The organism is Niameybacter massiliensis (assembly GCF_001282685.1).
Lineage (GTDB): Bacteria > Bacillota > Clostridia > Lachnospirales > Cellulosilyticaceae > Holtiella > Holtiella tumoricola.
Window position 1 is genome coordinate 1,477,766 of record NZ_LN875035.1, and the last position, 57,671, is coordinate 1,535,436.

Consider the following 57,671-nt stretch of genomic DNA (forward strand, 5'->3'; position numbering starts at 1 on the left):
CGGTCTTCTAATCCTAAATCTAGCTTAGCTAATTTTTCTCTAAATAATTCTTTTTCCTGTTTGCTAATCCCAAATCCAAATTTACGCCCTGCTGTACGCATATAAGCAAGTGCTAAATTCTCCTCAATCGTCATAGAAGGTGCTGTTCCTTTAAGTGGATCTTGAAAAAGTCTTCCTATATACTTAGCTCTTTTATGTTCTTTCATAAAAGTTAAGTCTATATCATCTAGTATAATGCTCCCACTATCTGTTTGGAAATTACCTGAAATCATATTAAATAACGTAGACTTTCCTGCTCCATTAGAGCCTATAATTGTTACAAAGTCACCCGGTTCTAAATGAAGGCTAATATCTTTAAGAGCTGCTCTTTCATTCACTGTTCCTGGATTAAATGTTTTATTGATATGATTGAGTGTTAACATTGGCTTCTTCCTTTCTTGCAACTTGATGCATACGTCTTTTCTTATTAAAGTTAAATTTATCTTTTATAACTGGATAGGAAATAGCTAATGTAATAATAATTGCTGAAATGAGCTTCATACTTGAAGCTGATAAATTAAACTCAAGTGCCACTGCTATAATCGTTCTATAGGCTACTGAACCCAGTAAAACTGCTATCACATGCATCAAAATCGTACGTTTCTTAAAGATTAACTCAAACAGAGTACCAAATATGATTTCACCAATTACCAAAGAAGCAAGACCTGCTACTACCATACCTACACCCATATTTGAATCGGCAAAACCTTGATTTTGCCCAATTAATGCACCTGATAATCCTACGAGTGCATTAGCCATTGCAAGACCTATGGTTTTTGTAAAATCTACATTAATGGAAGAAGATCTCACCATATCTTCGTTATCGCCTGTAGCACGAATGGAAAGTCCAACCTGTGTATGAAGAAATACTACAATAAATAACACTACTAATACTGCTATTATAAGGCCAACTATTGTACCTCCCCATTGCTTACCTAATATCCCATTTACTTTACTAAATAAGGTTTCTACATTGGCAAGTGCTAAGTTTGGCTTGCCACCCATAACATTAATATTAATCGTATAAAGAGCAGTCATTGTCAAAATACCTGCTAAAATTGGCTGTACCTTTAGTTTTGTTTGCAAAAATGCTGTTACAACACCTGCTAAAGCACCTGCTAAAACACCTAGAATAATTCCTATGAAAGGATGCCCAAGTGTTGCTGCCATAACAGAAACAGCTGCACCTAGTGTAAAACTACCATCTACAGTCAAATCTGCAATGTTCAAAATACGATAAGATATATAAATGCCTAGTGCTAAAAGACCATATAAAAGACCTAGTTCTAAACATGATGTAAGTGTATATAAGCTCATTTTTAAATCTCCCTCCACAAAGTTTTATTCTACAATGATTGCACCATCTGCGCCATTTGGTGCTCCAATTTTGTTAGCTGTTGTTTTATTAATGACTTTTTCAAAGTTATCTAAAGTTGCAACTGGAATATCACTTATTGGTGTACCTTCTAGTACTTCTACAACCATATCTGCTGTCTTTTGTCCAAGTACTTCATAGTTAATTCCTACAGTTGCATATGCACCATCCATAACCATAGAATCTGCACCTACATAGACTGGTATTTTACTTTCTCTTCCTACTTCTGAAAGTACTGTCATTGCAGAAGCTATTGTATTATCAATAGGTGTATAAATTGCATCTACTTTATTAGCTAAACTATATGCAGCTTGTTGAAGTTCTGATGTATTTGTAATAGCCACCTCTTGATAATCAAATCCATAATCCTTGGCATACTTTTTCGCTTCATCAATAACTGATTGAGAGTTTACTTCACTTGCTGTATATAAGAACCCAAATGTTTTAACCTCTGGCGTAAGTTCTTTGCATAGTTCAAATACTTGGTCTACTGGAATAGCGTCAGATGTTCCTGTAATATTTCCTGTTGGTTTATTTAAAGCACTTACTAAGTTAGCTGCAAGTGGGTCAGTTACTGCAGAAAAGACAATCGGAATATCACTTGTTGCTGCAGCTGCTGCTTGTGCAGATGGTGTAGCAATGGCTACTATTACATCCACGTTATCTCCTACAAACTTTTTACAAATAGAGTTTAAGTTTGATTGATCACCTTGAGCATTTTGATAATCAATTTTAATTTTAGACTCATCATATCCTTTGGTAGTAAGTTCTGCTACTAAACTTTCCCTGATCATGTCTAAGCTAGTATGCTCTACAATTTGTACGATTCCTACTGTAATTTTATCATCTTGTGCACTACATCCTGTGAATACACTTAATCCCATCATTGCTGCGAATGCTAAACCTAATAATTTTTTCATTTTTAAATCCTCCCTATTTTTAATTTCCAATTTGATAAGTTTACTACGACATCTGTTTATCAAGATTGTGTCGTTTAGGGAGAGCACTTAAATTTAACTGAGGTTATCATCCCTCCTAAATACTCTGCCCTTACACCACTGATCTTCAGTTCATAACATATCTATCAGCTCCTTTCAGGCAATAAAAAAAACACCTATCCTTATTCAAGGACAGATGTTATATCTGCGGTACCACCTTGTTTGGCTTACACAAAATAAGCCCACCTCACTAGAATGCCATCACATTCTTGACTTGTTAACGCGAGTCTCCGCGTCGTATGCTACTAAGCCTAAGCTTTTCACTACGCCCTCAAAGGTCCATTTGTCCGATCCGCTCTCTGTTAGGTTCCCAGCCTCCCCAACTCTCTGTAAGTGCGCTAAAGGTTTTATCTCCTTATCACAGGTTTCATATTATTATACATTAGTATACGCTTACTTAAATAAAATGTCAAAGATTTTTTTATTTTTAATATAAATGATAAGTCATCTTAATCCTTTTAAACTTTATAGCTTCCTTCTCCCACCTACTATATACTTCCTCTGGGCTAAATTCATGGGTTCTTATATAATCACTACCGGTATTATAATCTATCATTGGCTTTCCATTTGTAGTATACGAAGATAAAAATTCAAATTGATCAGGTACTTGATGCTGAATTTCATATAAAAGATGTAAGGCTACTTTGACTGGTTTAAATGCTAACCTATCTTGTACATGTATTTGTACACCTCTACATAACACTCCATTATGCTTTGAAAAAGTTGGTGTAAAATAAACTGGCCTAAAGATGACACCAGGTAATACCTTTGCATTCATATCCTCGGCTAATTTATAAGCATCTAACCACGGTGCACCTACCCATTCAAAAGGTTTAGTTGTTCCTCTTCCTTCTGAAATATTCGTCCCTTCAAATATACAAGTTGCATTATATACAAATGCTGTATCTACAGTTGGCATATTGGGGGATGGTAATATCCACGTAAGTCCCGTATCTTCATAACTCATATTCCTTTGCCAACCAAGCATTTTTATGACTTCTAGTTTACAATTGATATTAAACTTACTATTAAAGAATTTTGCTGCTTCTCCTATTGTAAGCCCATATCTGTATGGGATAGGATATAGTCCTACAAATGAAGTAAAACCTTCCTGAATTAATCCTCCTTCTACTATTTCTCCACCCACTGGGTTTGGCCGATCAAATACAACAAATTGCTTATCATATTCCCTACAACTTTGCATACAATATGCCATCGTATATAAATATGTATAAAGCCGTGATCCAACATCTTGAATATCAATAGCCATTATATCTATATCATCTAACATTTCTTTTGTAGGCTTTTTACTCTGTCCATATAATGTATAGACTTTTACACCACTCTTTTCATCTATGTATGAATCTACTTTCTCTCCTGCTTGTATATCTCCTCTTATACCATGCTCTGGTGAATAAAGTGCTACAAGGTTAATTTTTTCATTTAATATATCTATCGTGCTTCTTAAGGTACTATTAACACCTGTAGGATTTGTAATTAATCCGACTCGTTTGCCTTGGAATAAATGAATCATTTCATCAATACGGTCAATCCCCAATATTACTTGCATTATCTTATTTCCCTTCTTATATTGTTCTAATTGCTTTTATTGCAGCTCCATAAGCCGCATCTTGAATCATATAACTTACTTCTACTTTAGGGTATAGTAGCTGTAGCTTATTACAAAATCCTTCTTGAATCCTTTTGTTATTGATCAATACACTTCCATTGATAATAACTTTTGTTGATTTATTTTCAAAATTTAGGTAATGTATATTAGTATTTACTGCCTCTACTAAAGCATCTATTGTTTCATCAATTATTTTTAATGCTACTTCATCCCCCCTATTACATGCTTCCTCAATCAAAATAGCGTATCCTGCAATATCTTGCTTAGATGCCCCTACTTTATAAACTTCACCAATGATATCCTCTACAGTTTCAAGTGCTAATCGTTTAAGCACTAATTCTGTAAGAATTGTCTCTTGTCCTCTTTTATCATATGCTCGCATGATAGCATTTAAAATTTTAACACCTATACTATAAGCACTACCTTCATCTCCAATAATATGGCCCCATCCACCTACTCTATGTGTTTTCCCTTCTTTATTTTCTCCATAGCATATAGTTCCTGTTCCTGCAATAAGTAAGATTCCTTCTTCCCCGTCGGTCCCTCCTATTAGTGCAGTCTCAGCATCATGAGTTATAATAAGTGGTCCTTTATATCCAGTCTCTCTTATTATTGCTTCAAGTTGTACTTTAACACTTTCACGTGCTGCCCCTGCTATACCTATGCACATTGCCCTACATTCTTCAAAGCAATCTCCTGAGTTTATAACCGCATCTATAATCACATCATGCAATGATTGTCTAACTACACCATATCCACTTGATAAAATATTACTGGGGCCTGACATGTATGAATCTATTACTGTGCCATCCAGAGTACAACGTACTAGCTTCGTCTTTGTTCCTCCACCATCTATTCCAATTACATAATTCATAGTTTCACCTTCTTGTACTTTTATTTATTATGTATATGTATAATTACACTTATTATTAATTTAGATTCTTTATCCACTCTTCTACTTTTTAAGTATATAAAAAAGAGCCGTCTAAAAACGGCTCTTCTACTCTTATTATTTTTGTTCACCTAAATAGGCACCACAGTTTTCTTCAAAGTCAGCAATAATAGACTCTACAATATCCCAATTTTCTATTGTAGCACCTCCAGCTAAGAAGTGACCACCACCGCCGTATTTTGCAGCAATTTCATTCACACGTGGCCCATTTGAACGGAACTCACACATAATCTTACCTGTAGAGGGAACTTCAGCAAAGAAATGCCAGTTAATAATGCCATCAATATCTTGAAGTGTATTAACCATTCTTGCAGCAACCATGTAATCCATACCATATTCTTCAATAATCTCTTTTGAAATTTTAAGTACTGCTACACCATTTTTGCGCACTTCAAAGTTGCTATAGATATATCCCATAAATTTAACTGCATTCATTTTACGTTTATAGAATGAAGCATAAAGTGGCTTTGTATTTAAATCATAAGTTAAGTGTTCCATCTTTTTAAATACATTTGTTGGATTCTCTAGGTATACAAAGCGACCAGTATCTGCCACAATCCCAATATAAAGAGCTTCTCTTGCTACTTTATCCATTTGAAGACGATTATCACTTTCTAAGAATAAGTCTAAGAGCATTAAACTTGTTGCTGGATAGTTAATATCTACCCATGCTAGGTTAGCAAATTCCTCACCAAATGGATGATGGTGGTCTATCTTAATGACATAGCCACATTTAGCAAAGCTTTGATCATCTACACGATGTGCATCACCTATATCTAATAAAATAGCTAGGCATTTTTCATCAATACTTACTTGCTCTGGATCATCCATTACTCCTATATAAGCAAGGTCTTCGTCATGTTTTCCCATTAAATACACTTTTTTTCCCGGGAAACTTTTTTCTATCATATTTTTTAAAGCAACTTGTGAACCATATGAATCTGGGTCTGGATAAACGTGTCTATAAAGAGCTATTGTGTCATATTCTTGTATCTTATTAATAATTTCTACTATTAATGTTTTATTCATTTTCTATTTCTCCCTATCTAAATTCTATTGCCTATATATCTAGCTATCTGCTAATATTCTGCTTCAACCTACTTATATCTATTCTTATAATCAATAGGCCTCTATGTAAAACAAATAAGAATGACCTGTTACACATGGTGTAACAGGTCATTTCTCTATTAATTTTTCAAATTATTGACGTTGAATTGATGTACCAACTTCTGATACAGATTCTTGGATGAATGTATCCATATCTGCAATGTTACCTGTTACGTAAGCTTCAAATTTTTCTTGAATTGTGTTACGTGCAGATTGAGCATTGTTGATAGCTGGTGTGTAATAAGCATATTCTAATGCTAATTGTGCTACTGGATAAACTTTTGCATAGTTTGCTGCTGGATCAGCTAAGATATCTTTGATAATTTGTGTATCAGCTGCTGATTTACGAACTGGAAGATAACCTGTTGCTGTTGCAAATTCTGCTGTATTTTCTGTGCTTGTAGCGAATTTAATAAATTCGTATGCTGCATATTGTTCTTGTAATGATACGTCATTTGTGATGAATAATGAACCACCTTGTTGGATAACAGCTTTATCTTTTCCATCGAAGTATGCTGGTTCTACAGCTACCATTTCGAATTGACCGTTTGTATCAATGAATGATGCACCAGCTGATGATCCTTGGTACATTAATACTTGTTGGTTAGAGAATGGACCTGATAAGAATCCATCTTCACCTGGTACACGGAAGTAACCATTTTGAACTTGTTCTTTGTAGAAGTCCATGAATGTTCTTACCCATTCATTATCAACATTAATTGTTCCATCAAGTTGTACGAAATCTACACCTTCTTCTTTAAGTGTTGAGATAAAACCATTTGATCCACTATCGAAACCAAATCCTGCAATACCAAGTTGTTCTTTAGCTGCTTTTGATACTTCAGCTAATTTTTCCATTGTCATACCTTGAATATCTTCTACAGTATAGCCGATTTTTTCAAGTAAAGTTTTATTTACGTATATAACTTCTGTTGATTTTGTCATTGGCATACCATAAAGTTTGCCTTCTTCCCATTGAGCAACTTCACTTACGAAAGCTTCTACAAAGTCATTTTGAAGGTCTGGTAAAATACCTACTTCTGGATGAGTTGCAAAAGCAGCCATATCATAGATATTGCCATTTGCAATAAGACCTGTTGCTAAGTCTGGATATACGTTAATAATTGCTGGTAAAGTATTTGATTGTTCTGCAGCAATAACTTTTTTGTTCATATCACCAATTTTACCTTGTGGTACTGCTGTTACTGTGATATTCATATCGTTTGTTGCATTGAATTCATCAATAATTGCTTGAAGTGCTTCTTGTTGTTTACCTGTCATATAATGCCACATTTCAATTGAAACTGGCTCTGTCATTTCTGGTAATTCTACAACAACTTTGTCTGGAGCTGGTGTGCCAGCATCATTTGTGTTTCCATTTGAACAACCTGTTAAAGCTGAAACTGCCATAAGTGCTGCCATAGCAGATGCGAATACTTTTGTTTTCATTTGTTTCACCTCATAATAATATTATGTTTATCCATTTATATAAATTTATATAAATCTTATCCTTTAACCCCACCTACAGTAATACCATTCATAATTTTCTTATGAAGGAATATATACGCAATCATAACTGGTAGAGTGATAATAGTTGATGCCGCCATTAATAACTCATAACGATTACCTGCGTCTGATTGGAAAGCTGTAAGACCATTTGAAAGCAGACGCATGCTCTCTTTATTTGTTACAAGAAGTGGCCATAAGAATGAGTTCCATGAGTTAATCCCTACAAGAATACAAATTGTAATGATTGAACCTTTAGCCATTGGCACCATAATTCTCCATAAGAATTTCCAATCGTTAGCCCCATCTACTTTAGCTGCAAAGTAAAGCTGTTTTGGAATCTTTAAGAAGAACTCTCTTAACATATAGATATAAAGTACGTTTGCCATGTATGGTACAACTAATGCTTGATACGTATCCATCCATTTTAACGCAGAGATTGTTTTAAAGTTAGTAATAATTAATACTTCACCCGGAATCATCATTGATGCTAAGAAAAGAGAGAATATAAGATCTCTTCCTTTGAACTCAAGATGTGAAAAGGCAAAAGCTGATAAAATTGCAATAATTACAGAACTTACAATGCTTAATGCTGTTACAATCAATGTATTGATAAAATATCTCCCAAATGGAGCCATTGTTAAAGCAACACTATAGTTTTCCCACATAAATTGTTCTGGAACAATAGTAGGCGGTGTTTGAATAACTTCAAACCCTGATTTTAGTGAGGACGCTATCATCCAATAGAATGGAAATAACGTTACAATAGCAAAGATTGTAAGTAGAAAATATTTTAATGCTACTTTGATGTTCATTTTCTTTTCCATAGCGTTCTCCTTTTAGTAATGGACTTTATTTTTTGCAATTGTTCTTTGGACAAATGTAACTGTTAAAATAATAAGCAGTAACACTACCGCTGCAGCAAATGCAAGAGGGAAGTCTTGATCCCCATAGAATCTATCAATAATATACATTACAACTGTAGATACACGACCGTTTAATGTACGTCCATTAAAGAGAACATACACTTCTGTATATACTTTAAAACCAGCAATTAAGCTAATAATATAAGTATAAAGAATAATTGGAGATACTAATGGTATAGTAATTTTTCTAAAGATTGTACTATTTGTAGCTTGGTCAATTTTAGCTGCTTGATAATACTGTGGATTAATAGATGCAATACCTGTTGTTAAAATAAGAGTATTGAATGCTAAGCTTTTCCATACAGCGAAAATAACTAAAGCTGGCATTGCCCAGTTTGGATCTGTTAACCAATTAATAGGATCAATACCAATAAATCCTAATAAGTAGTTAATAATACCATATTGACTATTAAAGAGCCATGACCATACAACCCCTATGGCTACAAGGCTTGTTACATATGGTAAAAAGTAAATACTTTGGAACATACCTTTTACTTTTTCATTCTTTAAATTTGCTAAAGCGTTAGCAAGAAGTAAAGATAATCCAACTGATAAAAGTGGTACGATTGCTGCATATATTACCGTATTAATAAGAGATTGAATAAATCTTTTATCTTTAAATAAATATCCATAACTACCAAACCCAAATACATAACCAGATGCTTTTGTTTCATCAAAGCTAAAAACGATTGCATTGATAATAGGATAAAATACAAATACACCTAAAATCACAAGGGCTGGTAATAAATAGAGATAGCCTTTATAACTTTTAGTTCCTTTATTTTTTAGCATTTTGTAATGAACTCCTCTGTTTCAGTATCAAATACATAAGCTTTTCCAACTTTAGGTCTTATTTTAAGTGTGCTACCTTCTTCAATCATAAACTCTTTATCAACAAGCATTTTAAAAGTATCACCTTTATGATTTAAAGTAAGAAGTCTTTCACGACCTAAAACTTCTACTGTTTCTACAATTGTATCAAATCCTTGTACGCTAACTTCCATATCTTCTGCTCTAAAGCCTAAGTCAACTGTTTTCTTATTTGTTGGAAGTCCGTTAAATATACAATCTTCAACTTGTGCTGAACCATCTTTAACATTAAGTCTAATAAAGTTCATAGCTGGGCTACCAATGAATGATGCAACAAATTTATTACATGGATTCATATAGATTTCTGTTGGTGTTGATACTTGTTGAATCTTACCATCTTTCATTAAGATGATTTGATCTGAAATACTCATTGCTTCTTCTTGATCATGAGTTACGAAAATTGCTGTTACGCCTGTTTCTTGTTGAATACGACGAATTTCTTGACGTGTTTCAACACGAAGTTTTGTATCTAAGTTTGAAAGTGGTTCATCAAGCAAAAGATTTTCTGGTTTTTTTGCAAGCGCACGTGCAATCGCTACACGTTGTTGCTGACCACCTGAAAGTTGACCTGGTTTACGATCTAAAAGACCATCAATCTTTACAATTTTTGCTACTTCAACTACACGTTTTTCCGCTTCTGCTTTATCCCATTTTAAGTTTTTAAGAGGGAATAAGATATTCTCTCTAATTGTCATATGTGGGTAAAGCGCATAGTTTTGGAATACAAGGCCAATACCTAATTTTTCTGGTTCAAGACCTGTTACGTCACGTTCACCAAAATAAATCTTTCCACCTGCTGGTTTATGAATACCACAAATTGTGAAAAGTGTTGTAGACTTTCCACACCCTGATGGTCCAAGTAGTGAAATCAATTTACCTTTTGGAATCTGGATAGTTAAGTCGTTAATAGCAGTAAAATCTCCGAACTTTACTACTAGATTTTCTAATCTAATTCCCATTTATTCGCACCTCATTTGTTGTAATGTTGTAAAATTTATATTCAATCTACATTTGTCGACATAATTCATCTGTTAACACACGTATTTTATATTAATAGATGGTTTTCATAAAGTCAATGATTTAATGAATAATACACCAATTTATACTTCACTTTAATCTTCTTTTGACTTAGTTAAAAACTTATATGCCTTTTTTGTGACTTCCTTAATTTTAGTATTCTTACTTTTTGATATTTTCATGTTATAAAATTTAAATTTTTTATTCCAATTAAGTTTTATCTTTATATCATTTCAAAAATAAAAACGTGCAACGCTATATATTTTGCACGTTTTTGTATTGCTTATTCATTTGAGACTATTCTTATTCCTCTACATTATTTTCTGTAAAGTCTTCTTCTTCAAAATCATCATCTGCAAATCTAAAATCAACTGTTCTTGTTAAACGATTTGTACTTAAAACTTCAACTTTTACACTATCACCAAGACGATAAACTTTCTTAGTATGTTCACCAATCCATCTATGACCTGGTTCATCATAAATATAGTAATCATCATCCATCTCACTTACATGTACAAGTCCCTCTACTGTATTAGGAAGTTCAACATAAATACCCCAAGAAGTTGTTCCTGTAATAACACCTTCAAATACTTCTCCAATAAAGCGTTCCATATATTCAGATTTTTTAAGTTTAATGGTTTCACGTTCTGCTTCTTCTGCTCTTCTTTCACGTAATGAAGCTTGTTTAGAAACTGCATCTACATGATCAAACATTCTCTTCTCTTTTTCACCTTGCATTTTACCATGTAAGTTGTACTTAATAATACGGTGAATTTGAAGGTCAGGATAACGTCTAATTGGAGATGTAAAATGACAGTAGTACTTAGCTGCTAAACCAAAGTGACCTGTACATTCTCCACTATAACGTGCTTGCTTCATAGAGCGAAGTAATAATCTACTGATGATATTTTCTTCTGGTGTCCCATCAATCATATCCAAAACTTTTTGCATATCTTTTGGATGGGTTTTATTCTGCCCCTTCATGGTGTAGCCAAAGTTATTTAAGAATTCATTAAGTGCTTCTATTTTCTCTGGATCTGGGTCATCATGAGTACGATATACAAATGGCTTTTCTTGCCAGAAGTAGTCTTCTGCAATAGTTTCGTTACAAAGTAACATGAACTCTTCGATAATACGTGTTGCTACGTTTCTATCATAAGGTTTAATATCTATTGGATGACCTTCTCTGTCTAGAATGACTTTAGTTTCTTCAAAGTCAAAGTCTACTGCACCACGTTTCATACGCTTATCACGAAGTATTGCCGCTAATTCTTCCATTGTTTCAAACATAGGTACAAAGTCTTTATATCTTGTAACTAGCTCTTCATCATGATCCATTAAGATTTTCTTTACTTGGGTATAGCTCATGCGCTCGTCAATCTTAATAACAGTTTCAGCAATTTCATGACTTTGAACATGACCATTTGCATCTACTTCCATTAAGCAACTTAAGGCTAAACGGTCTACCCCTGCATTAAGAGAACAAATACCATTACTTAATTTATGTGGAAGCATTGGTATTACACGATCTACAAGGTAAATACTTGTTCCTCTTTCTAATGCCTCTTTGTCTAATGGGGATTTTTCTTGTACATAGTGTGTAACGTCTGCAATGTGTACACCAAGTTCAAATCTACCATTGTCTAATTTACGAATTGAGATAGCATCATCTAAGTCTTTTGCATCTTCACCGTCTATTGTAACCATCGGTACATGACGAAGGTCTTTTCGTCCTTTTTTATCTCTGTCTGTAACTTCAGCTGGGATATCTTCAATTTCTTTCATGACTTCATCTGGGAACTCTGTTGGTAGATCAAATTGATAAATAACAGATAAAATATCTACTCCAGGATCATTCATATGTCCTAAGATCGACACTATTTTCCCTTCTGGATTACGTTTTTCTTCTGCCCAGTCAATGATTTCTACTAATACTTTATGACCTGTTACTGCCCCTTTAGAGTACTTTCTTGGTATAAAAATATCTCTAGCATATTTGCTTTCATCTGCAATAACAAAACCAAAGTTTTGACTTTCTTCATATCTTCCTACGATACATTGTGGCCCACGCTCAATGATCTTGATGATTTCACCCTCAACACGTTTATCACCTACTGCTGGCTTTGTAATACGGCACATAACTGTATCTTTGTGTAAGGCACCATTTACACAGCTTGCAGGAATAAAGATATCTTTTTCTTCTCCTTCAACAGTAACGAATCCGAAGCCTTTAGCATGACCCGTAAAAACACCTGTCATTAAATTTAATGTTTTTGGAACGACAAACTTACCACGTTTATTACGAATTAACTTACCTTCCTTGATAAGTTCATCTAAGATTCTTTCTAGTATTGCTCTATCCTCTTGTGATACATGAAAGAACATCATGAATTCTTTGATCTTAAGGGGTTGATATTGTGGTAACCCTATAAATTCTATTATTTTTTGTTTACGCGTTTCATAAACCGTATCATAATCTTTCTTTGCCATTATTTCACCTCTTCCATTTACTTTTAAAGCTTATTATATATTATTTTTAACATCTATACTAATTTTTATTACACTCCATTATACAATTTATTTTATTTATTATACCTTTTATTGTACAAAAAAATAAAGGGAGTGCTTTACACTCCCTATTTTGTGCCTTCTCTATTCAACTCTATTCACCAAATTTCATTTGAATATAAGTCTGAATTAATTTAACAGTATGATCAATTCCTAATTCTCCTGTATCAATGGTTAAATCATATTGGGTCGCATCATGCCATTTAAAGCCAGTATAGTTACTATAGTAATTTGAACGCTCTTTATCTACACGTTTCATTTCTTTTTCTATATTGTCAGCTTTAGTAAAATGATATACATCACGAATCATAGCCTTTTTAAATTCTTTATCTGCATGTAAAAATATAGATAGTTTTTGAGGATGATCTTCTAATACAACATTAGCACATCTTCCTATGAATACACATGAAGATTCTTTAGCCATTTTTTCTATTAAATTCACTTGAGTCACATATAAGTCATTATTGGTTAAACTGTAGAAATAACATGGCACAGCCATTCCATGATAACTTCCCATATTAATACTTGAAGTTTGCCAAATAGATGGTGCCTTTTCATCAAATCCTTTAAGATGTTCTTCCGTAACACCCATAAGTTTAGCTGCCTCTGTTAAAATTAAGCGGTCAACAAATTTCATCCCTAAAGCTTCTGCTAATTTTTCTCCTACTAGTCTACCACCACTACCAAATTCTCTATTTATTGTAATTGCAATTGGTTGTTTCATACTAAACCCCTCCACTCTATATGATTTCTCTATCATCTTTTATATTGCACAAACTTTCCCCTTTAATCTATTATATACTAAATCTACAATTTTCGCATCTTTATTAATTTATATAAAAAATTTCTTCTAATCATTTTAAACTAATAAGATCTCAAATCATATTTATTTATCTATAGTATCCTACACCCTTGTAAAATCAGTAGAAATACTCACCACATCTATTTCAAATAAATAATAAAATATTTTTATTTCCTATAACATAAATTTGAGTAATATATTTAGCTATAAAAAAAGAGCCCCACCAGGGAGCCCTTTTATATACAACGTATTGAATATATTAGATGAGTGTTAAAGCAATTGCTAATACAACAAAGATACCTGCAGTAACCTTTGTCCAAGTCTCAAATTTGCCTTCTAAAGTATGCTTTTTATTCTTGTTCCAGTAACTCTCTTGGTTTGTTGCGAATGCTGAACCAAGACCTGCTGATTTACCTTCTTGAAGTAATACAACAACAATAATAGCAAGTGCAGCTAGCACATAAATACCTGTAAGAACCATTCTTAGAATATCCATGGTTTTGCCTCCTTCTTACCTTCATACGTTTTACGCTACTCCTATCATAGCATAGGCTTGTTTAAATTGCAATAAATGATATATCACGCTTTTCTTACAATTTACTGTCATCAATTGCCATTAAATAGCTTTCAATGTCCCCAATAACACTCTTTACACAGCCATCAGCAAATGGTGAAATTAAGCCACCTAATTCCACAATTTGTAAGAATGACATTGTTCCTCCAACCTTACAAATTTTAAGATAATCCTCCCAACCTTTTGTGCGGTCTTCATTCATCTTCTTCCAGAATTGGAGCGCACAAATTTGAGCAAGCGTATAGTCAATATAGTAAAATGGTGATGCAAAAATATGCCCTTGTTTAAACCACCAAGTACCGCGGTCTAAAATATCACATCCTGTATAATCTTTATGTGGTAAATATTGCTTTTCTAATTTGCGCCATACTGCTTTACGTTCATCTGGTGTCATTTCTGGATTCTCATAAATGATATGTTGGAATTCATCTACTACTACACCATATGGTATAAATTTCACAGCACTACTTAAATGTTCATATTTGTATTTATCTACATCTTTACCAAAGAAGTTTTCCATCCATGGCCATGTGATAAATTCCATACTCATTGAGTGAATTTCACAGCTCTCATAAGTTGGGAAGAATAGCCCTGGCACATCAATCCAACGAGAGTTATATACTTGGAATGCATGCCCAGCTTCATGGGTAAGTACATCTACATCTCCTGATGTTCCATTGAAGTTAGAGAAGATAAATGGCGCTTTATAAGAAGAAATAAGTGTACAGTATCCACCTGCTTGTTTTCCTGGTTTTGTTTCTAAATCAAGAAGTTCATTTGTTGTCATGAATTCAAAGAATTCTTTTGTTTCAGGAGAAAGCTCACTATACATTTTCTTACCATTTTCTAAAATGAAATGTGCATCTCCTTGTGGTGTTGCATTTCCTGTTTCAAATACGAAGTCTATGTCGTAATAGCTAAGCTTAGCTAGTCCTAGCCTTTTTGCTTGTTTTTCGTATAATTTATTGGCTACAGGTACAATCTCCTCTAAAACTTGCTTTCTGAAGGTTTTAACCATATCTTGATTATAGTCTGTACGGTTCATCATATGGTAACCATATTCTACGTAGTTTTTAAAGCCAAGTTTTTTAGCTTTTTGGTCGCGTACTTTAACAAGCTTATCAAAAAGTGTATCAAAACGTTCTTCATTTTCTTCAAAGAATTTATAACAAGCTTCACTTGCATGTCTACGAGTCTCTCTATCTTTTGCAATCATAAATGGACGCATACCTGATAAGTTGTATGTTCCACCTTCAAATTCAATAGCTGCTGATGCAATAAGTTTATTATACTCTGTCACTAATTTATTCTCTTCCTGCATTTCTTGTAATATAGCATTAGAGAATGTTTTTTCACTATTTTCCATTATATCAAAGTATTGTTTACTGAATGTTTCTTCTAATTCTTTTCTATAAGGAGAATGTAAAAGTACTTTTTCTAGTTCTTGTAATTGTTCAATGTAGAGAGGCATATATTCATCCCAATATTCACTCTCTCCTTCATAAAATTCATCTTTTGTATTTATAGAATGACGAATCGTTGCTAAATCACTACTTGTATACATTTCATTAATATAGCGATGAGCATTTTTAATTTTAATAATCTGCTCTTCGCTACTTGTAGCATTTTTTACCTCTTCAATCATTACTTTTAATTGTGCTTTAAAAGCCTCGAAATCTGGTCTTTCATATTTAAACTCTGAAAACTTCATGATTGCACTCCTCTTTTGTGTTTAATTGTTTATAATTTTATTATAGTTGAATTTATAACCCACCACAACCATCAAAAAAATAAGCCTAAAAGTATTGTTACTTTTAGGCTTACTTACTATTCGTCGCATTTTAAATCATAAACTTATAAAACTAAGTCTTCGTCTTAAGAGTGTCAGTGTTATCTAGTGAGATTAAAGAAAGAACGAAGACCTCTATATTCTGCTACTTCATCTAGTTCTTCTTCAATACGAAGAAGTTGATTGTATTTTGCAGTACGGTCAGAACGTGCTGGCGCACCAGTCTTAATTTGACCTGCATTTACAGCTACTACGATATCTGCAATTGTAGAATCCTCTGATTCTCCAGAACGATGTGATACAACTGCTGTATAGCCTGCACGGTTTGCCATTTCAATAGCATTAAAGGTTTCGGTAAGTGTACCGATTTGATTAACTTTAATAAGAATAGAGTTGCCCACTTTCTTTTGAATACCTTTTTCAAGGATTTTAGTGTTGGTTACGAATAAGTCGTCACCTACAAGCTGTATACGGTTTCCTAGACGTTCACTAAGAAGTGCCCAGCCATCCCAGTCTTTTTCACCTAACCCATCTTCAATAGAGATAATAGGGAATTGGTTTACAAGGTTTTCATAGTAATCTACCATTTCTTCAGATGTACGAACAATTTGTGTTCCTTTCATCTTGCTTTCGCCTTTGAAATAGTATTTACCGTCTGCATCATTATAAAGTTCAGATGCAGCACCATCCATAGCAATACGTACTTCTTCACCTGGTTTATAACCAGCTTCTGAAATTGCTTCTACAATAAGAGTGAGGACTTCTTCTGAAGTTGCAAGGTCAGGTGCGAAACCACCTTCATCACCTACACCTGTAGCTAAACCTTTATCATTAAGTACTTTTTTAAGTGTGTGATATATCTCAGCACACATACGAAGTGCTTCTTTAAAGGAAGTTGCCCCTACAGGCATAATCATAAATTCTTGAAGGTCAACTGTATTGTCTGCGTGTTCGCCACCATTTAAGATGTTCATCATAGGTACAGGTAACACTTTTGCATTAACCCCACCTAGGTATTGATAAAGAGGCATGCTTTGTGCTTTTGCAGCTGCTTTTGCCACTGCCATAGAAACACCTAGTATAGCATTTGCACCTAATTTACTCTTGTTTGGTGTACCATCTAAGTCTATCATTACTTTATCTATTGCAGCTTGATCAAGGGCATTCATACCTATAACTTCTTCTGCAATGATGTCGTTAACATTCTTAACAGCTTGTTGCACACCTTTACCTAAATATCTAGATTTATCTCCATCACGAAGCTCAATGGCTTCTAGTTCTCCTGTAGAAGCTCCAGAAGGTACGATGGCGCGCCCAACGTAATCTCCTTCTACAACAACTTCTACCTCAACTGTTGGATTTGCTCTAGAATCTAGTACTTCTCTTGCAAATACATCTAAAATCTCAATGTAACCTTTCATATGCATATGACTCCTTTCGGCCTACATGAATTCTCGAGAATTATTGTTTCCTCTTTTCATGTAAATCATACGAAATCTTTTCTTGCATTATGCAAAATTACATTTTTTCTTCTCACTATTAAACTTTATCCGCCCATAAAGTTTAATCTTATTTACCTTTTAATATGGATTACTATGAACCTTATTCCTCTAAAAGTCACTATACTTATCCAAGTAATCTTATCAAGATATTACCTCTTCGCCAATGTTTGGGGCCATACTCCCTCTCACTCTTAAAGATTAAGCATCTAAATAGACTTACATACACCTTTATGCTATTTACGCATTCTTTGTACATACTACTAGCTACATTTATGTACTACTCGTTTTAAGCAGTTCAAATTGGGTTCATATTTTGTAAATTTCGAGTCAATTCCAGACTCCTCTTTTTCATTAGAGTCTTTAATTACTTAAAGCCTCCAATAAGTTTAAGAGGTTTGTTAGTTATTTAAGATTTCACACCTTCTCTAATCAGTTTTTAATCTTTAAATTCTTTAAGAGATAAGTGCAGTTAGGTATGTGCTAGAAGATACTTTATCCGGAACACACCTATGTAACTTTTAGTAAGAATTTCATCAAATAAGAATTCTCTAAAAGTGGAATGAAGTGTGTGGAAGAAGAAGTAATTTCTAGTACTCCTTCTTAGTCCACTCCTTCATTATTTAACGAGTAAAGACTCACCATTCATTTCTGCTGGTTGTTCCATACCCATCATTTCAAGTAATGTTGGTGCGATATCAGCAAGCTTACCGCCTTCTTTAAGTGTCACACCTTCTTTGTAGTTTACAAGTACAAATGGTACTGGGTTAGTAGTATGTGCTGTGAAAGCTCCATGAGTTTCATAGTCTTCCATTTGTTCTGCATTACCATGGTCAGCACAGATAAATGCATAACCATTTGTTTCTTCAATAGCACGAATTACATCGCCTACTGCTTTATCTACAGCTTCGATTGCACGAATTGCTGCAGCCATATCCCCTGTATGACCAACCATATCTGGGTTAGCAAAGTTACAGATAATCATATCGTATTTATGTGAACGAATCGCATCTTCTAATTTAGTAGATACTTCAAATACACTCATTTCTGGTTGAAGGTCATAAGTTGCAACTTTTGGAGAAGCTACTAATACGCGGTCTTCATTTTCATATGGTTCTTCTACACCGCCGTTGAAGAAGAATGTAACGTGAGCATATTTTTCTGTTTCAGCAATACGAAGTTGTGATTTACCTTGGTTTGCAAGATATTCACCAAATGTATTAGTAAGTGTTTGTGGTGTAAACGCTACTTCTTTATTTGGAATAGTGATATCGTATTGTGTGAAAGTTACAAAGTGAGTTTTCACTCTATTTCTTTCGAATCCTTTAAATTCATCATCACAGAATGCACGAGTCATTTCACGTGCACGGTCAGGACGGAAGTTGAAGAAAATTACTGAATCGCCTTCTTCTACTTTTGCTACTGGAGCACCATCTTTTGTGATTACTGTTGGAAGCACGAATTCGTCGTTTACTTCTTTAGCATAAGAATCAGCAATAGCACCTACTGCATCAGTGGCTACTTCACCTTTACCGTTAACGATTGCATCGTATGCTTTTTCAACACGATCCCATCTATTGTCACGGTCCATAGCATAGTAACGACCAGATACTGTAGCAATTTCACCAACACCGATTTCTTTCATTTTTGCTACAAGTGAAGCTGTAAAGTCTTTACCTGAAGCTGGAGGTGTATCACGACCATCTAAGAATACATGTACGTATACTTTTGAAAGACCAAACTTTTTAGCCATTTCTAAAAGACCATAAAGATGATTAATATGGCTGTGTACCCCACCATCTGATAAAAGTCCAAATAAGTGAAGGGCTTTATCATTGTTTTTTGCATTTTCCATAGCACCTGCTAAAGCTTTGTTTTCGAAGAAATCTCCGTCTGCAATTGCTTTAGTGATACGTGTAAGTTCTTGATATACGATACGTCCAGCGCCCATGTTAAGGTGACCTACTTCTGAGTTACCCATTTGTCCATCTGGAAGACCTACTGCCATACCACTTGCGTAGCCTGGTACTGTAGGATATTTTGCCATAATCGCATCAATATTTGGTTTATTAGCATTTGCAATCGCATTGCCTTCTTTTAAGTCATTAAGTCCAAATCCATCAAGGATAAGGAGTAAAGTTGTTTGTTTATCCATGTTAAATCTCCTTCTAAGAGAGAGTCTTATTTGTAGTTAACGATTGAAGCGAATTCTGGTTTAAGACTTGCTCCACCTACTAAACCACCATCGATGTTACCCATGTTGAATAACTCGTTAGCGTTACCACCGTTTACAGAACCGCCGTATTGTACACGTACTTCGTCTGCAACTTCTTGGCTGTATACTTCTGCAATTACTTGTCTGATTGCTGCACATACTTCTTCTGCTTGAGCTGAAGTAGCTGTCATACCTGTTCCGATAGCCCAGATTGGTTCGTATGCAATAACAACTTTTTTAGCATCTTCTGCTGTTACATCTTTAAGAGCAATTTTTGTTTGAAGACGAACTAAGTCAATTGTTACACCTTGTTGTCTATCTTCTAAACTTTCACCAACACATACAACTGGTACTAAGCCATGTTCTAAAGCTTTTAATGTTTTTTTGTTAACTGTTTGATCAGTTTCAGCGAAGTATTGTCTTCTTTCTGAGTGACCAATTACAACATATTTAACACCAAGTTCTACTAACATGCTTGGAGCGATTTCGCCTGTGTAAGCACCGTTTTCTTCGAAGTGCATGTTTTGAGCACCTACTTGAATATTTGTACCTTTTACAGCTTCAAGTACAGCTGGAAGGCATACGAATGGAGGACATACTACTACATCTACTTCATTTGTGTTAATTTCATTTTTAAGTGAATCAATAAGTTCTACAGCTTTAGCTGGAGTCATGTTCATTTTCCAGTTACCAGCAACGATTTTTTTACGCATAAGTAATCTCCTTTTTAGGTACTATGTGACCTTTATTTTTTATTAGGAAAGTAAAAATTTTCTATTTACGAATATAGGCGACGAATACTCTAGCCCCAAACGGAGGTAGAGTACTCGTATACCCATTAAACTATTAATTAATAATTTAATTTTATTGAATTAAACCGGGATTAGTGACATCCACAGTTGCATCCGCAACCTTTGTTATCAGCTGCAGCAACACCTGGAAGTTCTTTACCTTCTAAGAACTCTAATGATGCACCACCACCTGTTGAAATGTGGCTCATTTTATCTGCGAAACCAAGACGTTTAACAGCATTTACAGAGTCTCCTCCACCAACTACTGTTGTAGCACCTTCAAGGTTAGCTACTGCATCACATACTGCAAGAGTACCTGCTGCGAAGTTTTCGAATTCGAATACACCCATTGGTCCATTCCATACAACTGTTTTAGCACCAGCTAAAGCATCTTTGTAAAGTTCGATTGTTTTTGGTCCGATATCAAATCCTGACCAACCAGCTTCGATTGTTTCTACTACAGCTTTTTCTGTATCATTAGAGAATTCTTTACCTACTAAGTGATCAACTGGAAGAAGGAGTTTAACACCTTTTTCTTCAGCTTTTTTAACCATTTCTAAAGCGTAATCCATTTTATCTTCTTCTAATAATGAGTTACCAACTTCTTGTCCTTGAGCTTTAAGGAATGTATAAGCCATACCACCACCGATAATAAGTGTATCAACTTTTTCAAGAAGGTTGTTGATAACAGCAATTTTATCAGAAACTTTAGCTCCACCAAGGATAGCAACGAATGGACGAACTGGGTTTTCTACAGCTTCGCCTAAGAATTTAATTTCTTTTTGCATTAAGTAACCAACTACATTTTCTTTACAACATTTTGTTACACCAACGTTTGAACAGTGTGCACGGTGAGCTGTACCGAAAGCATCGTTTACGAATACTTCGTTATCGCAAAGAGCAGCTAATTCTTCTGCATATTTAACAGCAGCTTCATCTTTACCATATTTTGTTTCTTCTGCTCTGTAACGTGTGTTTTGAAGTAATAATACTTCGCCATCTTTAAGTTCAGCAGCAACTTTTTGTGTTTCTGGTCCTGTAACAACAGCATCATCAACAAATTTAACTTCAACGCCTAATCTTTCTGTAAGAGCAGCTGCAACTGGAGCTAATGAAAGTTCCGGTTTAGCTTCTCCTTTTGGTTTACCAAGGTGTGAGCAAAGGATAACTTTTGCGCCTTGTTCTAATAATTTTTTGATTGTTGGAAGTGCACCGTCGATACGGTTGTAGTTTTGGATAACACCATCTTTTAAAGGTACGTTAAAATCACAACGTACTAATACTTTTTTGCCTTGAAGACCTTGAAGATCATCAACTGTTTTTTTGTTTAACATTTGTATTGCTCCTTTCAATTTCTACTTTATTTTTGTATTTGAATTTAATTTTAAATCTAACAAAAAAGGGGCCGGTCCTATAATCCAACTACAAGACCGGACCCTTTTAGGATCTTGTTTACAATAAATTATTTGCTAAGTTCAGCAAAGTATTTGATTGTTCTAACCATGTTGCTTGTGTATGAGTTTTCGTTGTCATACCAAGAAACAACTTTAACTAAAGTTTTGTCGCCAAGTTCAGTTACTTTTGTTTGTGTAGCATCGAATAATGAACCGTATGTGCAACCAATGATATCTGTTGATACTAATTCTTCTTCTGTGTAACCGAATGATGGTGTAGCAGCAGCTTTCATTGCAGCGTTAACTTCTGCAGCTGTTACTTTACCGTCTACTACAGCAACTAATTCTGTTAAAGAACCTGTTGGAACTGGTACACGTTGTGCAGCACCGTCTAATTTACCAGCTAATTCTGGGATAACAAGACCGATAGCTTTAGCAGCACCTGTTGAGTTAGGAACGATGTTGCAAGCAGCAGCACGTGCTCTTCTTAAGTCACCTTTAGCGTGAGGACCGTCAAGTGTCATTTGATCACCTGTCCAAGCATGGATAGTTGTCATGAAACCTTTTTCGATTGCAGCTAATTTGTTTAATGTGTCAGCCATTGGAGCTAAACAGTTTGTTGTACATGAAGCAGCTGAGATGATTGTGTCATCTGCTGTTAAGATGTTTTCGTTTACGCCGAATACAACTGTTGGAAGGTCATTACCAGCTGGAGCTGAGATAACAACTTTTTTAGCACCTGCATCGATATGTGCTTGAGATTTAGCTTTTGATACGTAGAATCCTGTACATTCAAGAACTACGTCTACACCGATTTCTCCCCATGGAAGATCTGCAGCGTTTCTTTCAGCGTAGATTTTAATTTCTTTACCATCTACTACGATTGAATCTTCTTTAGCTTCTACTGTTTCAGCTTTAGCGTATCTACCTTGAGCTGAGTCATATTTTAATAAGTGTGCTAACATTTTAGGATTTGTTAAGTCGTTGATTGCTACTACTTCATATCCTTCAGCACCAAACATTTGTCTAAATGCAAGACGTCCGATACGTCCAAAACCGTTAATTGCTACTTTTACAGCCATTGATACATCCTCCTTAAGATAACTATGAGTAATAATTTTTATATGCAAACCGCTTCTATTAGTATAAACCTAATTAGCGAATTGATACCTCTATCATTTTTTTTGCAGCACCTTCATCGATTACAAGATAACTTTCTTTAAGCAAATCTTGTGTTGCCATAAGAGCAATCCCCTTTGAAGTGCCACCTGCTAGTACTATTCTAGTTTGGATACGTTTAACCATTTCTAAATCCAAACCAATGTTGCTTGCACTATAGATTACATGACCATCTTGATCAAAGTAGTATCTAAAGGCCTCCGCAACAGCACTATGTTCTTCAAGTAATGCTATGACCTCTTTTGACTCATTTCGTCTATAGGCCATTTTCATCGCATCACCCAAACCCAATATAATCATATCTGATTTTGCCATTTTTTGCAATATTTTTTGGATATGAGGTTCTTGTTTAATTGTTTCTATAGAATTTGCACTTAAATTGTCTGGTATATTGAAAACTTCATACTTTCCATTAATTTTTTTTGCAAATTCCGCCGCTAATATATTAGCTTGGTACTCCATACGCTTTCCGATACTTCCACGTGCTGGAATAATTGTTGTATAGGTAGGGCCTTTTTGTTTAACTGGCATAAGTTCTATCATTTTTGCAATAGTACTTCCACCTGTTATTGCTACAACATCATCTTCACCTAATAAGCTTAAAACCAAATTACTTCCAGCTTTTCCAAGCTGCCACTTAACGCGCTCATCATCATCCACATCCCCTGGTACTATAGTAACCTTTTTCGCTCCAGTTAATGCTTCTATCTCGCCTTCTAATGTTGTGAATGTATTAAGTGCTTGCAATGGCTCATATAACTCATCTAACAACATCTTTCCAGTTGTTGTCACTACCATTCCTGTATGCGCTATATCTATTAGCCCTTGTTTATTAAGTAGGTCTGTTGCTGCACGTATGGTTCGTTCTGAATATGTAGTAAGTCCTGCAAGAAGTCTACGCCCGATAGGCTCATTCTCTAAGATCGTTTGTAAAATCCTATATCTGATTTTAAAATCTTGCATACCTTCGGGGATCATGAGTTCTAGTCTTAACATGGTATCTTTCATTTTATCACCTTGTGGGACTTTTTTTGCCCCGTTCATTTATTTTGTTCCCACTCCATTATTCTACCATTTTTAAAGGATTTTTCAAGGCTTTATTAAAAATTTAACAATTTTTTTATATGAATCTCTAAATATTAATATTACCTTAAAACAAATAAGCACTTTACCTATAAAATCATTATGTACAAAACAAAACCAGAGTATGTAGTTAAATTTTACATTCTCTGGTTTTGTCTTATGGTTTTAAAATACCATTTTATTCTATTTTAGATATTACAATTTACACTTGCTTTTTTTGCATGTGATTCAAAAATTGCATCAATTACTTTCATTGCACGTAAACATTCTTCTGGTTTTACAATAAGTTTCTCTTTACCATCTAGTACACCTACAATATTTTTGTAGTAGTCAGTCCAATCAGAAGTTACTTCTGGAAGGGGAAGATTAATTGTGGTTTCACTAGGTCTTGGTGCCATAGTACGTGTTGGACCTGCTTCTGTATATACAATAGCATCTGCCCATTCCATCTTTTCTTCTGTATTAAGTTTTACAATCTGTCCATTACAGCTCCAATCACTGATAACAGCCGTTCCTTCTTCCCCAATTACATGCCATCTTGATTGATTAATAAAGCAGTTTGTTGCTACTTCTATAAGCGCTGATACACCATTTGCAAACTTTAGCATCACTTTTAAGTTATCATCTACTTCTTCTGAATAGATAGAGTGTAAATCTGAATATGCATCCACTACAGGTGCATCAATCATACAAAGAAGTTGATCAACTAAATGTACACCCCAGTCAAGAAGCATACCGCCTCCATTAATTTTATAGGCACGCCACCCATGCATTGCTTGCCTTGAGCCTTGTACACGATTTTCTATCATACAAGGTTTTCCAATAATATTCTCTTCTACAATTTTTTTAATGATGACATAATCTTTATCCCATCTTCTATTTTGATGTACTGAGAAAAGTTTACCTGTTTCTTTTTGTACTTCTATAATTTCTTCTAACTCCTGCGCATTCATTGTAACTGGTTTTTCACAAACTACATTTTTTCCATGACGCATACATGTAATTGCAATATCTTTGTGTACATCATTCGGTGTAGCAATTGTAACAATATCTACTTCTTTATCATTTACAAGTTCTTCTAAAGAGCTATAACACTTAAGACCTAATTCTTTAATATGTGGATGCACTTCTTCCCTGATATCATATGCTCCTATAACCTCTATATCATCGATGCGTTTTGTTACATTTTCATAGTGCCATCCACCCATACCACCAAGTCCAACAATCGCTAATTTATATCCCATTTCATTCCCTCATCTCTATTTCAGATTTTATCTCTATCTGCTTATTTGATGACTGCCTTCTATTTACGCCCACCACATATCGCCCACAGGCTCAGTTGTGATAATTTCTTTCAAGAAATCTGCTGCTTTTGTAAGCCCTTCATTTTGGCTCATAAGCCCATCTTCGTGCTCTATACTTATGGCATAATCATAGCCTACTAATCGTAGTGCTGAAATAATATCTTTCCATGCTGCATCATCATGTCCATAACCTACACTTCTAAATACCCAAGAACGTTCACCTATATTGCCGTAGTGACCTGTATCTAGTACCCCATTTTTAGCTGTATTATATGGATCAATCTTAGTATCTTTTGCATGGAAATGGAAAATAGATTCTTTAAGCTCACGAATTACGAGACATGGATCCATGCCCTGCCAGAACAGGTGACTTGGATCAAGATTCGCACCAATTTCTGGCCCAACTGCCGCACGTAATTTAAGTAATGAACTTGTATTGTAAACTGCAAACCCTGGATGGAGTTCTAATGCAATTTGGTTCACACCATGTTCTTTAGCAAATGCTACTGTCTCTTTCCAATAAGGAATAAGAACTTCATTCCACTGATAATCAAGGACAGCTAGGAAATCCTCTGGCCAAGGACATGTTACCCAGTTTGGATATTTTGCCCCTGGGTGATCTCCAGGGCATCCTGAGAAGGTATTAATTTGATGAATACCTAACTTTTCTGCAAGCAGGATAGTCTTTTTAATAGCTTCATCAAAAGCTGTAGCAATTTCTTTTTGTGGATGTACAGGATTACCATGACAGCTTAGTGCACTAATTTCCATATCATACTTTGCAATGAGCCCTTTAAATGTGTCTAACGCTGCATCATCATTTAAGAGAAGATCTGGATTGGCATGGCTATTTCCTGGGTAACCACCACATCCTATCTCTACCATTTGAATTCCTTTTGACTTAAAATACGCTAATGATTCTTCTAAACTTCTATCACTTAGTAAAGTTGTAAATACACCTAGTTTCATATGCTTCCCCCTTTATTTGTTTTGAAGATATACCATACTTCTTTCAATGTCTTCTAATCCATTTGGATAAGGATTGTCATTTTCTACAATAATCCACTCAAGTCCTAATTCTTCCACTGTTTCTAACACTTGGGCAACTGGCGCTTTTCCTTCTCCTAAAGCATTAAGTCCTTCATCTGTACCATCTTTAACATGTACAAAAGGAATATGCTTTTCATGCTTTAACATATAATCTCTTGGATTAACGCCTCCACGATAAACCCAAAATGTATCTACTTCCAGCCCTAGCTCTCCATCACACACTTCCACTAACTTATCAAGTAAAAAGTTATCATCTAATATTTTTAGTTCATGATCATGATTATGATAAAGAAGTTCCATCCCCTCAGCTTTTACTTTGGGAATAAGTGTTTTCAAACGCAAACCTATCTCTTGCAAAGATTCTTTATCTTTTAGTTCTGACCAAGGGCACACTAAGTAGCGATTCCCTATTGTCTTATTATAACGAATAACTTCATCAAATTGATTTTCTAATGCCTCTAGAGGTGTGTGGCTAGCAACTGCAGTTAGTCCTAAACGTTCTAAGTGGCCTTTCATTTCCTCTGCTGATATATTAAAAAATCCTGCAAATTCTACCCCTTTGTAACCAAGTTCTGCAACTTTTTCTAATGTACCAACTGGATTCTCCTTCATTTCTTCTCTTACGGTATAAAGCTGTACGGCGATTTTATACATTTTTCTATCACCTTTCTATAGCATGATATTTCTTATATATTTAATCGTAAAATCTATTCCCTTTTGCCCTAGTTCTCCGTGCCAATTACTTGAGTGTGGCTCAATACTTAAGTTACCATCATAGCCTTTTGCATAAAGTACTGCCATAAAAGAACCCCAATCTGTCTGATCAAGTCCTGCTGGTGGATCATCAAAACGTTTGCCATCTATTATAAGCGCCCCTTTAATATGTACATGTGCAAAACGTTCTCCCCATTTTTTTGCTTCTGATAAATAATCCCCTCCATCGTAAATACAGTGTGAAGTATCATATTTAATCCATAAATCCTTTAAGTGTCCATGAATTATTGTCCAGGCTGGGTCTGAGTGTATGAAGTTATTCCATCTACAATTGTAAGTAGCAATTTTAACACCATGTTTTTTACCATGTTCAATAAGCTTTTCAAAATAACTTATTGCCAATGTACAATTTTCATAATAGGATAAGTTTTCAACATAGTTACATCCTGTAATGTAAATATCACAGTCTAATGCCTTTGTCGCTTCAATCAAACGATAGTCTATTTCAAGTTCTTCTTCTTTGATTCCTTTGGCTGTAATTTTATCTTCGCCCCAACGTCCTACACTTCCAATAGGCATTTCATAAGCTTGGCTATAACCTTTAAGCTCTTCAATTCCTGCCAAAAATGCTTCATGGCGCTCGTTTACACAAATTTCAATGAACTCTAATTTCCTTTCTTTTGCACGTTTAAATTCTTCTTCATTAATCCAACCAATGATTCCTAGTCTCATAGCTCACCCCTACATTAATTTTCAAAGAATACAGGTTTTCCTGTTTTTCCCGATTCATAAATAGCTTCTAGAATTTGTGTTACAACTAAAGCTTCCTCTGGTTTTACAACAACTTCTGTATCATTTACAACTGCTTCAATCCAAAGCCTTGCTTCTAATTCTTGTGGAGACTCTGCATCACCATCATAGAAGTCTACACCACCTGCACCAAGCCCTGGTTTTTCTACATATTGTTTGTTGTATTTAACTCCATTAATACGAAGACCATCCTTCATATCTGCACCTGCCTTAGTTCCACAAAGTGTCGTTTGTGCTTCCCCTACATCAAGTGTATTAAGTGCCCAACTTGATTCTAATACGATTGTTGCGCCATTTTCCATTTTGATAAAGGCAAATGCTGAGTCTTCAACTGTATACTCGTTAACATCCCAGTCCCCCCATGCATTAGCTGTTTCTGTTTGATCACTTAACTTCTTAAATACACTCCCTACTACCATCTGTGGCTTGTAGTTGTTCATCATCCATAATGTTAAGTCTAAAGCATGTGTCCCGATGTCAATAAGTGGTCCTCCACCTTGTTCCTCTTCATTTAAAAATACACCCCAAGTTGGTACTGCACGACGTCTTAACGCATGAGCCTTAGCATAATATACTTCTCCTAATACCTCATCCTCACATGTACGTTTAAGATATAAACTATCTTCACGATATCTATTTTGATAACCAATGGTCAATTTCTTTCCTGTACGCTGAGCAGCCTCTACCATCGCTTTTGCTTCTTCCGTTGTTTTAGCCATAGGTTTTTCACACATAACATGTTTGCCTGCCTCTAATGCATCAATAGTAATAAAGGAATGTGAGCGATTAGGTGTACATACATGGATAACCTCTATAGATTCGTCTTTTAATAGTTCTTTATAATCTACATAGCATTTTGCATCTGCTGTTCCAAATTTCTCACAAGCTTTTTTAGCTCTCTTCTCAATAATGTCACAGAATGCTACCATTTCTACATTCTCTAATTTTGCTAAAGATGGCATATGCTTTTGTGTTCCAATACCACCACATCCAATAATTCCAACTTTTACTACTTTATCCATAACCCTATCTCCTTTTTAAATAGATTATTTAGTTGATTGTCTAATCATTAATTCATGTGGTAAAAATATAGTTTCATTAGCACTGTCTATATTCTGGATTTTATTTAGCAATAATCTTGCTGCTTTTTTTCCCATTTTTAGACGTGGCTGACTGATAGTTGTTATTGTAGGCTCATAGAACTTCGAAATGAAGGTATTATCAAATCCTATAACATCTATGTCTACCCCTACTTTTTTCCCACATTCTTTTAATCCTCTAATAACACCTATGGCCAGACTATCTGAAATCGTAAATATAGCTGTAGGTGGGGTCTTTCTTGTTAACAATGTTTTTGCAGCCTCTGTACCACATTGTGGTGTGTAGTCTGTGTAGTAAATAAGTTCTTCGTTCACTGGTAATTGATGTTGTGTAAGTGCCTCCTTAAAGCCTTCTTCCCTTAATTTTGAAGACGTATATACTTTTTTACTGGTTATAAGTCCAATATGTTTATGTCCTAGTTCAATAAGGTACTTAGTTGCATCAAATGCCGCTTGCTTATTATCAATACTTACCAAACTAAGCTTGGCACCTTCTACATACTCGCTACACTGAACAATAGGATATACTTTTCCAAGCCTTGTTAAAGTAGACTTTGCAATTTGAGGTGTAAAGAAAATAATACCATCCACTAACTTATTTTCAAGTAGTTGAATATGATTCATCTCTATATTCACATCCAAATCCGTAATACCTATCATTACATTGTATCCCTCCAGATTTGCTTCCTCACGAATTCCTTTAATAATAGCTGAATAGAACTGATTCGAAATCGTTGGAAGGAGTACCAGGATATTATGGGTAGAAGAACGTCTTAGATTTCTCCCTAGTAAATTGGGGGAATAGCCCAGTTCATCAATTGCTCTTTCAACTACTTCCTTTGTTTCTGGTCTTACTTTAGGATCATTATTAAGCACTCTAGATACTGTCGCTACAGAAACCTTCGCATGCTGTGCAACATCTTTAATGGTCGCCATGCTTTCCCTCCTTTCACAAATTGGATAATGTAATCCGTTACATCTTTGATTTAATTATAAGTTTTATTTAAGATAATTCAATATATTAATTAATAAAATTATTTTTTTGTTTAAATTATATATTTTTATATTATTTTTTGTTCACCATATACAATGCTCTTGTAATTAAAATCGTAACAATCACTTAAAATTTTTTTTAATTTTGTAGAAATAAAATAAGAGCAAAAAGGTACAAGATTGACTTGTACCTTTTTGCTCTTATTTAACATAAATTTAGTTTTAATTTATTATTAATTTAGTATCCTTATATTATTATTTAGAAATCATTGGTTCACTTGATACATAAATTTTCTTCTCATCAAGTACCGCATTTCCAACATTAGAAGCATGGTCAGAGATACGCTCTAAGTTACTAATTGCATCTAAGAATACGACACCTGCCATAGAACTACATTTATTATCTGCAAGACGTTTAATATGTCTTGTTCTTAATTCTTCTTCTAATTTATCAACTTGTTGCTCAATTGGCTGTACTTCTTTTGCAATAGAACGATCATCAAATTCACAAGCTTGAAGTGCTGTATCAAAACATTTAATTGCTAAACCAGAAATAGCTTTTAATTCTTTTATCGCTGTTTCTGAGAATTCTACTTCATCTCTTATTCGAATTTGTGCAAGTTCTGCTAAGTTTTCTGCATGATCACCTACACGTTCAATATCGCTTACTGTATGGAATAAGCTATTAACAATACCATGTTCATTTTCAGAAATTGGTAAGTTAGAAAGTTTAATTAAATAGTGGTTAATACCATGTTGTAATTGATTAATAACTTTTTCACGTTTAAATACGTCTTGTATTTTAACTTCATCTTTATCAAAGATTGCTTCCATACCAATTTTTGCATTGTGACTTGCCATTTCTCCCATACGTACAACTTCTTTAATAGCATTTTGTACTGCAAAAGATGGTGTTTCAAGAATACGTTCATCTAAATGTTTAAGTTCGCTTTCGTTATCCTCATCTTCTTTACCTGGAACAAGTTTTTCTGCAACTTTTACAAGTAAACCTGCAAATGGGAATAATAATAGCGTATTTAATACGTTAAAGATACTATGTACCACACTAATCTTCGTTGGGTCAATAAGTGATGTACCAAATGCAGCAAGTTTTGGCATAAGTCCACCAAATGCTATAATTGCTATCACAGCGAATACAACAGAACCAATTACGTTGAAAAGTAAATGGATAACAGCTGCACGTTTACCATTTTTACTAGCACCAATACTAGAAAGCATAGCTGTTACTGTTGTACCAATATTTTGACCTAAAATAATATAAATCGCAGTATTCCATGGTACAAGACCACTTAATGCTAATGTTTGTAAAATACCTACAGAAGCAGATGAACTTTGAATAACTGCTGTTACAATCGTTCCGACTAAAATACCTAAGAAAGGATTTGCGCCTAAGCTTACAAATAGTTGTTTAACAGATTCTAGTTGACTGATTGGTTTCACTGCATCTCCCATAAGGTCAAGCCCTAAGAAAAGTGCACCAAAGCCAAAAACAATTTGGCCAACTTGTTTTACTTTTTGTTTCTTACAGAATAAAACCATAATAACGCCTATACCAATACAAAGTGGCGCTATTGTAGCCGGTTTTAAAAATGATACCCAGTCTCCTAAAGATACAATCCATGCTGTTACTGTTGTACCAATATTGGCACCCATGATAACCCCTACAGCTTGTTTTAAAGACATAAGACCTGCATTAACAAAACCTACAACCATAACTGTGGTTGCTGACGAACTTTGGATAATAGCTGTTACACCTGCACCTACAGCAACCCCTAAAAACGGATTACTTGTTAATGCACTAAGAAGATTCTTCATCTTACTACCAGCTGCTTTTTGAAGCCCTTCTCCCATGTAGTCCATCCCAAACATAAAAAGACCAAAACCACCAAGAAATGCTAAAGCTATCTGAAATACATTAATATCCATCGGTATCCTCCCATGTTGTTTTCATACAGGGACATTCTAACACGATATATTTTGACGTACAACAATTAGATTTATACTTCTCATTATTTTGTACAATTTATCCTATATATCTATTATTTCATCTTAAAATCTAGTCTATGTGTTAAAATATTATATCAAAAGAATTAACTATTCTATTAATTTAAATAGCTAAAAAGGGTCGCAATGAGCGACCCCTTTTTATAGAGAATTAAAGTGATATATTTATTTAATAATTGTACCGCCACCAACTACAATATCACCATCATAAATTACAAGAGCTTGTCCTGGTGTGATGGCACGTTGTGGTTCTTTAAATGTACATTTAAGTGTTTCTTCATCTACCATTTCTATTGTACAAGGTTGAGGCGCATGGCTATAACGTATCTTAGCTGCTACTTCTAATGGACCTTCTAACTTTTCAAATGGCATAAAGTTAAGTTTATTTGCGTATACCTCGCAAGTAAATAAATCTTCATTATCTCCAACAACTACGGTGTTGTTAACTGGATCAATTTTAGAAACAAACAGTGGTTTACCATAGGAAATACCAAGACCTTTACGTTGTCCAATAGTATAATGAATAATACCTTTGTGCTCACCTAATACCTTACCATCTTTTGTGATAAACTTACCTTTTTGTTGTTTTTTTCCTGTTTCACGTTCAATATAACCTGCATAGTCATCGTCTGGAACGAAGCAGATTTCTTGGCTATCTGGTTTGGTTGCTACAGCAAGTCCTATTTCTTTAGCTATTGCACGTATTTCATCTTTTGTGTAATCACCTAATGGCATAAGAGTATGCTCTAATTGATGCTGTGTTAAATTGTACAAAGCATAAGTTTGATCTTTTGCCATTGTTTTAGAGAACTTAAGCATAAAACGTCCTGTTTGTTCATCTTGAATAACTCTTGCGTAGTGTCCTGTTGCAATATAGTCTGCACCAATTTGAAGTGCTTTGTGTAACATAGATTCCCATTTAACATAACGGTTACATGCTATACAAGGATTTGGTGTATGCCCTTGTTCGTACTCATCAATAAAATAATCAATTACATGTTTTTTAAAGTCATCTCTAAAATTTATTACGTAGTGTGGAATATCAAGCTTCTGGCATACGCGTCTTGCATCATCTACTGCTGAAAGCCCGCAACATCCCCCGTCATTATCTTCCGGTGCATCTTTTTGCCAAATCTGCATCGTCATCCCAATAACTTCATAACCTTGTTGCTGAAGAAGGTAGGCAGTTACAGAACTGTCTACCCCTCCTGACATCCCAACTACAACTTTACCCTTGCTATTAGGCATGGCAAGCTTCATCTTCTTCATCATGGCCGTGGTCATGATCATGGTGATCTGTTTCTTTTGGTTCTTCTAGACCTTCAATTTTAATCCCATTTTTTGTCGCATAATCCCAAAGCGCCGCTTGAAGTGCTTCTTCAGCAAGTACTGAACAGTGTACTTTTACTGGTGGAAGCCCATCTAATGCTTCCATAACTGCTTTATTTGTTACTTTTAATGCTTCTTCAATTGTTTTACCTTTTACAAGTTCTGTAGCCATTGAACTTGTTGCCACAGCTGCACCACAACCAAAAGTTTTGAATTTAACATCTTCAATAATATCATTTTCAATTTTAAGGTATACTTTCATAATATCGCCACATTTAGCGTTACCTACTGTACCTACACCACTTGCATCATCGATTTCACCTACATTACGTGGATTCATAAAATGATCCATTACTTTTTCACTATACATAATTTCACCTCGTTAGTTATTTTAGTTATTTATTTTATCTCGATCTAGTATTTATAATTTTTTCTTAGTCTTGTTTGTTTTCTTTTAAGAAATCTTCGTATAAAGGAGACATATCTCTCATACGGCCTACAATTGCAGGTAATTTTTCAAGTACAAAATCAATTTCTGCTTCTGTTGTTTTCTCACCTAAAGTCATACGTAATGAACCATGAGCTTTTTCATGTGGTAATCCAAGTGCTAATAATACATGTGATGGATCAAGTGAGCCTGATGTACAAGCTGAGCCACTAGAAGCTGCAACACCATTCATATCTAATAAAAGAAGAAGTGATTCTCCCTCAACAAATTCAAATCCAATGTTTGCATTATTTGCTAAACGTTTTACTGGATCACCATTTAATTTGCTATATGGAATACTTGTTAAAATACCATTAATTAATCTGTCACGTAATCCTTGAATACGTGCAATTTTATTATCAAAATCTGTATATGCAAGTTCTATTGCTTTTGCAAGACCTACAATACCTGGTACATTTTCTGTTCCAGCACGTCTGCCTCTTTCTTGTGCACCACCATGAATAAGGTTAGTTACTTTAAGTCCTCTTCTGATATAAAGAACACCTACACCTTTTGGTCCATAGATTTTGTGCCCTGACATAGAAAGTGCATCAATATTTTGATCTTTTACATCTATTCTCACTTGTCCTACTGCCTGAACAGCATCTGTATGGAAAGCAACACCATGTTCTTTAGCAATTTGACCAATTTCTTTAACTGGCATAATACTTCCAACTTCGTTGTTTGCATACATAATTGTAATAAGAATAGTTGTATCTTTTATAGCTGCTTTAAGTTCTTCAAGATCAATTTGACCATTTTCATTAACATTTAAATAAGTAACTTCATAGCCTTGTTTTTCAAGATATTCACATGTATGAAGAACAGCATGATGTTCGATTTTACTTGTAATGATATGGTTACCTTTTGCTTTATTTGCTTCAGCAATCCCTTTGATTGCCCAGTTATCTGCTTCACTTCCACCTGCTGTGAAGAAAATTTCATTCGGATGAGCACCTAAATGCTTAGCTACTGTTTCTCTTGCATCATCTAATGCTTTTTTATTAATTTGAGCAATTTGATAAACACTTGATGGATTTCCGAAATTTTGTGTGAAGTAAGGCATCATAGCCTCTAATACTTCTGGTTTGACTGGTGTGGTCGCTGCATGATCTAAATAAATTTTATCCATTTTCAACACTCCCAACTTTATAATAAGTAGTTTCTATCTATAATATTTATATATAAAATTTGTTACATGAATTATCACTTATAGATTCATAGTCATCTATAAGTTCCTGTAATGAGATTCCATCTACAACTTCATTAATGCCATCTCTGATTTTTTCCCATACAGGTCTTGTTACACATCTTGTATTTCTTTCGCAATGTTTGCCGCCCTCACAAGTACAATCTGTTGGAGCAAGTGAACCTTCTAAAGTCCTTAGGATCTCTCCTATACTAATCTCTTTAGCTGGTCTTGCCAAGGTATATCCACCTTGGGCACCTCTTACACTTGTGACAAGCTTATTTTTTTTAAGTAAAGCAATAAGCTGTTCTAAATAATTTTCAGATACATCTAAGCGCTCAGCAATGCTTTTTAAAGAAATATGTTTTTCTTTCGCATAAACCCCAATATCAACCATTGCTTGGAGTCCATACCTACCTTTAGTAGATAATTTCATTTTAACGCCTCCAATTCCTAGTTATTTTGTAGGAATTACATTTTCAGCATATCACTCCCTTTTTTATTTGTCAATTATTATTTTTTGTGCTATAGTAGTGTGTTCCAATTTGTCCTTGATAAAACCTAAAGTCTTTGTCTATACTGATAATTGAACAAGCATTATTTTCTAAAGAAAGGTGTTTTTAAGATGAGTAAACATATAAATAAAATCATTATTGCCGCCATTGGCATCCTTATGGTTGTATGTATTATTGCAATTTTTATAATGATGAACTATAAAACTCCAGACCACCAAATAGCTACTATAAAATTAGATGGTGAAGTGATTCGTGAGATAGATTTATCAAAAGTATCTGATCCCGAAACTTTTTCAGTCGAAAATAAACATGGTGGTACTAATACCATTCATGTTGAACATGGTAAAATCAGATTTCTAGAAGCAAGCTGTCCAGATCAGCTTTGTGTACAACAAGGTTATATCTCTAATAGCTTGTTACCTGCAGTCTGCCTTCCTAATGGAGTAGTTATTGAAATTGAAGCAGCTAATGAAGAGTTATTACTCGATGCTATTGTTGAATAAAAGGAGTCTCTATGAATAAAGTTCAAAAGTTAGTCTATTTAAGCTTATTATGTGCCATTGCACTTGTTATCTTTATTATTGAATTACAAATTCCACCTATTGCGCCTATCCCTGGTCTAAAACTTGGCCTGGCTAATATGGTTTCCCTTGCTGTATTAATTCTCTATGGACCAAAAGAAGCCTTAACTGTACTTTTATTACGCATCTTTTTAGGAACAATGATTACAGGGAAAGTCTCTACAATTTTCTTTAGTCTTGCTGGAGGCCTACTTAGCAATATAGGTATGATCTTACTTTATAAATATTGTAGCAAATATATAAGTATCTGGGTCATTAGTGTTGTGGGCTCTATCCTACATATTATTGGTCAACTTGTTATTGCTGTAATAATTACAAATACACCTGGTATTTTCTTCTATGCACCAATTCTTCTTGTGAGTAGTATTGTTGCAGGATACTTCGTAGGATGGGGAGCTCTCTTTATCAGTAAACATTTAAAGAAAATTATGCGGACAGCAAATAAAGATTTTTAATCAAAAAAGGTGTTTCCTGTGGGAAACACCTTTTACATTTTAGGTTATAAAAATATAGTCTAATTTTATATCATTAAGCATATACATAGAATGTATTATATATGTCATATTTATAATTTATATAATTAAATGAGTCCAGCTTTTAGCAGATATATCATAGGATATAAATGTCTGTTCGTGACTTCTACCTTTAAGCGGCATCTTAATGGTAGGGCCTTCTTTTGTTTAAAGCTGGTTTTGTAAAGGCTAGACTCATTATTGTAGAATAAGGAATTTGTTCAAAGGGGATACTATACCATTTTACACTGTATAGTAATAATATATGCGGTCTTCTAAAAAAGGTTCCACTTTATTTAGAAATTTTTTTGTTCTTCTTAATACTATATTATTCAAGTACAAGTATTTTTTGTTCTACTTTTTTCAACAAAATTTTATAAACTGATTTATTTATTCTCTCTTCACTTAGTTCTCCCTTTTCATAAGCTTCTTTTAATGCTTCCATAGCCTCATCTAATTGTTCTGGCATCAGAATCATATCTATCCCACTTATAAAACTCATAAGTGTAGCTTGCCCTGATCCTCTATCTTCTATAATAGCGCCCATATTCATAGCGTCGGTAATAAATATAGTATGCTCTTTATCAAAGTTTTGTTCTATATATTTTCCCCATCTCGGTGAAAGTGTAGCTGGAAGTGTATCCATTTCTTCTACAATCAAATGTCCTACCATTACCACATCTACTCCATTCTTTGTGGCTTCTAAAAATGGCTTCATTTCTTCATCTTCTAATTCTTTGATTGTTTTATCAATGTAAGCTAAACCAACATGTGAATCTTCTACTGTATTACCGTGTCCCGGGAAATGTTTTATAACAGGTATTATCTCTTCCTCCTTTAGCCCTTTACTAAACGCCATAACCATAGGTATCACTTCTTCTGCTGTCTTTCCAAAGCTTCTATCTCCAATCACTGTATTTTGAGGGTTGTTATAAATATCAGCATCTGGAGCAAAATTCATATTAACACCTATAGAATTTAGTACTTTCCCCATACGTTTTGCTTCCTCATATGCCACTTGCGTATCTCCAGTTTCGCCAATAGCTTCAGCACTTTTGAATGGTGCATTCACCATAGCTTCATTATTTCCGACTCTGCTTACTCTCCCACCTTCTTCATCAATTCCAATCCATAAGGACGTAGTTGCCTGCTCCTGTAATCCTTGTACAAGCTTACTTGTTTCTTCTATGGTTGTAATATCATCTTTAAAAAGTATAACGCCACCTACATCCTTTCCATATTTATCATTTACTGCTACTTGTTGTACCGTCACAAAAAATAGCTGGCCAATCTTTTCCTCTATACTCATTTGATTCATATAGTCTAAAACTTGCTTTTCTTTTATCTCTTCCACCATCCTTGCATCCGAAGGGTGAGAATCTGATTGTGGCTCATTTTGTGGCAACACCTGAGAATCAAATTGCTTCTCCCCATGCCCAATCTCTAAGTCTATCTTGTTACATCCTATAAATATAAAGCTCATAAGTCCTATCAGTATCACCCAACTTAATAATTTTTCCACTTTATCTCCTACTCTTTCTATATAAATTGCAATAGTTACAAAAGATTAATTTTAATGTATAATTACATTAAAATATACTAATATTTACTAGTAAAGAAGGTGCACTATGTCTACAACACTCACACCTTCGGATATTCTCTACGATAAGACTTATGAATGTCCAGTGTGTTATAACAAGTTTACATCCAAAGCAATCCGCACTGGTAAAAACCAAGCGCTTTCATCTGATATAGATCTTTATGCACGTTACGCTGTTATCAATCCTATTTTATATGATGCAATACTTTGCCCTAATTGTGGATACTGTAGCTTGTCTAAAAATTTTTCTACATTATTACCTACACAAATAAAATGGATAAAAGAACAAGTAACACCTAAATATAAAAAACGTAACTTTGATACATATACTTCTATTAATGATGCAATTATAAAACATCAACTTGCTCTTGTTTCTAGTATTATTAAAAAAGGAAAATTTGGTGAGCAAGCCTATATCTGCCTACATATTGCTTGGTTATACCGAGATTTAAATGCACTTAATCAAGAAAAAATATACTTGAACAAGGCTGTAAATGGCCTAAAACAAGCTCTAGAAACAGAAAATTTTCCACTTTTTAATCTTGATGCATTAACAACTTCTTACATTATTTCGGCTATTTCCTATACATTAGGCGATTACACTAATGCAAAAACCTACTTAAGCGATGTTCTGTATAATAGCAACGGAAAACTAAAGGATCGTGCCCTTAATCTAAAGGAAATGATCTTAGAACATTCGTAATAAAAAGACCTGCACCTATAATACATGCAGGTCTTTTTATTACGTATCTTGACTACCATCCAGGATATCTTTTTTGCCACTCTTCCGTTTCTTCATAGCGTACATAAATATCTTCTGATATTTGTTCAAGTTCCTTGCGTATTTCTAAACTTTCAACAAGCTTATTAGGAATAGCATCTATCCCTAAATAAGTTCCTAGTACTTGCCCTGTAATAGCTGCTACACTATTACTATTACCACTTTGATTAATAGCAAGTTTTACAGCTGATTCAAAATCATTAGGATAGCTTAGTGTACAGTATACAGCCATCGCTAATGCATCATCTGCCATAAAGCCATCTCCAAAGTTTAATAATTTATCTGCATTTGGCTCACTATCTTTGGTAAGCTCTATCGCTTTATTAATCATTTCAAGACACTCTTCATGTCCTTCATACATTTTAAGTTTTGCTATGGCTTGTTCTAAACTCTCTTCTAAACTATATCCTTCTATTAAATAAAAAATCCATGTAGCTAGTATTCCTGCAGATAAGTAAGCTTGAGGATGTCCATGAGTAATAACACCTATTCGACTTGCTACTTCAAAAACATCTTCTTCTACCTCTATAAGACCTACAGGAGCTATCTTTATAACTGTCCCACATCGTTTGCTATCATTAAGTGGTCTTTCTAAGGTTCCCATTACACCTTTTCCTAAAGACGTAATACAAGTGATACCTGGCTCTTTGTAACCATAAAGCTTCTTACATTTAACAAGCCATCCATCATATGATTTAGAATTCCAATTGGGGGTTGAAAGTCCTTGGGTATAAAGCCATCTTAAATATGCTCTAAACGTAATCATAGCTGTATCTTTAGGTGTTCTAAAAATACCTTTTTGATTGGCTCTAACAATACTTCTCAGTAAACCTTCTGCTGTAAATAGGGTTAGTTGTGTGTCATCTGTAATTGTTGCTTTTGGTCCTTCCATTGTAGCAATTAAATCAGTAATGCCTTGTTCACCATACATCTTCTGAATCTGCTCATACTTCATATTTTTAACAGGTGCACCAAATGCATCCCCAATTGCACCACCTATTAGGCATCCATAAAATTGTTCCTTACATCTTCTCATTCGAAGCACCTCCAGACCAGCATCTTTATAATTTTTCTTAAAGCTTTCATACTCTTCTTATTACTATCTTCCTATTACAGTTATATATAAAGTATTGTACCAAATTTATCTAAGTTTTTCAATGTTGTATATATTTTAATATATATTCTAACACTTAAGCAAAATATTAACGCTCTTTATCTTATTCAATTTATTTTTACATTACTTAATTTACACTCGCTAATTATTCTTCCCAGAAATCCTAAATATAAAAGTATGGGATTGCAAAATTTATGCAACCCCATACTTTTACTCTAATATTAAATCATTAATAGGTGCACCCGGTGCTACCATAGGTAATACTTTTTCATCCTCACCCACATGGCAATTAATTACAACAGGCTTTTTGCTCTCTAAGGCTTCTTTAAATGCTTGCTGGAACTCCTCTTGTGTAAATACATCATACCCCTTCATATAATAAGCTTCTGCTAATTTTACAAAATCAGGGCCTCTATCTAAAGTTGTCTCTGAATATCTTCCTTCATAGAACATGGTTTGCCACTGTCTTACCATACCTAAAACACTATTATTAAGTACTACAATAATAACAGGGATATTATAATACGAAATAGTTGCCAGTTCATTACAATTCATTCTAAAAGAGCCATCTCCAGCAATATGCACAACTTGCTTGGTAGGCATCCCCATTTGAGCTCCAATGCTTGCTCCTGTACCATATCCCATTGTACCTAGTCCACCAGAGGAAATATATGTTCTAGGCATTGTATACTTATAAAACTGTGCAGCCCACATTTGATGCTGACCTACTTCTGTTGTAATAATTGCCTCACCATTTGTTTGTTCATAAATGTCCTCTATAACAAACTCAGGTCTTAATTTATCATCTCGTTGATAATCAAAACGGAACTCTTCTTTCCACCCTCTAACATTTTCTAACCACTCTGTGTGGTCTTGTTGTACAATCATTTCATTAAGATTAGTGAGAATTTCTTTCGCATCTCCAATGATTGATGTATAACATTTAACATTTTTACTAATTTCTGCAGGATCTACATCAATATGAATAATCTTTGCATTTGAAGCAAATGTATTCACACTACTTGTTACCCTATCACTAAATCTAGCTCCCACTGCAATAAGTACATCACATTCAGTAGTTGCCATATTGGAAGCTTTACTACCATGCATACCAATAAGTCCAGTAGATAATCTATGGGTTTCTGGGAAACCACCTATACCCATCAAAGAAGTTGCTACAGGTGCTTGAATCCTTTCTGCAAACTCTAATAATTCTTTGTGAGCAGAACTACGAATAATACCGCCTCCACAGTAAATCATAGGTTTGTTACTGTCTCTTATTAGTTTAACTGCTTCATCTAAGTCTTTTTGTCGAATACTACATACTTGTCTAAAAACCTTTTTAGGCATAGATGGCATATACTCACAAGTTATTGCCGTAATATCTTTTGGAATATCAATAAGTACGGGACCCGGTCTACCTGACTGAGCAATGTAAAATGCTTCTCTTATGGTATCCGCCAACTTACATATATCTTTTACAATATAATTATGTTTTGTAATTGGCATAGTTACACCTGTGATGTCCACTTCTTGAAAACTATCTTTTCCAAGAAGTGGTCTACCTACATTCCCTGTAATTGCAACCATAGGCACTGAATCCATATATGCTGTTGCTATTCCTGTTACTAAATTTGTAGCCCCTGGCCCTGATGTAGCTAAACAAACCCCTACTTTTCCTGTTGCTCTTGCGTATCCATCTGCAGCATGAGCTGCCCCTTGCTCATGTGCAGTTAAAATGTGATGGATTTTCTCTCTATATTTATATAATTCATCATAAATGTTGAGTACAGACCCTCCTGGATAACCAAACACAGTGTCTACGCCTTGCTCTAACAAACATTCCATTAATATTTGTGAACCATTAAGCTCCATATTTCCCCTCCTCTTGATTTATCTACTCTCTTACCCCTTAAAGATTGCTCCTGTACTTGCAGATGTTACTTGCTTTGCATAACGTGCCAAATAACCATGTTTTACTTTTGGTTCTGGTTTTACCCATGCATCACGTCTTTTTGTCAGTGTTTTTTCATCTACCAATAAGTCTAATGTACAAGCTTCCATATCAATACTGATTAAGTCACCATTCTCAACAAGACCAATTACTCCACCTTCAGCCGCTTCCGGCGAAACATGCCCAATGCAAGCACCTCTTGTCGCTCCTGAGAAACGTCCATCTGTAATAAGTGCTACATCTTTATCAAGCCCCATACCAGCAAGTACAGCAGTAGGAGATAGCATTTCCCTCATACCCGGTCCACCTTTTGGTCCTTCATAACGAATAACAACTACATCGCCTTTTTTAATTTGCCCACTTGTTATACCTTCTTTGGCTTCCTCTTCACTATTGAATACTTTTGCAGGTCCTGTATGTTTAAGCATTTCATGAGCCACAGCTGAACGTTTAACAACACAAGAATCTGGCGCTAAATTACCACGTAGTACAGCAATACCTCCTGTTTCACTATATGGATTTTCACTTGGACGAATAACTTCTGGATTTTTATTTACTACTTTTTCAAGATTAGTTGCTACACTCTCTCCTGTAACAGTAATAAGCTCCTCATTTAAAAGCCCTTTTTTAGTAAGTTCTTTCATAACAGCAGCAACGCCACCCGCACCATAAAGATCTTCCATATGATTTGGACCAGCTGGCGCTAACTTACAAAGGTTAGGTGTACGACTGCTAATGTCATTCGCCATATCTAAGTTAATTTCAACCCTTGCCTCATGAGCAATAGCTGGAAGATGGAGCATCGTATTTGTACTACATCCAAGTGCCATATCAGCTGTTAATGCATTCTCAAAAGCTTTCTCTGTTAAGATATCACAAATCTTAATATCTTTTTCTACCATTTTCATAATAGCTATCCCTGTTTTTTTAGCTAAACGAATACGTTCTGCATAAACTGCTGGAATACTGCCGTTCCCTGGAAGAGCAATCCCTAGCACCTCTGTCATACAGTTCATACTATTAGCAGTAAACATCCCTGAACAAGATCCACATCCTGGACAAGTATGTTCTTCAAACTCACAAAGCTCTTCTTCTGTAATTTTACCTGAATTATATGCACCGACTGCCTCAAAAATAAGAGATAAACTTACTTTTTTACCTCCTACTGTTCCTGCAAGCATAGGCCCTCCGCTTACTACTGCTGTTGGAAGATTCATTCTTGCTGCTCCCATTAACATCCCTGGTACAATCTTGTCACAGTTAGGTACAAGTACAAGCCCATCAAATCCATGTGCCATTGTCATACACTCAATAGAATCTGCGATTAGTTCACGTGTTACTAATGAATATTTCATCCCTTCATGGCCCATAGCAATACCATCACATACACCAATAGCAGGAATCTCTATTGGTGTTCCCCCTGCCATACGAATACCTGCTTTAACAGCTTCTGTTATACGGTCAAGATGCATATGCCCTGGGACGATTTCACTTTTAGCTGTAACAACCCCTATCAAAGGTTGATTAAGCTCTTCCTCTATATATCCCATTCCTTTAAATAATGAACGGTGTGGTGCACGGTCTATACCTTTTTTAACTACATCGCTTCTCATCTATAAGCCTCCCTCTATTTTATAAGTTTTAATCCTGCTAATTGGATTATGCCAAGGTGGGGTATAGCAATTTTACGCTATACCCCTTTAAATTCTTTATTAATATTAGAAAATTTCTGTTCCATTCTCATTTGCATAAGCTTTAAATGCTGCAAGGATTTCAGTTGTAACCTTTCCTGCTACACCATCACCAATAATACGCTCATCAACACTTGTTACAGGAATAGCTTCTGCTGCTGTTCCTGTTAAGAAACACTCATCTGCACTATATACATTGAATAAAGTAAATTCTTTCTCCTCTACTATATAACCCATCTTTCTTGCTAATTCTATAACTGTGCTTCTTGTAATACCATCTAAGATACCTACATGAATCGGAGGTGTATAAATTACATTATCTTTTACAATGAAGATGTTATCTCCTGTACATTCTGCTACAATTCCATCATTATTGAGCATAAGTGCTTCTGGTACACCTGCACGATTAGCTTCAATTTTAGCTAAAATATTATTAAGATAATTTAAAGATTTTACTTGTGGGTCTACAATGGTTGCCTTATTTCTTCTTTGAACAGCTGTAATAATTGGCATACCTTTTGTATACATTTCATCCGGATAAAGCGTAATAGAACCTGCAATACAAAATACAGTTGCTACCTTACAACTTTTGGGATTAAGTCCAAGATCACCTTTTCCTCTTGTTACAACAAGTCGAACATAACCATCCTTTAAATCATTTTTTCTACATGTTTCAAGTAAAACTTCTGTCATCTCTTTCTTAGTCAAAGGAATTTCTAACATAATTGCTTTTGCTGCATTATAAAGTCTATCAATATGTTCCTCACATCTAAATATACGTCCATTATAAGCACGAATACCTTCAAATACACCATCTCCATAAAGTACGCCATGATCAAATACTGATACGGTAGCTTCTTCCTCTGGTACATATTTTCCATCTAAATATATTATTCTACTCATGTTTCATTCCTCCTTATGCTGATTCTCTATAATTAATTAGTTCAACTAAATAGCATTACAAATTAATTCGCCCATTTCTCTTGTTCCAACTAATTTCATACCTTCATTCATAATATCACTTGTTCTATAACCTTGATCTAGGACACATTCTACTGCTCGTTCTATAGCATACGCCTCCGCATTAAGTCCTAATGAATAACGGAGCATCATCGCCGCAGATAAAATGGTGGCTATAGGATTTGCTTTATTCTGTCCTGCTATATCTGGCGCACTACCATGACTTGGCTCATAAAGCCCCAGACTTCCTTCTCCAAGACTTGCTGAAGCTAACATTCCAATAGAACCTGTTAGCATACTTGCTTCATCAGATAAAATATCACCAAACATATTGTTTGTAATAATAACATCAAACTGCCTTGGATTCACTACAAGTTGCATTGCTGCATTATCTACATACATAAAACTATACTCTACTTCTGGAAACTCCTTTGCTACTTCTTCACTAACTTCTCTCCAGAGTTTGGATGTAGCAAGTACATTAGCTTTATCTACGATTACAGCCTTTTTACCACGTTTCATAGCGGCATCAAAACCGACTTTTAAAATACGCTCAATTTCTTCTACATTGTAGTACTCGATATCCTCTGCATACGTTGCTTTCTTATTTTCCATAACTACACGTTCATGCTTGCCAAAATAAATTCCACTAGTCAATTCTCTTACAATCAAAATATCTAAGTTATCCCCTATTACTTCTTCTTTTAAAGGGCTTGCGCATTTCAATTGCTTATATAAAATAGCTGGTCTTAAATTAGCAAATAACTTTAATGTTTCGCGAATTTTAAGAAGACCTTTTTCCGGCCTATCTCCATTAGATGTTGTATCCCATTTTGGTCCACCTACTGCCCCTAAAAGTATAGCATCACTTTTTAAACAGGCCTCTATAGTAGCTTCTGGAAGAGAAGCACCTGCCTCATCTATTCCTATTCCACCAATAAGTTGTTCATTGAATTTAAATTGATGGTTATATTTAATAGCTATTTTTTCTAATACTTTTACTGCTTCACCTACAATTTCTGGCCCAATACCATCTCCAGGTAATGTAACGATTTGATATGTCATAACCTACCCCCTAATTTCTACTTTCCTTTACATAGTTTACAAGCCCATTAGCTGCAATAATACGTTGCATAAACTCAGGGAAAGGTTGTGCCTTATAAGTTATACCTGTTGTCATATTATGAATCTCACCTGTATTAAAATCTACTTCTACCTGATCACCCTCACTAATACCTTTAACAGCTTCAGGACACTCTAAAATAGGTAATCCAATATTAATAGCATTTCTATAAAAAATACGAGCAAAAGTTTTAGCTATAACACAAGAGATACCTGAAGCTTTAATTGCAATGGGTGCATGCTCACGAGAAGAACCACATCCAAAGTTTTTGTCTGCAACAATAATATCTCCATCCTTAACTTTTTTACTAAATGTTAAATCTATATCTTCCATACAATACTGTGCAAGCTCCTGTGGATCAGAAGTATTTAAGTATCTTGCAGGAATAATAACATCTGTATCAATATTGTCTCCATATCTAAATACTGTACCTACTGCTTTCATTACTATTCCCCCTTTACCTTTTCTGGATTTGCAATCTTACCACTAATAGCAGATGCAGCTGCTACTGCTGGGCTTGCTAAATAAATCTCAGATTCTACATGTCCCATACGTCCTACAAAGTTACGATTGGTTGTAGCCACACATCTTTCACCTTTAGCTAATATCCCCATATGACCACCTAAGCATGGACCACAAGTTGGTGTACTCACTACACAACCTGCTGTAACTAAATCTTCAATAATACCTTCTTTAATAGCTTGCAAGTAAATATTCTGTGTCCCCGGAATAATAATTGCACGTACACCGCGTGCCACTTTTTTCCCTTTCATAACCTCTCTTGCCATACGAAGGTCTTCCATACGCCCATTAGTGCATGACCCTATGACAACTTGATCAATAGCAATATTGCCTACTTCATCTATTGTTTTTGTGTTCTCAGGTAAATGAGGAAAAGCTATAGTTGGTCTAATGTTACTAAGGTCAATTTCTATCACTTGATCATAGTGGGCATCTTCATCCGCTTTATATACTGTATATGGTTTCTTAGATCTTTCTTTGATATAGTCAAGTGTGATTTCATCGACTTCAAAGATTCCATTTTTTGCTCCTGCTTCTATAGCCATATTTGCCATAGCAAGTCTAGAGTCCATAGATAAGTATTTAAGCCCTTCCCCTACAAATTCCATAGATTTATACAGTGCTCCATCTACACCAATCATTCCTATAATATGTAGAATAATATCTTTGCCTGATACAAACTTTGTAGGCTCACCTGATAACACAAACTTAATCGCTGATGGTACTTTAAACCATGCTTTACCTGTTGCCATACCTGCTGCCATATCTGTACTTCCAATCCCTGTTGAAAAAACGCCTAATGCACCATAAGTACATGTATGAGAATCTGCCCCAATAACCACATCTCCTGCTACTACAAGCCCTTTTTCTGGAAGCAGTGCATGCTCAATCCCCATTTCTCCAACTTCAAAATAATTTTCTACGCCTTTAGCATAAGCGAATTGTCTTACACATTTGCATTGCTCTGCAGCTTTTATATCTTTATTGGGTGTAAAATGATCTGGTACAATAGCTACTTTTGCTTTATCAAAAACCTGTCCTATGCCTATTTTTTCAAACTCATTGATTGCTACAGGCGTTGTAATATCATTACCAAGAACGAGGTCAAGATCAGCCTCTATTAATTGTCCTGCTACTACCTGGCTAAGTCCTGCATGTGCTGCTAAAATTTTTTGTGTCATGGTCATTCCCATACGATTTCCTCCTTTTTAATAATTTCTGCCGATATAATCCCTTACACTATTCTTACTTCTCTATGTTTATTACAATGGATATATTTTCCACTATTCATAATGGTTTAAAGTGCAGGGCCTATCATAGTAGTCCCTGCACTTTGGAGTTTACCTCTTTATTTCATACTTTCTAAATCATAAAGCATACTATTAATGGCTGATATATAAGCTAAAATACTTGCTTCTACAATATCCATACTTACGCCATGTCCATTATATGTTTTACTCTTACATTTGATTTTAAGAGTTACCTCACCCTGTGCATCCGCACCACCTGTTACTGAATTAATAACGAAGTCTTCTAATGTAAACTTCTTACCTACCATCTTATCTATCGCTTTAAATGAGGCATCAATTGGTCCATCATATGAAGACATTACATCTTCTAAAATAGCACCCGTTTTACAATATAAACGTACAGATGAGGTAGCTGTAATTGTATTTCCTGAATTTACAACGAAACGATCTAGGTTATAAGTTTGTGGAATAACAATAGTTTTACGACGCACTAAAGCTTCTACGTCTTTATTGGTTACAACTTTCTTCTTATCCGCTAAAACTTTGAACTGTTCAAAAGCTTTATTAAGTGCATCTTCTTCCAATGTATATCCCATTGTTTTTATACGATCCACAAAAGCGTGACGTCCTGAATGCTTACCAAGTACCATCTTATTCTCTGTAAGCCCTATAGACTCTGGTGTCATAATTTCGTAAGTTTCTTTATTAGCAAGTACACCATGTTGATGTATACCTGATTCATGTGCAAAAGCATTTTCTCCTACAATTGCTTTATTAGGTTGTACCTTTACACCTGTAATACTACTCAATAATTTACTTGTTCTATAAATTTCTTTTGTATTAATATTAGTACCTAAATTATAAAGATCTCTTCTAACACCAAGATTCATAACAATTTCTTCTAATGCAGCATTTCCCGCACGCTCTCCAATACCATTAATAGTACATTCAATTTGAGTTGCACCTGCTTTAATCGCCGCTAGAGAGTTTGCTACCGCTAAGCCTAAGTCATTATGACAATGTACTGAAATATCCACTTTATCAATACTTGGGACATTTTCACGAATTCCCTTGATTAAAGTAAAAAATTCCTCTGGACTTGTGTACCCTACTGTATCAGGAACATTAACAACGGTTGCTCCTGCTTGTATAACAGCCTCGATAATTTGATATAAAAATACTGGATTACTTCTAGATGCATCTTCTGCAGAAAATTCTATATCTCCACAGTATTTTTTTGCATATTTCACCATCTCTACTGCTGTTTCAAGTACTTGTTCAGGCGTTTTTTGCAACTTATACTGCATATGAATATCAGAGGTTGCAATAAATGTATGTATTCTTGGATATGCTGCCTCTTTAACCGCTTCAGCAGCTGCATCAATATCTTTTGTGAGGGCTCTTGCAAGACTCGCTACTCTTGTATTTTTAACAGCCTTTGCAATTTGGTTTACAGATTGAAAATCACCAGGTGATGCAATAGCAAAACCTGCTTCAATAATATCTACACCTAGGCGTTCTAGTTGCAAAGCCATCTCCAGTTTCTCGCTTAGGTTCATACTACACCCTGGTGATTGTTCGCCGTCTCTAAGTGTGGTGTCAAAAATTTTGATAGTGTTTGCCATATAAAAGCCCTCCTTTTTTCTTATTTTATTTATACTTCTATTTGTGGCTATAGTTTTTATTTATCGTCTTCTTTAATCCAGCTCATCATTTTTCTAAGTTCTTTACCTACTGTTTCTACTTGATGCTCTGCTTCAATACGACGAATTGAACGGAAGTAAGGACGATTTGCTTGATTTTCTAAAATCCAGTTTTTAGCGAATGTACCATCTTGAATTTCTGTAAGTACTTTTTTCATTTCTTTTTTAGTTTCTTCTGTAATGATACGTGGACCTACTGTATAGTCTCCGTATTCTGCTGTATCAGAGATAGAGTATCTCATATATTCAAATCCACCTTGATTAATAAGGTCTACGATTAATTTCATTTCATGTACACATTCAAAATATGCACTTTCTGGTTGATATCCAGCTTCGACTAATGTTTCAAAACCAGCTTTCATAAGAGCGGTTACACCACCACAAAGTACTGCTTGCTCACCAAAAAGGTCTGTTTCTGTTTCTTCTTTGAATGTTGTTTCCAAAATCCCAGCACGTGCACCACCAATACCTTCTGCATAAGCAAGTGCCATATCTTTTGCACTTCCTGTAGCATCTTGATATACAGCGATAAGACATGGAACACCACGACCTTCTTGATATTGGCTTCTTACTGTATGCCCTGGTCCTTTTGGTGCAATCATTACAACGTTTACATTACTTGGTGGTACAATTTGACCATAGTGAATATTGAAACCATGAGCGAATGCAAGTGTCTTACCTTCTGTAAGGCCTTCTTTAATACTATCTATATAGAGTTTTGCTTGTTTTTCATCATTAATTAAAATCATAATAAAATCAGCAGCTTGCGCGGCATCAGCAGCTGTCATAACTGTCAGACCAGCTTTTTCAGCTTTAGTCCAAGATGGGCTACCTTCATAAAGACCAACAATAACATCTACTCCAGATTCATGTAAGTTAAGTGCATGTGCATGCCCTTGACTCCCATAACCAATAATTGCTACCTTTTTACCTTTTAATAAATTTAAATCACAATCCTTTTGATAATATAACTTTGCCATAATAAATCCTCCCTAATATATGTTTATTTTAATAAGGCTTCTTCTAGGAAGTCTTAGTTTTTCAATTCTTTTTCTCCACGTTGTAGTGCCGTTAAACCCGTACGTATAACTTCCCTAATCCCATAAGGTTGAAGCATCTCTGTCAAAGCTTGAATCTTACTTTGATCTCCAGTTGCTTCTAATATAAGTACCTCTTTTGAGACATCTACAATATGCGCTCTAAAAATATTAGCAATTTCTATAATTTCAGCTCGATTACTTTGATTCGCACATACCTTAATAAGTGCTAACTCACGATAAACAGCATCTTGCTCTTTTAACTCTACAATTTTGATGACTTCTACTAATTTGTTAAGCTGCTTTTTAATTTGTTCTTGCATTTGCCTATCAGCTTTAGTAACAATAGTCATACGAGAGATTGAAGGATTTTCTGTTTCACCTACCGATAAACTATCAATATTATATCCTCGTCTACTAAATAGCCCTGATATGCGACTAAGTACCCCTGAATGGTTCTCAACAAGTATAGATATAACATGTTTTTCCATTTCATCTCCTCCTCTACAGTGTGCTTTCTTTATCATTTACAATGAATTCAAAGAAATAAGGTTCATTACTATTCACTGCTTCTTTTAAAGCCTCTTCTACCTGCTTTGGGTCAGAGATTGTTACAGCCTTAATCCCATAAGCTCTTACAATAGCTGCAAAATCTGGATTTTTTGGAAGTCCTACACCGTATTCTTTAAGCTCTGTTCTTCTTTGAATCTCTCTTACCATCCCAAGACCACTATTGTTAAACAAAATCATAATAGGACTTACTTGCTCTTGTATAAGTGTACCCAGTTCAAAGAAACTCATTTGGAAACTACCATCTCCAAAAACACTTACTACTTTCTTATGTTTATTGCCTATACAAGCTCCAATACATGCTGGCAAAGAATATCCCATAGTACCAAATCCACCAGAGCAAATCATTTGCCTATTCCCCTTCATTTCCATATTACGCATAGTCCAAAATTGATTCTGGCCTACATCTGCCGTAATAATGGCATCATCATCTAATAAATTAGATAATATCTTTATTACCTTTTTAGGGTTGATAAAAGTTTCATGATCTATTTCTTCTTTTAACTGCTTCCTATCTAAAATTGTCTTTGTCCAATTAATCGTATCTAGGGGTGTTACCATTTCATTCATTACGTTAAGTATTTCTTTTGCATCTCCTACAACAGGAATATTGGCAGCTGTAATTTTGCCTATTTCTGCTGGATCTACATCTATATGAATAATACTTGCATTATCATCCAAAATTCCTACATTTGCTACTGCACGATCTGCAATACGTGCCCCTACGAAAAGTATAGTATCTGCATTTTTAAGTGCCCAATTGGCATGGGCATATCCATGACTTCCTATCATTCCAAGATTAAACCCTGAATTTGTATCTAATGCGCCCGTTCCCATTAATGTATGTACAACTGGTATATTTGACTTTCTTACCAATTCTCGTATCTCGTCTTTTGCATGAGCAAGGATGACACCACCTCCTACGCATATAAGTGGCTTCTTACTATGCTGCAAAAGCTTAATAGCTCTTTTTATCTGTCCTACATGGCCTTTTACTGTAGGTTTGTATCCTCTAATTTCTACCTTTTTAGGATAATTAAAGTCTATTTGATAATCTTGAAAATCCATTGGTATATCAATAAGAACAGGACCGGGCCTTCCTGTTCTTGCTATATAAAACGCTTCCTTTACAATACGAGGGAAGTCTTTAGGATTTTGTAGCAGATAACTATGTTTAATAAATGGTTCCGTACACCCTGTAATATCTACCTCTTGGAATACATCTCTACCAATAAGTGTTGACTTTACTTGACCTGTAAAGATAACCATTGGAATAGAATCCATATAAGCTGTCGCAATACCTGTTACAAGGTTGGTTGCACCTGGACCTGATGTAGCCATGCAAACACCTACTTTACCAGTTGTCCTTGCATACCCACTTGCCGAGTGAACCGCTGCTTGTTCTTGACGTACCAATACATGGTGTATACTGGAAGCTCGTAATGATTCATACAGAGATAAGACGGCTGCACCAGGATACCCGAATACGGTATCAACATTCTCTTCAACTAAACATCTTACTAATACATCTGATAATTTCATTTTCGAACCTCCTCATTTTGAAATAATAAACAAAAATCTCATCCTACAAAGGACGAGATAAAAGTCTTTGGTTGCATTTATCTGACAATTTAATTATAAGTATTGTATCAATTGTCTTTAATAGTGTCAATATTTTACTTGTATATAATTTTTATTTTTGCTTATTTTAGTTAGATATTACAAAGCTCAATCTATTGAGTATATTTTTTTATCGATTTAATTAATTTACATAATTAATTTCCAAAATATTTATATTTTATTTGTAATATGACTTAGATTAGCACTATTAATTTCATATTCATGTCTATTCTTCTGATTTTTTCTTTATTCTTTCCTATTTAATGTACTACCACTCCCCCTATTCCTTTCTTTTCTCACTAACAACTTTACATAATTCAAAAAATAATTAAAAAAAAGAAGCGTAGCGAGGAATTTTTCCATTCCAAACTACGCTTCATATTAATTACTATTTTTGTGTAATACGTTTATAAATTTGTGCTACTACTGGATTTTCTTTTTCTTTTTTATACGCATCTGTAATTGCCTCTTCTGCTTTTGCTTGATTCCCTTGTATAAAATACACATAGGCACGCTCTGCTGCTACATGATAATCTTTTGGTCTACGTTCTAAGTAGTAATCAAGATAAGGAAGTGCTTCCTCATAATTTTGTTTTAACCCATTTATAAGCCCCATACAATAATGTGCTAAATCATTACTTTCATCTAGTGCAATTACCTTTTTATACAGTTCTAAAGCTTCATCATACATTTTGAGACTTAGTAAAATACTTGCTTTACATTCATATCCCAAAGTTTCTTCTGGTTCTTCTTGGATAGCCTTATTAAAACAGCGAATCGCTTTTGCATAAGCATCTTTTGCTAAAAATTCATCTGCCTTATGGAAGTAGCGTTCATAGTCCATATTAATAGAAAGAACACCATTTAACTCTTTTTCTGTAAGTACTAAATTCATATGATCTCCAGCATAATTATGAATATAGCTTAAAAGCTCTGCACGTTTAGCTTCATCCATATGATATGCAATTGGTGCTTCTAATCCTTCTACTACATAACTTCTTTCTTCTACTGGCAATAAGAGTACCCCTTGATTTGGTGCGACTATACTATATGTTCTTTCAAAACGTTCACTATCTAATGTAAGTTGTGTAAGAGCATGTCCATGTACTGTAGCATCTTTATACCATCCAATAACACATGTCTCCCCATTACGATTTGGAGCTAACCATACAACAAGTACATTTTGTACTTTGTCATCTACAACTTCAATATTATCTTTATTTATTCCTTGAATTTTTTCTAATTGAATCGTTTCAAGTCCTTCCCCATAACCATAGTAATACCCATTTACATTCTGAAAATTATAACCACAAAGAGGAACCGCTTTCTCTTCATCCCCTTCTCCTACATAATACTTCATCCAGTCTGTTGTCACGAATAATATCTTCATTGTCTAATCTCCTATTAAAATCTTAAATCTCATAACAATAGCTTATCATATTCTAAAAAAAATGTCTAAATAAATACAAAAGAGGAGCGTTCATATCCCTCTCCTCTTTAACACTTTATCTTCTTTATTTAATAATCTCAAACTGACCTATTATAGGTAGTTCTTTTGCCTGGCCTTGAAGTGCATTCACTAAGCCCATTATAAATCCTGCTAAAACCAGTACCCAGGCTGAAAATGAGAAAATCCCCCCAATAAATGGGATAATACTAAGTATACCGCTTGCAATAGATACAATAATAGATGCGATAAAAAATACTAGGCCTTGATTAGCATGGAACTTTGCATATTCAGATTCTTTTGCAGCTAATAGGGGTACTATGAATAAAATCCCCACATATGATAGTGCAGCCATCCCCTTATTACTCTCTATATCTTGTGGATCAAAAACCTTTTGTGTTGACATCTTAATCTCCCCTTCATCCTATATTCTTTCCTATTATAGGATAACTTTTCTGATAAATCAAATATTTATTCACCCCTTCAAACTTAATTATAAAAAAAATGGCTGTTGTAAAGTGATTAATCACTTTACAACAGCCTATATTATTTCTTCTTAGGTTGAATTTCTTCAGCTACTTCTAAGTTAGTATTTTTATTTGCTTTTTTAGCCTTTGTACTTACTTTATCTTTGTTATTTTTGTTTTTAGCCATCTTTAAAACTCCTTTAACATAGATTTAAACATTATCATTATTTCCAATGTAAAGGAATTTTATACATGATTAATTTCTTTTCCCCATCATTCTTACAAGATAAATAAATATGTTAATAAAATCCAAGTATAATTCAAGAGCAAAATATATCGCAACCTTCTCCATCATTTCTGATTGTTGTTCTACTGCTCCAAATGTATTTTTCATCTTTTGAGTATCATAAATAGTAAGTCCTAAAAATACAATCACACCAAATAGACCTATTAATAAATCATATCCAGATAAATTAATAAAAAATCCCACTACACCTATTCCTAAAAGAATAAACAAGCCCATAAAGCATAAATTTCCTATAGAAGAGAAATCTTTCTCCGTAGTAAATCCAATAATTGATAAACAGGCAAATAATATAGCTGCAAAAGCAAATGCTATAAAAACAGATGTGATATCAAACATAAAAAAGATTACTGAAAAAGTTATTCCTGTTAAGATTGAATATCCTATAAATACCATACGTGCAGTTGATGTTTGCATCTTATAAATTCTACTACTTAAGAAAATTACAAGCGCAATTTTTGCTATAATCATTGCAAAAGGTAACCATGAAAAACTATAAACCACCCATATTAAATCTGTTGCAATCATTACATATGATGTCAGCGCTGTACATAGTAGCCCTACAAACATCCATAAATATGCTTTATTAATATAATTGTAACTTGATGATCGTCTTATTGATGAATACTGGTTATTTTCCATTATTAATCCTCTCCTCCATAAGCTATTATAATCATTGATTTTAATCCTTCTCTAAGGTTTATCCATTACTCTTGATAATTATACAAAAATAGTCTTAAATTTATCAATCTTTAATTTTATTATATAGCCTTACAGCAATAATTACACTTAAAATACCTGCAATTATTTTAGACGTTAAAAAAGGTATAATCATACGTTCTTCCATTGCACTTACAAAAGCCAACTGCCCCCCTAGCATAAACCCGCCACTTATTCCAAATGCACTTGCAATAACCTTTCCCTTTTTATCCATCTCTTCTAAATCACCAAATGTTAATAGATTACTTGCTAATGCACCTATCATTCCTACAATGGTTATATCATTAACTTGTAGCCTATTGGCTAATGGTTTGGTTACTGACTGTAACCCTTTTTGCAAGCAATAAAGCATTGGATATGCCCCTGCTAAGAATAATCCAATCCTTACTACGACTTCCGCTGCTTCTTGTAATGGCGGCATAGCAGCTGGCAAAAAGTCTATACCTAGTACAACAGATGTTCCTACTGCAATAAGTCCTAGTACACTTATCGTAGTAATCAACTTACTAAATGCAGTAAAGAATTTCACAACTGCATTTGTATATTTAATTGTGCAATATCCTAATATAATACTTAGTAAAAATAATGGAATACTATTAATAATAAGAGTAACTAAAGGTACACCTTGTACCAGTCCTCCTACAAAGTTTCCGATAGGTATAACAATAATTGCTACAACCAATCCTTTTAAAAAATAGGGCAAATCCTCTTTCTTAATCATACCTAAAGCAACTGGAATAGAAAAACTTAAAGTTGCTCCTAAATTAGATGCTAATATAATTCCGGAAAAGCTTGCCATTTCTGATGTATAGGCCAGTTGCCTTCCTAACTGTAATCCTCCCATATCTACTGCTAAAAATGTAGTTGGTATAATAGAAGGATCTATCTTAAACAAATGGGCAATAGGTTCTAATACAACAATAAGCCCCTGTGCTAGAATCGGTGCTAGCATATAAATCCCTATCATATTTAAGCTTAATGCACCTACTGCTTCTAATCCTTTCTTGAATTGGCTTCCTAGCCCAAATCGATTACCTATTAAATAATCCATACCTCCTAGTACAAGAAATCCTGCAATAATAAGAAATAATATTTTTGTTACCATAAACTAAACCTTTCCTTCTCATATAATGTAAGCAATCTACTATAGGACACTATAGAAGAAGTTAGTTAATATAGGTACCATCATTGAACAAATAACCCCATTAATAACTGCCATAACGACAACTTCTTCACTTGTATACTTGATTAAAACTGGCAAAGTCGTATCTTCACTTGTAGCTGCTGCTGGTGCAATAGCTGTATAAGGATTACAGTATTTTGCTACAATAGGTATTATCATAAAAGATAAAATTTCTCTAAATAAATTTGCCAAAAATGCTATTGTCCCTACATCTGCACCTGCTAAGTCTGTTAATAATACACCTGATAACGAATACCATCCAAGCCCTGATGTAATGGCTACGCTTGTATTAAGTGGCATATCCATAAGTTTACTACATACCACACCACCTAATATAGACCCTAATATGATTCCTACTGGAATAAGTAATATTTTTATATGGTGTTCTTTAATCTTACTGAAAACTTGTTTATTTGCTCCTACACTAATTCCTACTGAGAACATTAAAATAACTAATGTAATATCTGAAAGACTACTAAAAAATTCAACTTGTTCATTTCCCAAACCTACAGTTGCATAAAGCACACCTAAAACCAAACTAATCATTATTGCTTTGATCATCTTTTTTCTCCTTCATAAATAACCTGGTCAAAATATATACAACAATAACTGATAGGATAATTGGTATGACTGCAAAAAGTAAGCCTTGTAATCCCATCCCTAACAATTTATCCATTAAAGTTTCATTACTCCCGAGTGTAA

The 57,671-nt window shown here is 34.6% G+C and carries 52 protein-coding genes (2 of these 52 running past the window's edge); 3 read left to right on the forward strand and 49 right to left on the reverse strand.

Features of this window, described 5'->3' with window-relative positions; genetic code table 11:
- The 31 genes from BN2390_RS12315 to BN2390_RS12465 all read right to left on the reverse strand — a co-directional run.
- Positions 1 to 422, reverse strand: the 5' portion of a protein-coding gene (locus BN2390_RS12315) for an ABC transporter ATP-binding protein (protein ID WP_053984646.1). It extends 376 nt beyond the left edge of the window; only the first 422 of its 798 coding nucleotides appear in the window; the start codon lies at positions 420 to 422; its stop codon lies beyond the left edge, outside the window.
- Positions 397 to 1,356: an ABC transporter permease gene (locus BN2390_RS12320; RefSeq protein ID WP_053984647.1), complete on the reverse strand. Its 960-nt coding sequence runs from the start codon at positions 1,354 to 1,356 to the stop codon at positions 397 to 399. The genes BN2390_RS12315 and BN2390_RS12320 overlap by 26 nt, the downstream gene beginning before the upstream one ends.
- 24 nt (positions 1,357 to 1,380) lie before the next feature.
- The gene (locus BN2390_RS12325; protein WP_053984648.1) at positions 1,381 to 2,334 is read right to left on the reverse strand and encodes an ABC transporter substrate-binding protein; all 954 of its coding nucleotides are present in this window, start codon (positions 2,332 to 2,334) and stop codon (positions 1,381 to 1,383) included.
- Between the two features lie 505 nt (positions 2,335 to 2,839).
- Complete coding sequence (locus BN2390_RS12330) at positions 2,840 to 3,982, reverse strand: exo-beta-N-acetylmuramidase NamZ family protein (RefSeq protein ID WP_154668823.1); 1,143 nt, start codon at positions 3,980 to 3,982, stop codon at positions 2,840 to 2,842.
- Between the two features lie 16 nt (positions 3,983 to 3,998).
- Complete coding sequence (locus tag BN2390_RS12335; RefSeq protein WP_053984650.1) at positions 3,999 to 4,916, reverse strand: BadF/BadG/BcrA/BcrD ATPase family protein; 918 nt, start codon at positions 4,914 to 4,916, stop codon at positions 3,999 to 4,001.
- A 135-nt stretch (positions 4,917 to 5,051) separates the two neighbouring features.
- On the reverse strand, positions 5,052 to 6,023 hold the full coding sequence (locus tag BN2390_RS12340) for a DHH family phosphoesterase (protein WP_053984651.1): 972 nt from the start codon (positions 6,021 to 6,023) through the stop codon (positions 5,052 to 5,054).
- 171 nt (positions 6,024 to 6,194) lie between these two features.
- Positions 6,195 to 7,550, reverse strand: a complete 1,356-nt coding sequence (locus tag BN2390_RS12345) for an extracellular solute-binding protein (protein WP_053984652.1) — start codon at positions 7,548 to 7,550, stop codon at positions 6,195 to 6,197.
- 56 nt (positions 7,551 to 7,606) lie between these two features.
- Complete coding sequence (locus tag BN2390_RS12350) at positions 7,607 to 8,434, reverse strand: carbohydrate ABC transporter permease (RefSeq protein WP_053984653.1); 828 nt, start codon at positions 8,432 to 8,434, stop codon at positions 7,607 to 7,609.
- A 12-nt stretch (positions 8,435 to 8,446) separates the two neighbouring features.
- Positions 8,447 to 9,325 (reverse strand): carbohydrate ABC transporter permease, encoded by an 879-nt coding sequence (locus BN2390_RS12355; RefSeq protein ID WP_053984654.1) that lies wholly within the window; start codon positions 9,323 to 9,325, stop codon positions 8,447 to 8,449.
- Positions 9,319 to 10,362: an ABC transporter ATP-binding protein gene (locus tag BN2390_RS12360; protein WP_053984655.1), complete on the reverse strand. Its 1,044-nt coding sequence runs from the start codon at positions 10,360 to 10,362 to the stop codon at positions 9,319 to 9,321. Before BN2390_RS12360 ends, BN2390_RS12355 begins: the two co-directional genes overlap by 7 nt.
- 361 nt (positions 10,363 to 10,723) lie before the next feature.
- Positions 10,724 to 12,910 (reverse strand): ribonuclease R, encoded by a 2,187-nt coding sequence (gene rnr, locus BN2390_RS12365; RefSeq protein WP_053984656.1) that lies wholly within the window; start codon positions 12,908 to 12,910, stop codon positions 10,724 to 10,726.
- Positions 12,911 to 13,082: 172 nt separating this feature from the next.
- Positions 13,083 to 13,712: a cytidylate kinase-like family protein gene (locus BN2390_RS12370; protein ID WP_053984657.1), complete on the reverse strand. Its 630-nt coding sequence runs from the start codon at positions 13,710 to 13,712 to the stop codon at positions 13,083 to 13,085.
- Between the two features lie 337 nt (positions 13,713 to 14,049).
- A complete protein-coding gene (gene secG / locus BN2390_RS12375; protein ID WP_053984658.1) occupies positions 14,050 to 14,286 on the reverse strand; it encodes a preprotein translocase subunit SecG in 237 nt (78 codons plus the stop codon).
- A gap of 94 nt (positions 14,287 to 14,380) precedes the next feature.
- The gene (locus tag BN2390_RS12380; protein ID WP_053984659.1) at positions 14,381 to 16,075 is read right to left on the reverse strand and encodes a M3 family oligoendopeptidase; all 1,695 of its coding nucleotides are present in this window, start codon (positions 16,073 to 16,075) and stop codon (positions 14,381 to 14,383) included.
- 179 nt (positions 16,076 to 16,254) lie between these two features.
- Positions 16,255 to 17,574, reverse strand: coding sequence for a phosphopyruvate hydratase (gene eno / locus BN2390_RS12385; RefSeq protein WP_053984660.1), 1,320 nt, complete (start codon positions 17,572 to 17,574; stop codon positions 16,255 to 16,257).
- Positions 17,575 to 18,271: 697 nt separating this feature from the next.
- On the reverse strand, positions 18,272 to 19,807 hold the full coding sequence (gpmI, locus tag BN2390_RS12390) for a 2,3-bisphosphoglycerate-independent phosphoglycerate mutase (protein WP_053984661.1): 1,536 nt from the start codon (positions 19,805 to 19,807) through the stop codon (positions 18,272 to 18,274).
- A gap of 26 nt (positions 19,808 to 19,833) precedes the next feature.
- The gene (gene tpiA / locus BN2390_RS12395; RefSeq protein WP_053984662.1) at positions 19,834 to 20,580 is read right to left on the reverse strand and encodes a triose-phosphate isomerase; all 747 of its coding nucleotides are present in this window, start codon (positions 20,578 to 20,580) and stop codon (positions 19,834 to 19,836) included.
- 170 nt (positions 20,581 to 20,750) lie between these two features.
- Positions 20,751 to 21,992 (reverse strand): phosphoglycerate kinase, encoded by a 1,242-nt coding sequence (locus BN2390_RS12400; protein WP_053984663.1) that lies wholly within the window; start codon positions 21,990 to 21,992, stop codon positions 20,751 to 20,753.
- Between the two features lie 128 nt (positions 21,993 to 22,120).
- Positions 22,121 to 23,134, reverse strand: coding sequence for a type I glyceraldehyde-3-phosphate dehydrogenase (gene gap, locus BN2390_RS12405; RefSeq protein ID WP_053984664.1), 1,014 nt, complete (start codon positions 23,132 to 23,134; stop codon positions 22,121 to 22,123).
- Between the two features lie 73 nt (positions 23,135 to 23,207).
- The gene (locus BN2390_RS12410) at positions 23,208 to 24,275 is read right to left on the reverse strand and encodes a sugar-binding transcriptional regulator (RefSeq protein ID WP_053984665.1); all 1,068 of its coding nucleotides are present in this window, start codon (positions 24,273 to 24,275) and stop codon (positions 23,208 to 23,210) included.
- 227 nt (positions 24,276 to 24,502) lie between these two features.
- The gene (locus BN2390_RS12415; RefSeq protein ID WP_053984666.1) at positions 24,503 to 25,558 is read right to left on the reverse strand and encodes a Gfo/Idh/MocA family protein; all 1,056 of its coding nucleotides are present in this window, start codon (positions 25,556 to 25,558) and stop codon (positions 24,503 to 24,505) included.
- Between the two features lie 63 nt (positions 25,559 to 25,621).
- Entirely contained in the window at positions 25,622 to 26,587 is a 966-nt protein-coding gene (locus BN2390_RS12420; protein ID WP_053984667.1) for a sugar phosphate isomerase/epimerase family protein, read from the reverse strand.
- A 12-nt stretch (positions 26,588 to 26,599) separates the two neighbouring features.
- Positions 26,600 to 27,322 (reverse strand): sugar phosphate isomerase/epimerase family protein, encoded by a 723-nt coding sequence (locus BN2390_RS12425; protein ID WP_053984668.1) that lies wholly within the window; start codon positions 27,320 to 27,322, stop codon positions 26,600 to 26,602.
- A 15-nt stretch (positions 27,323 to 27,337) separates the two neighbouring features.
- Entirely contained in the window at positions 27,338 to 28,114 is a 777-nt protein-coding gene (locus tag BN2390_RS12430; protein ID WP_053984669.1) for a sugar phosphate isomerase/epimerase family protein, read from the reverse strand.
- Positions 28,115 to 28,128: 14 nt separating this feature from the next.
- A complete protein-coding gene (locus BN2390_RS12435) occupies positions 28,129 to 29,214 on the reverse strand; it encodes a Gfo/Idh/MocA family protein (protein ID WP_053984670.1) in 1,086 nt (361 codons plus the stop codon).
- 24 nt (positions 29,215 to 29,238) lie between these two features.
- Positions 29,239 to 30,228, reverse strand: a complete 990-nt coding sequence (locus BN2390_RS12440) for a LacI family DNA-binding transcriptional regulator (RefSeq protein ID WP_053984671.1) — start codon at positions 30,226 to 30,228, stop codon at positions 29,239 to 29,241.
- Positions 30,229 to 30,540: 312 nt separating this feature from the next.
- The gene (locus BN2390_RS12445) at positions 30,541 to 32,232 is read right to left on the reverse strand and encodes a Na/Pi cotransporter family protein (RefSeq protein WP_053984672.1); all 1,692 of its coding nucleotides are present in this window, start codon (positions 32,230 to 32,232) and stop codon (positions 30,541 to 30,543) included.
- A gap of 243 nt (positions 32,233 to 32,475) precedes the next feature.
- Positions 32,476 to 33,579 carry a tRNA 2-thiouridine(34) synthase MnmA gene (gene mnmA, locus BN2390_RS12450; RefSeq protein WP_242847672.1) on the reverse strand — a complete coding sequence of 368 codons (1,104 nt, stop codon included), beginning with the start codon at positions 33,577 to 33,579 and terminating at the stop codon, positions 32,476 to 32,478.
- Complete coding sequence (nifU, locus tag BN2390_RS12455; RefSeq protein ID WP_053984674.1) at positions 33,551 to 34,009, reverse strand: Fe-S cluster assembly scaffold protein NifU; 459 nt, start codon at positions 34,007 to 34,009, stop codon at positions 33,551 to 33,553. The genes mnmA and nifU overlap by 29 nt, the downstream gene beginning before the upstream one ends.
- Positions 34,010 to 34,073: 64 nt before the next feature.
- Positions 34,074 to 35,258 carry a cysteine desulfurase NifS gene (gene nifS / locus BN2390_RS12460; RefSeq protein WP_053984675.1) on the reverse strand — a complete coding sequence of 395 codons (1,185 nt, stop codon included), beginning with the start codon at positions 35,256 to 35,258 and terminating at the stop codon, positions 34,074 to 34,076.
- Positions 35,259 to 35,304: 46 nt separating this feature from the next.
- Positions 35,305 to 35,751, reverse strand: coding sequence for an RrF2 family transcriptional regulator (locus BN2390_RS12465; protein WP_053984676.1), 447 nt, complete (start codon positions 35,749 to 35,751; stop codon positions 35,305 to 35,307).
- A 189-nt stretch (positions 35,752 to 35,940) separates the two neighbouring features.
- Here BN2390_RS12465 and BN2390_RS12470 point away from each other — a divergent pair, with 189 nt between their 5' ends.
- Positions 35,941 to 36,333: a NusG domain II-containing protein gene (locus BN2390_RS12470; RefSeq protein ID WP_053984677.1), complete on the forward strand. Its 393-nt coding sequence runs from the start codon at positions 35,941 to 35,943 to the stop codon at positions 36,331 to 36,333.
- A gap of 11 nt (positions 36,334 to 36,344) precedes the next feature.
- Complete coding sequence (locus BN2390_RS12475) at positions 36,345 to 36,866, forward strand: Gx transporter family protein (protein WP_053984678.1); 522 nt, start codon at positions 36,345 to 36,347, stop codon at positions 36,864 to 36,866.
- Positions 36,867 to 37,251: 385 nt separating this feature from the next.
- Here the strand turns inward: BN2390_RS12475 and BN2390_RS12480 are convergent, their stop codons facing one another.
- A complete protein-coding gene (locus BN2390_RS12480) occupies positions 37,252 to 38,445 on the reverse strand; it encodes a glycoside hydrolase family 3 protein (protein WP_053984679.1) in 1,194 nt (397 codons plus the stop codon).
- A 106-nt stretch (positions 38,446 to 38,551) separates the two neighbouring features.
- Between BN2390_RS12480 and BN2390_RS12485 the strand changes: the two genes are divergently transcribed.
- On the forward strand, positions 38,552 to 39,226 hold the full coding sequence (locus BN2390_RS12485) for a DUF2225 domain-containing protein (protein ID WP_053984680.1): 675 nt from the start codon (positions 38,552 to 38,554) through the stop codon (positions 39,224 to 39,226).
- A gap of 52 nt (positions 39,227 to 39,278) precedes the next feature.
- On the opposite strand, the gene BN2390_RS12490 is transcribed toward BN2390_RS12485, so the two are convergent.
- The 17 genes from BN2390_RS12490 to BN2390_RS12570 all read right to left on the reverse strand — a co-directional run.
- A complete protein-coding gene (locus BN2390_RS12490) occupies positions 39,279 to 40,340 on the reverse strand; it encodes an ADP-ribosylglycohydrolase family protein (protein WP_053984681.1) in 1,062 nt (353 codons plus the stop codon).
- Between the two features lie 288 nt (positions 40,341 to 40,628).
- On the reverse strand, positions 40,629 to 42,293 hold the full coding sequence (ilvB, locus tag BN2390_RS12495) for a biosynthetic-type acetolactate synthase large subunit (RefSeq protein ID WP_053984682.1): 1,665 nt from the start codon (positions 42,291 to 42,293) through the stop codon (positions 40,629 to 40,631).
- 30 nt (positions 42,294 to 42,323) lie between these two features.
- Positions 42,324 to 43,985: a dihydroxy-acid dehydratase gene (ilvD, locus tag BN2390_RS12500; protein WP_053984683.1), complete on the reverse strand. Its 1,662-nt coding sequence runs from the start codon at positions 43,983 to 43,985 to the stop codon at positions 42,324 to 42,326.
- 105 nt (positions 43,986 to 44,090) lie between these two features.
- On the reverse strand, positions 44,091 to 44,966 hold the full coding sequence (gene ilvE, locus BN2390_RS12505; protein WP_053984684.1) for a branched-chain-amino-acid transaminase: 876 nt from the start codon (positions 44,964 to 44,966) through the stop codon (positions 44,091 to 44,093).
- 45 nt (positions 44,967 to 45,011) lie between these two features.
- Entirely contained in the window at positions 45,012 to 46,088 is a 1,077-nt protein-coding gene (gene leuB / locus BN2390_RS12510) for a 3-isopropylmalate dehydrogenase (protein WP_053984685.1), read from the reverse strand.
- Positions 46,089 to 46,098: 10 nt separating this feature from the next.
- A complete protein-coding gene (leuD, locus tag BN2390_RS12515; RefSeq protein WP_053984686.1) occupies positions 46,099 to 46,590 on the reverse strand; it encodes a 3-isopropylmalate dehydratase small subunit in 492 nt (163 codons plus the stop codon).
- A gap of 2 nt (positions 46,591 to 46,592) precedes the next feature.
- Complete coding sequence (gene leuC / locus BN2390_RS12520) at positions 46,593 to 47,861, reverse strand: 3-isopropylmalate dehydratase large subunit (RefSeq protein ID WP_053984687.1); 1,269 nt, start codon at positions 47,859 to 47,861, stop codon at positions 46,593 to 46,595.
- Positions 47,862 to 48,016: 155 nt separating this feature from the next.
- Complete coding sequence (locus BN2390_RS12525; RefSeq protein WP_053984688.1) at positions 48,017 to 49,543, reverse strand: 2-isopropylmalate synthase; 1,527 nt, start codon at positions 49,541 to 49,543, stop codon at positions 48,017 to 48,019.
- A gap of 56 nt (positions 49,544 to 49,599) precedes the next feature.
- Positions 49,600 to 50,601, reverse strand: coding sequence for a ketol-acid reductoisomerase (gene ilvC / locus BN2390_RS12530; protein WP_053984689.1), 1,002 nt, complete (start codon positions 50,599 to 50,601; stop codon positions 49,600 to 49,602).
- A gap of 53 nt (positions 50,602 to 50,654) precedes the next feature.
- Positions 50,655 to 51,149, reverse strand: a complete 495-nt coding sequence (gene ilvN, locus BN2390_RS12535) for an acetolactate synthase small subunit (RefSeq protein ID WP_053984690.1) — start codon at positions 51,147 to 51,149, stop codon at positions 50,655 to 50,657.
- A 13-nt stretch (positions 51,150 to 51,162) separates the two neighbouring features.
- Positions 51,163 to 52,770: a biosynthetic-type acetolactate synthase large subunit gene (ilvB, locus tag BN2390_RS12540; RefSeq protein ID WP_053984691.1), complete on the reverse strand. Its 1,608-nt coding sequence runs from the start codon at positions 52,768 to 52,770 to the stop codon at positions 51,163 to 51,165.
- 466 nt (positions 52,771 to 53,236) lie between these two features.
- On the reverse strand, positions 53,237 to 54,238 hold the full coding sequence (locus BN2390_RS12545) for a tetratricopeptide repeat protein (RefSeq protein ID WP_053984692.1): 1,002 nt from the start codon (positions 54,236 to 54,238) through the stop codon (positions 53,237 to 53,239).
- Between the two features lie 124 nt (positions 54,239 to 54,362).
- Complete coding sequence (locus BN2390_RS12550; RefSeq protein ID WP_053984693.1) at positions 54,363 to 54,701, reverse strand: DUF4870 domain-containing protein; 339 nt, start codon at positions 54,699 to 54,701, stop codon at positions 54,363 to 54,365.
- A gap of 317 nt (positions 54,702 to 55,018) precedes the next feature.
- Entirely contained in the window at positions 55,019 to 55,708 is a 690-nt protein-coding gene (locus tag BN2390_RS12555) for a Bax inhibitor-1/YccA family protein (RefSeq protein ID WP_053984694.1), read from the reverse strand.
- Positions 55,709 to 55,811: 103 nt separating this feature from the next.
- Positions 55,812 to 56,891, reverse strand: coding sequence for an ethanolamine utilization protein EutH (locus tag BN2390_RS12560; protein WP_053984695.1), 1,080 nt, complete (start codon positions 56,889 to 56,891; stop codon positions 55,812 to 55,814).
- Positions 56,892 to 56,930: 39 nt separating this feature from the next.
- On the reverse strand, positions 56,931 to 57,530 hold the full coding sequence (locus BN2390_RS12565) for a LysO family transporter (RefSeq protein WP_053984696.1): 600 nt from the start codon (positions 57,528 to 57,530) through the stop codon (positions 56,931 to 56,933).
- Positions 57,508 to 57,671, reverse strand: the 3' portion of a protein-coding gene (locus BN2390_RS12570; RefSeq protein WP_053984697.1) for a LysO family transporter. The gene runs 127 nt beyond the window's last position; the window shows 164 of its 291 coding nt (coding positions 128-291); its start codon lies beyond the right edge, outside the window — the gene reads right to left on this strand; the stop codon is at positions 57,508 to 57,510. The genes BN2390_RS12565 and BN2390_RS12570 overlap by 23 nt, the downstream gene beginning before the upstream one ends.

What these genes read in the sequence shown, in the direction of transcription:
- BN2390_RS12320 (WP_053984647.1), bottom strand. Translation starts at nt 1,356, where the DNA reads ATGAGCTTATATACACTTACATCATGTTTAGAACTAGGTCTTTTATAT.
- BN2390_RS12325 (WP_053984648.1), bottom strand. Translation starts at nt 2,334, where the DNA reads ATGAAAAAATTATTAGGTTTAGCATTCGCAGCAATGATGGGATTAAGT.
- BN2390_RS12330 (WP_154668823.1), bottom strand. Translation starts at nt 3,982, where the DNA reads ATGCAAGTAATATTGGGGATTGACCGTATTGATGAAATGATTCATTTA.
- BN2390_RS12335 (WP_053984650.1), bottom strand. Translation starts at nt 4,916, where the DNA reads ATGAATTATGTAATTGGAATAGATGGTGGAGGAACAAAGACGAAGCTA.
- BN2390_RS12340 (WP_053984651.1), bottom strand. Translation starts at nt 6,023, where the DNA reads ATGAATAAAACATTAATAGTAGAAATTATTAATAAGATACAAGAATAT.
- BN2390_RS12345 (WP_053984652.1), bottom strand. Translation starts at nt 7,550, where the DNA reads ATGAAAACAAAAGTATTCGCATCTGCTATGGCAGCACTTATGGCAGTT.
- BN2390_RS12350 (WP_053984653.1), bottom strand. Translation starts at nt 8,434, where the DNA reads ATGGAAAAGAAAATGAACATCAAAGTAGCATTAAAATATTTTCTACTT.
- BN2390_RS12355 (WP_053984654.1), bottom strand. Translation starts at nt 9,325, where the DNA reads ATGCTAAAAAATAAAGGAACTAAAAGTTATAAAGGCTATCTCTATTTA.
- BN2390_RS12360 (WP_053984655.1), bottom strand. Translation starts at nt 10,362, where the DNA reads ATGGGAATTAGATTAGAAAATCTAGTAGTAAAGTTCGGAGATTTTACT.
- rnr (WP_053984656.1), bottom strand. Translation starts at nt 12,910, where the DNA reads ATGGCAAAGAAAGATTATGATACGGTTTATGAAACGCGTAAACAAAAA.
- BN2390_RS12370 (WP_053984657.1), bottom strand. Translation starts at nt 13,712, where the DNA reads ATGAAACAACCAATTGCAATTACAATAAATAGAGAATTTGGTAGTGGT.
- secG (WP_053984658.1), bottom strand. Translation starts at nt 14,286, where the DNA reads ATGGATATTCTAAGAATGGTTCTTACAGGTATTTATGTGCTAGCTGCA.
- BN2390_RS12380 (WP_053984659.1), bottom strand. Translation starts at nt 16,075, where the DNA reads ATGAAGTTTTCAGAGTTTAAATATGAAAGACCAGATTTCGAGGCTTTT.
- eno (WP_053984660.1), bottom strand. Translation starts at nt 17,574, where the DNA reads ATGAAAGGTTACATTGAGATTTTAGATGTATTTGCAAGAGAAGTACTA.
- gpmI (WP_053984661.1), bottom strand. Translation starts at nt 19,807, where the DNA reads ATGGATAAACAAACAACTTTACTCCTTATCCTTGATGGATTTGGACTT.
- tpiA (WP_053984662.1), bottom strand. Translation starts at nt 20,580, where the DNA reads ATGCGTAAAAAAATCGTTGCTGGTAACTGGAAAATGAACATGACTCCA.
- BN2390_RS12400 (WP_053984663.1), bottom strand. Translation starts at nt 21,992, where the DNA reads ATGTTAAACAAAAAAACAGTTGATGATCTTCAAGGTCTTCAAGGCAAA.
- gap (WP_053984664.1), bottom strand. Translation starts at nt 23,134, where the DNA reads ATGGCTGTAAAAGTAGCAATTAACGGTTTTGGACGTATCGGACGTCTT.
- BN2390_RS12410 (WP_053984665.1), bottom strand. Translation starts at nt 24,275, where the DNA reads ATGAACGGGGCAAAAAAAGTCCCACAAGGTGATAAAATGAAAGATACC.
- BN2390_RS12415 (WP_053984666.1), bottom strand. Translation starts at nt 25,558, where the DNA reads ATGGGATATAAATTAGCGATTGTTGGACTTGGTGGTATGGGTGGATGG.
- BN2390_RS12420 (WP_053984667.1), bottom strand. Translation starts at nt 26,587, where the DNA reads ATGAAACTAGGTGTATTTACAACTTTACTAAGTGATAGAAGTTTAGAA.
- BN2390_RS12425 (WP_053984668.1), bottom strand. Translation starts at nt 27,322, where the DNA reads ATGTATAAAATCGCCGTACAGCTTTATACCGTAAGAGAAGAAATGAAG.
- BN2390_RS12430 (WP_053984669.1), bottom strand. Translation starts at nt 28,114, where the DNA reads ATGAGACTAGGAATCATTGGTTGGATTAATGAAGAAGAATTTAAACGT.
- BN2390_RS12435 (WP_053984670.1), bottom strand. Translation starts at nt 29,214, where the DNA reads ATGGATAAAGTAGTAAAAGTTGGAATTATTGGATGTGGTGGTATTGGA.
- BN2390_RS12440 (WP_053984671.1), bottom strand. Translation starts at nt 30,228, where the DNA reads ATGGCGACCATTAAAGATGTTGCACAGCATGCGAAGGTTTCTGTAGCG.
- BN2390_RS12445 (WP_053984672.1), bottom strand. Translation starts at nt 32,232, where the DNA reads ATGGATATTAATGTATTTCAGATAGCTTTAGCATTTCTTGGTGGTTTT.
- mnmA (WP_242847672.1), bottom strand. Translation starts at nt 33,579, where the DNA reads ATGAAGAAGATGAAGCTTGCCATGCCTAATAGCAAGGGTAAAGTTGTA.
- nifU (WP_053984674.1), bottom strand. Translation starts at nt 34,009, where the DNA reads ATGTATAGTGAAAAAGTAATGGATCATTTTATGAATCCACGTAATGTA.
- nifS (WP_053984675.1), bottom strand. Translation starts at nt 35,258, where the DNA reads ATGGATAAAATTTATTTAGATCATGCAGCGACCACACCAGTCAAACCA.
- BN2390_RS12465 (WP_053984676.1), bottom strand. Translation starts at nt 35,751, where the DNA reads ATGAAATTATCTACTAAAGGTAGGTATGGACTCCAAGCAATGGTTGAT.
- BN2390_RS12470 (WP_053984677.1), top strand. Translation starts at nt 35,941, where the DNA reads ATGAGTAAACATATAAATAAAATCATTATTGCCGCCATTGGCATCCTT.
- BN2390_RS12475 (WP_053984678.1), top strand. Translation starts at nt 36,345, where the DNA reads ATGAATAAAGTTCAAAAGTTAGTCTATTTAAGCTTATTATGTGCCATT.
- BN2390_RS12485 (WP_053984680.1), top strand. Translation starts at nt 38,552, where the DNA reads ATGTCTACAACACTCACACCTTCGGATATTCTCTACGATAAGACTTAT.
- BN2390_RS12490 (WP_053984681.1), bottom strand. Translation starts at nt 40,340, where the DNA reads ATGAGAAGATGTAAGGAACAATTTTATGGATGCCTAATAGGTGGTGCA.
- ilvB (WP_053984682.1), bottom strand. Translation starts at nt 42,293, where the DNA reads ATGGAGCTTAATGGTTCACAAATATTAATGGAATGTTTGTTAGAGCAA.
- ilvD (WP_053984683.1), bottom strand. Translation starts at nt 43,985, where the DNA reads ATGAGAAGCGATGTAGTTAAAAAAGGTATAGACCGTGCACCACACCGT.
- ilvE (WP_053984684.1), bottom strand. Translation starts at nt 44,966, where the DNA reads ATGAGTAGAATAATATATTTAGATGGAAAATATGTACCAGAGGAAGAA.
- leuB (WP_053984685.1), bottom strand. Translation starts at nt 46,088, where the DNA reads ATGACATATCAAATCGTTACATTACCTGGAGATGGTATTGGGCCAGAA.
- leuD (WP_053984686.1), bottom strand. Translation starts at nt 46,590, where the DNA reads ATGAAAGCAGTAGGTACAGTATTTAGATATGGAGACAATATTGATACA.
- leuC (WP_053984687.1), bottom strand. Translation starts at nt 47,861, where the DNA reads ATGGGAATGACCATGACACAAAAAATTTTAGCAGCACATGCAGGACTT.
- BN2390_RS12525 (WP_053984688.1), bottom strand. Translation starts at nt 49,543, where the DNA reads ATGGCAAACACTATCAAAATTTTTGACACCACACTTAGAGACGGCGAA.
- ilvC (WP_053984689.1), bottom strand. Translation starts at nt 50,601, where the DNA reads ATGGCAAAGTTATATTATCAAAAGGATTGTGATTTAAATTTATTAAAA.
- ilvN (WP_053984690.1), bottom strand. Translation starts at nt 51,149, where the DNA reads ATGGAAAAACATGTTATATCTATACTTGTTGAGAACCATTCAGGGGTA.
- ilvB (WP_053984691.1), bottom strand. Translation starts at nt 52,770, where the DNA reads ATGAAATTATCAGATGTATTAGTAAGATGTTTAGTTGAAGAGAATGTT.
- BN2390_RS12545 (WP_053984692.1), bottom strand. Translation starts at nt 54,238, where the DNA reads ATGAAGATATTATTCGTGACAACAGACTGGATGAAGTATTATGTAGGA.
- BN2390_RS12550 (WP_053984693.1), bottom strand. Translation starts at nt 54,701, where the DNA reads ATGTCAACACAAAAGGTTTTTGATCCACAAGATATAGAGAGTAATAAG.
- BN2390_RS12555 (WP_053984694.1), bottom strand. Translation starts at nt 55,708, where the DNA reads ATGGAAAATAACCAGTATTCATCAATAAGACGATCATCAAGTTACAAT.
- BN2390_RS12560 (WP_053984695.1), bottom strand. Translation starts at nt 56,891, where the DNA reads ATGGTAACAAAAATATTATTTCTTATTATTGCAGGATTTCTTGTACTA.
- BN2390_RS12565 (WP_053984696.1), bottom strand. Translation starts at nt 57,530, where the DNA reads ATGATCAAAGCAATAATGATTAGTTTGGTTTTAGGTGTGCTTTATGCA.